The 56,468-nt window shown below is 62.6% G+C and carries 53 protein-coding genes and 2 tRNA genes (2 of these 55 running past the window's edge); 22 read left to right on the plus strand and 33 right to left on the minus strand.

What is annotated here, in order from left to right:
• A protein-coding gene (locus CO671_RS09305; protein WP_097605682.1) for a RidA family protein crosses the window boundary here: on the minus strand, nt 1-98 show its beginning. 295 nt of this gene lie to the left of the window's left edge; only the first 98 of its 393 coding nucleotides appear in the window; its start codon is at nt 96-98; the stop codon falls past the left edge of the window.
• Between the two features lie 168 nt (nt 99-266).
• Between CO671_RS09305 and CO671_RS09310 the strand changes: the two genes are divergently transcribed.
• A complete protein-coding gene (locus CO671_RS09310) occupies nt 267-848 on the plus strand; it encodes a TetR/AcrR family transcriptional regulator (RefSeq protein ID WP_097605683.1) in 582 nt (193 codons plus the stop codon).
• A gap of 122 nt (nt 849-970) precedes the next feature.
• On the opposite strand, the gene CO671_RS09315 is transcribed toward CO671_RS09310, so the two are convergent.
• The 4 genes from CO671_RS09315 to CO671_RS09330 form a co-directional block, all read right to left on the minus strand.
• Nucleotides 971-1,480, minus strand: coding sequence for a nucleoside kinase (locus tag CO671_RS09315; protein ID WP_097605684.1), 510 nt, complete (start codon nt 1,478-1,480; stop codon nt 971-973).
• Nucleotides 1,481-1,636: 156 nt separating this feature from the next.
• Complete coding sequence (locus CO671_RS34150) at nt 1,637-1,861, minus strand: hypothetical protein (RefSeq protein WP_010035544.1); 225 nt, start codon at nt 1,859-1,861, stop codon at nt 1,637-1,639.
• 292 nt (nt 1,862-2,153) lie between these two features.
• Nucleotides 2,154-3,188 (minus strand): LLM class flavin-dependent oxidoreductase, encoded by a 1,035-nt coding sequence (locus CO671_RS09325; protein ID WP_010035546.1) that lies wholly within the window; start codon nt 3,186-3,188, stop codon nt 2,154-2,156.
• A gap of 214 nt (nt 3,189-3,402) precedes the next feature.
• On the minus strand, nt 3,403-3,804 hold the full coding sequence (locus CO671_RS09330; protein ID WP_097605685.1) for a DoxX family protein: 402 nt from the start codon (nt 3,802-3,804) through the stop codon (nt 3,403-3,405).
• 197 nt (nt 3,805-4,001) lie between these two features.
• Between CO671_RS09330 and CO671_RS09335 the strand changes: the two genes are divergently transcribed.
• Nucleotides 4,002-4,910 carry a LysR family transcriptional regulator gene (locus CO671_RS09335; protein ID WP_097605686.1) on the plus strand — a complete coding sequence of 303 codons (909 nt, stop codon included), beginning with the start codon at nt 4,002-4,004 and terminating at the stop codon, nt 4,908-4,910.
• 141 nt (nt 4,911-5,051) lie between these two features.
• On the opposite strand, the gene CO671_RS09340 is transcribed toward CO671_RS09335, so the two are convergent.
• Both CO671_RS09340 and CO671_RS09350 read right to left on the minus strand, forming a co-directional pair.
• Nucleotides 5,052-5,786, minus strand: a complete 735-nt coding sequence (locus tag CO671_RS09340; protein WP_097605687.1) for a response regulator transcription factor — start codon at nt 5,784-5,786, stop codon at nt 5,052-5,054.
• Between the two features lie 686 nt (nt 5,787-6,472).
• Nucleotides 6,473-7,558: a hypothetical protein gene (locus CO671_RS09350; protein WP_097605688.1), complete on the minus strand. Its 1,086-nt coding sequence runs from the start codon at nt 7,556-7,558 to the stop codon at nt 6,473-6,475.
• A 544-nt stretch (nt 7,559-8,102) separates the two neighbouring features.
• On the opposite strand from CO671_RS09350, the gene CO671_RS09355 reads away from it, so the two are divergent.
• The 5 genes from CO671_RS09355 to CO671_RS09375 all read left to right on the plus strand — a co-directional run bounded on the left by CO671_RS09355 (nt 8,103) and on the right by CO671_RS09375 (nt 12,896).
• A complete protein-coding gene (locus CO671_RS09355) occupies nt 8,103-8,678 on the plus strand; it encodes a PE-PGRS family protein (RefSeq protein WP_097605689.1) in 576 nt (191 codons plus the stop codon).
• 108 nt (nt 8,679-8,786) lie between these two features.
• Nucleotides 8,787-10,502 carry a type I secretion system permease/ATPase gene (locus tag CO671_RS09360; RefSeq protein ID WP_097605690.1) on the plus strand — a complete coding sequence of 572 codons (1,716 nt, stop codon included), beginning with the start codon at nt 8,787-8,789 and terminating at the stop codon, nt 10,500-10,502.
• A 14-nt stretch (nt 10,503-10,516) separates the two neighbouring features.
• Nucleotides 10,517-11,962, plus strand: coding sequence for an HlyD family type I secretion periplasmic adaptor subunit (locus tag CO671_RS09365; protein ID WP_097605691.1), 1,446 nt, complete (start codon nt 10,517-10,519; stop codon nt 11,960-11,962).
• Nucleotides 11,963-11,969: 7 nt separating this feature from the next.
• Complete coding sequence (locus CO671_RS09370; RefSeq protein ID WP_097605692.1) at nt 11,970-12,248, plus strand: transposase; 279 nt, start codon at nt 11,970-11,972, stop codon at nt 12,246-12,248.
• Nucleotides 12,249-12,614: 366 nt separating this feature from the next.
• Entirely contained in the window at nt 12,615-12,896 is a 282-nt protein-coding gene (locus CO671_RS09375) for a hypothetical protein (protein ID WP_097605693.1), read from the plus strand.
• Between the two features lie 542 nt (nt 12,897-13,438).
• Here the strand turns inward: CO671_RS09375 and CO671_RS09380 are convergent.
• The 10 genes from CO671_RS09380 to CO671_RS09425 all read right to left on the minus strand — a co-directional run bounded on the left by CO671_RS09380 (nt 13,439) and on the right by CO671_RS09425 (nt 19,385).
• Nucleotides 13,439-13,514, minus strand: a tRNA-Phe gene (locus CO671_RS09380).
• A 180-nt stretch (nt 13,515-13,694) separates the two neighbouring features.
• Entirely contained in the window at nt 13,695-13,907 is a 213-nt protein-coding gene (yacG, locus tag CO671_RS09385) for a DNA gyrase inhibitor YacG (RefSeq protein WP_097605694.1), read from the minus strand.
• 33 nt (nt 13,908-13,940) lie between these two features.
• Nucleotides 13,941-14,561 (minus strand): Maf-like protein, encoded by a 621-nt coding sequence (locus tag CO671_RS09390; RefSeq protein WP_010028866.1) that lies wholly within the window; start codon nt 14,559-14,561, stop codon nt 13,941-13,943.
• Between the two features lie 54 nt (nt 14,562-14,615).
• Nucleotides 14,616-14,834 carry a translation initiation factor IF-1 gene (gene infA / locus CO671_RS09395; protein WP_003545338.1) on the minus strand — a complete coding sequence of 73 codons (219 nt, stop codon included), beginning with the start codon at nt 14,832-14,834 and terminating at the stop codon, nt 14,616-14,618.
• A 122-nt stretch (nt 14,835-14,956) separates the two neighbouring features.
• Nucleotides 14,957-15,442 carry a low molecular weight phosphatase family protein gene (locus tag CO671_RS09400; protein WP_170964841.1) on the minus strand — a complete coding sequence of 162 codons (486 nt, stop codon included), beginning with the start codon at nt 15,440-15,442 and terminating at the stop codon, nt 14,957-14,959.
• Nucleotides 15,439-15,912, minus strand: coding sequence for a UPF0262 family protein (locus CO671_RS09405; protein WP_010034761.1), 474 nt, complete (start codon nt 15,910-15,912; stop codon nt 15,439-15,441). The genes CO671_RS09400 and CO671_RS09405 overlap by 4 nt, the downstream gene beginning before the upstream one ends.
• Before the next feature lie 4 nt (nt 15,913-15,916).
• The gene (gene hisD / locus CO671_RS09410; RefSeq protein WP_097605695.1) at nt 15,917-17,215 is read right to left on the minus strand and encodes a histidinol dehydrogenase; all 1,299 of its coding nucleotides are present in this window, start codon (nt 17,213-17,215) and stop codon (nt 15,917-15,919) included.
• Nucleotides 17,216-17,264: 49 nt separating this feature from the next.
• Nucleotides 17,265-17,696 carry a DUF2948 family protein gene (locus CO671_RS09415; protein WP_010034772.1) on the minus strand — a complete coding sequence of 144 codons (432 nt, stop codon included), beginning with the start codon at nt 17,694-17,696 and terminating at the stop codon, nt 17,265-17,267.
• A 95-nt stretch (nt 17,697-17,791) separates the two neighbouring features.
• A complete protein-coding gene (gene murA, locus CO671_RS09420) occupies nt 17,792-19,084 on the minus strand; it encodes a UDP-N-acetylglucosamine 1-carboxyvinyltransferase (RefSeq protein WP_097605696.1) in 1,293 nt (430 codons plus the stop codon).
• A gap of 106 nt (nt 19,085-19,190) precedes the next feature.
• Nucleotides 19,191-19,385, minus strand: a complete 195-nt coding sequence (locus tag CO671_RS09425; RefSeq protein WP_010034782.1) for a hypothetical protein — start codon at nt 19,383-19,385, stop codon at nt 19,191-19,193.
• 155 nt (nt 19,386-19,540) lie between these two features.
• Between CO671_RS09425 and CO671_RS09430 the strand changes: the two genes are divergently transcribed.
• Together CO671_RS09430 and CO671_RS09435 are read left to right on the plus strand one after the other, a co-directional pair.
• Nucleotides 19,541-19,615: transfer RNA gene (locus tag CO671_RS09430), tRNA-Thr, on the plus strand.
• A gap of 340 nt (nt 19,616-19,955) precedes the next feature.
• Nucleotides 19,956-20,198, plus strand: a complete 243-nt coding sequence (locus CO671_RS09435; RefSeq protein WP_010034787.1) for a DUF982 domain-containing protein — start codon at nt 19,956-19,958, stop codon at nt 20,196-20,198.
• A 225-nt stretch (nt 20,199-20,423) separates the two neighbouring features.
• Here CO671_RS09435 and CO671_RS09440 read toward each other — a convergent pair whose 3' ends face one another.
• Complete coding sequence (locus CO671_RS09440) at nt 20,424-20,687, minus strand: hypothetical protein (RefSeq protein ID WP_097605744.1); 264 nt, start codon at nt 20,685-20,687, stop codon at nt 20,424-20,426.
• Nucleotides 20,688-20,744: 57 nt separating this feature from the next.
• Complete coding sequence (locus tag CO671_RS09445; RefSeq protein WP_010034795.1) at nt 20,745-21,005, minus strand: BON domain-containing protein; 261 nt, start codon at nt 21,003-21,005, stop codon at nt 20,745-20,747.
• A gap of 311 nt (nt 21,006-21,316) precedes the next feature.
• Between CO671_RS09445 and CO671_RS09450 the strand changes: the two genes are divergently transcribed.
• The 3 genes from CO671_RS09450 to CO671_RS09460 all read left to right on the plus strand — a co-directional run bounded on the left by CO671_RS09450 (nt 21,317) and on the right by CO671_RS09460 (nt 24,869).
• The gene (locus CO671_RS09450; RefSeq protein ID WP_097605697.1) at nt 21,317-22,123 is read left to right on the plus strand and encodes a class I SAM-dependent methyltransferase; all 807 of its coding nucleotides are present in this window, start codon (nt 21,317-21,319) and stop codon (nt 22,121-22,123) included.
• A 316-nt stretch (nt 22,124-22,439) separates the two neighbouring features.
• A complete protein-coding gene (locus tag CO671_RS09455; protein WP_097605745.1) occupies nt 22,440-22,706 on the plus strand; it encodes a hypothetical protein in 267 nt (88 codons plus the stop codon).
• Nucleotides 22,707-22,808: 102 nt separating this feature from the next.
• Nucleotides 22,809-24,869 carry an ATP-dependent helicase gene (locus tag CO671_RS09460; RefSeq protein ID WP_097605698.1) on the plus strand — a complete coding sequence of 687 codons (2,061 nt, stop codon included), beginning with the start codon at nt 22,809-22,811 and terminating at the stop codon, nt 24,867-24,869.
• 63 nt (nt 24,870-24,932) lie between these two features.
• Here the strand turns inward: CO671_RS09460 and CO671_RS09465 are convergent, their stop codons facing one another.
• The 5 genes from CO671_RS09465 to mscL form a co-directional block, all read right to left on the minus strand.
• Nucleotides 24,933-25,901, minus strand: coding sequence for an MBL fold metallo-hydrolase (locus CO671_RS09465; protein ID WP_097605699.1), 969 nt, complete (start codon nt 25,899-25,901; stop codon nt 24,933-24,935).
• A gap of 241 nt (nt 25,902-26,142) precedes the next feature.
• Complete coding sequence (locus tag CO671_RS09470) at nt 26,143-27,195, minus strand: enoyl-CoA hydratase/isomerase family protein (protein WP_097605700.1); 1,053 nt, start codon at nt 27,193-27,195, stop codon at nt 26,143-26,145.
• Between the two features lie 138 nt (nt 27,196-27,333).
• On the minus strand, nt 27,334-28,368 hold the full coding sequence (gene galE / locus CO671_RS09475) for a UDP-glucose 4-epimerase GalE (RefSeq protein WP_097605701.1): 1,035 nt from the start codon (nt 28,366-28,368) through the stop codon (nt 27,334-27,336).
• Between the two features lie 208 nt (nt 28,369-28,576).
• The gene (locus CO671_RS09480; RefSeq protein ID WP_097605702.1) at nt 28,577-29,743 is read right to left on the minus strand and encodes a pyridoxal phosphate-dependent aminotransferase; all 1,167 of its coding nucleotides are present in this window, start codon (nt 29,741-29,743) and stop codon (nt 28,577-28,579) included.
• Nucleotides 29,744-30,081: 338 nt separating this feature from the next.
• Nucleotides 30,082-30,519, minus strand: coding sequence for a large conductance mechanosensitive channel protein MscL (mscL, locus tag CO671_RS09485; RefSeq protein WP_097605703.1), 438 nt, complete (start codon nt 30,517-30,519; stop codon nt 30,082-30,084).
• Between the two features lie 223 nt (nt 30,520-30,742).
• Between mscL and CO671_RS09490 the strand changes: the two genes are divergently transcribed.
• The gene (locus CO671_RS09490; protein ID WP_097605704.1) at nt 30,743-34,246 is read left to right on the plus strand and encodes a PAS domain-containing hybrid sensor histidine kinase/response regulator; all 3,504 of its coding nucleotides are present in this window, start codon (nt 30,743-30,745) and stop codon (nt 34,244-34,246) included.
• A gap of 2 nt (nt 34,247-34,248) precedes the next feature.
• Here the strand turns inward: CO671_RS09490 and CO671_RS09495 are convergent, their stop codons facing one another.
• On the minus strand, nt 34,249-34,806 hold the full coding sequence (locus CO671_RS09495) for a TetR/AcrR family transcriptional regulator (RefSeq protein ID WP_097605705.1): 558 nt from the start codon (nt 34,804-34,806) through the stop codon (nt 34,249-34,251).
• A 131-nt stretch (nt 34,807-34,937) separates the two neighbouring features.
• Here CO671_RS09495 and CO671_RS09500 point away from each other — a divergent pair, with 131 nt between their 5' ends.
• The gene (locus tag CO671_RS09500; RefSeq protein WP_097605706.1) at nt 34,938-36,140 is read left to right on the plus strand and encodes an MFS transporter; all 1,203 of its coding nucleotides are present in this window, start codon (nt 34,938-34,940) and stop codon (nt 36,138-36,140) included.
• Nucleotides 36,141-36,153: 13 nt separating this feature from the next.
• Here the strand turns inward: CO671_RS09500 and CO671_RS09505 are convergent, their stop codons facing one another.
• Nucleotides 36,154-36,597, minus strand: a complete 444-nt coding sequence (locus tag CO671_RS09505; protein WP_097605707.1) for a nuclear transport factor 2 family protein — start codon at nt 36,595-36,597, stop codon at nt 36,154-36,156.
• Nucleotides 36,598-36,669: 72 nt separating this feature from the next.
• Nucleotides 36,670-37,074: a GFA family protein gene (locus CO671_RS09510; protein ID WP_010027235.1), complete on the minus strand. Its 405-nt coding sequence runs from the start codon at nt 37,072-37,074 to the stop codon at nt 36,670-36,672.
• A 115-nt stretch (nt 37,075-37,189) separates the two neighbouring features.
• Here CO671_RS09510 and CO671_RS09515 point away from each other — a divergent pair, with 115 nt between their 5' ends.
• Complete coding sequence (locus tag CO671_RS09515) at nt 37,190-37,627, plus strand: MarR family winged helix-turn-helix transcriptional regulator (protein WP_097605708.1); 438 nt, start codon at nt 37,190-37,192, stop codon at nt 37,625-37,627.
• A gap of 240 nt (nt 37,628-37,867) precedes the next feature.
• Here CO671_RS09515 and CO671_RS09520 read toward each other — a convergent pair whose 3' ends face one another.
• From CO671_RS09520 to CO671_RS09540, 4 genes are all read right to left on the minus strand, one after another.
• Nucleotides 37,868-38,077 carry a cold-shock protein gene (locus CO671_RS09520; protein WP_004675957.1) on the minus strand — a complete coding sequence of 70 codons (210 nt, stop codon included), beginning with the start codon at nt 38,075-38,077 and terminating at the stop codon, nt 37,868-37,870.
• A gap of 330 nt (nt 38,078-38,407) precedes the next feature.
• On the minus strand, nt 38,408-40,624 hold the full coding sequence (locus CO671_RS09525) for a 3-hydroxyacyl-CoA dehydrogenase NAD-binding domain-containing protein (protein WP_097605709.1): 2,217 nt from the start codon (nt 40,622-40,624) through the stop codon (nt 38,408-38,410).
• A gap of 69 nt (nt 40,625-40,693) precedes the next feature.
• Nucleotides 40,694-41,902: an acetyl-CoA C-acetyltransferase gene (locus tag CO671_RS09530; RefSeq protein ID WP_097605710.1), complete on the minus strand. Its 1,209-nt coding sequence runs from the start codon at nt 41,900-41,902 to the stop codon at nt 40,694-40,696.
• A 205-nt stretch (nt 41,903-42,107) separates the two neighbouring features.
• The gene (locus CO671_RS09540; RefSeq protein WP_097605711.1) at nt 42,108-43,904 is read right to left on the minus strand and encodes an acyl-CoA dehydrogenase C-terminal domain-containing protein; all 1,797 of its coding nucleotides are present in this window, start codon (nt 43,902-43,904) and stop codon (nt 42,108-42,110) included.
• Nucleotides 43,905-44,177: 273 nt separating this feature from the next.
• Here CO671_RS09540 and CO671_RS09545 point away from each other — a divergent pair, with 273 nt between their 5' ends.
• The 7 genes from CO671_RS09545 to CO671_RS09575 all read left to right on the plus strand — a co-directional run bounded on the left by CO671_RS09545 (nt 44,178) and on the right by CO671_RS09575 (nt 53,103).
• Entirely contained in the window at nt 44,178-44,867 is a 690-nt protein-coding gene (locus CO671_RS09545) for a DNA-3-methyladenine glycosylase I (protein ID WP_097605712.1), read from the plus strand.
• 110 nt (nt 44,868-44,977) lie between these two features.
• Complete coding sequence (locus tag CO671_RS09550) at nt 44,978-45,343, plus strand: VOC family protein (protein WP_097605713.1); 366 nt, start codon at nt 44,978-44,980, stop codon at nt 45,341-45,343.
• A 320-nt stretch (nt 45,344-45,663) separates the two neighbouring features.
• Nucleotides 45,664-49,425: a peptidoglycan-binding protein gene (locus tag CO671_RS09555; protein ID WP_097605714.1), complete on the plus strand. Its 3,762-nt coding sequence runs from the start codon at nt 45,664-45,666 to the stop codon at nt 49,423-49,425.
• 329 nt (nt 49,426-49,754) lie between these two features.
• Entirely contained in the window at nt 49,755-50,675 is a 921-nt protein-coding gene (locus CO671_RS09560; protein WP_097605715.1) for a sulfite exporter TauE/SafE family protein, read from the plus strand.
• Nucleotides 50,675-51,475, plus strand: coding sequence for a TIGR02186 family protein (locus CO671_RS09565; RefSeq protein WP_097605716.1), 801 nt, complete (start codon nt 50,675-50,677; stop codon nt 51,473-51,475). The genes CO671_RS09560 and CO671_RS09565 overlap by 1 nt, the downstream gene beginning before the upstream one ends.
• Nucleotides 51,476-51,661: 186 nt before the next feature.
• Nucleotides 51,662-52,219 carry a dihydrofolate reductase family protein gene (locus CO671_RS09570; RefSeq protein ID WP_097605717.1) on the plus strand — a complete coding sequence of 186 codons (558 nt, stop codon included), beginning with the start codon at nt 51,662-51,664 and terminating at the stop codon, nt 52,217-52,219.
• Between the two features lie 302 nt (nt 52,220-52,521).
• Entirely contained in the window at nt 52,522-53,103 is a 582-nt protein-coding gene (locus CO671_RS09575) for a transglycosylase SLT domain-containing protein (protein WP_097605718.1), read from the plus strand.
• Between the two features lie 220 nt (nt 53,104-53,323).
• Here CO671_RS09575 and pdeM read toward each other — a convergent pair whose 3' ends face one another.
• Entirely contained in the window at nt 53,324-54,049 is a 726-nt protein-coding gene (gene pdeM / locus CO671_RS09585) for a ligase-associated DNA damage response endonuclease PdeM (protein WP_097605719.1), read from the minus strand.
• Nucleotides 54,050-54,074: 25 nt separating this feature from the next.
• Nucleotides 54,075-56,468, minus strand: the 3' portion of a protein-coding gene (locus CO671_RS09590; RefSeq protein WP_097605720.1) for a ligase-associated DNA damage response DEXH box helicase. It continues 117 nt past the right edge of the window; only the last 2,394 of its 2,511 coding nucleotides appear in the window; its start codon lies beyond the right edge, outside the window — the gene reads right to left on this strand; the stop codon is at nt 54,075-54,077.

Raw genomic sequence — 56,468 nt, forward strand, 5'->3', positions numbered from 1 at the left:
ACGAAGAGAAGATCGCCGGATCGGATGGCGGCGGAATAGCCGTGTTGCTCGTAAAGCGCATGCCGGTTTGCGGGAAAGATTGCTTCGCGTCGGGTCATTGTCGATCTCGCTTCAATATCGTTGACTGGAAACCAAGGGGCGCGGCCGTGACCTACAGGAGCTTCCCATATTGCCGCCTCAGCTGATATACGGTGCGTATCTGAATACACCACATACGCTGAACATGTCAAATTCATATACGAAGCGTATGTGAAAATGGAGTCGAAATGGTCAAACGCCGTGTCGAGACGATGGAGGAAAATCGTCGAAAGCTGATCGCCGCCGCGCGAAAGGCCTTTGCCGAGAAGGGATATGCGGCCGCCTCGATGGACGAGCTGACAGCCGAAGTCGGGCTGTTTTACCACAACTTCGGAGACAAGCGCGGGCTGCTGGCCGCGGTTGTCGACCAGATCGACATGGAGATGGCCTCGCGCGCCCAGGAAATCGGCGCGCATGCGGGTGATGGTTGGCAGGGCCTGCTTGCCGAAGGTGCAGCCTATATCGAGATGGCGCTCGATCCGGAGGTCCAGCGCATCGTGCTGCTCGACGGGCCTGCCGTATTGGGCGATCCGTCGCAATGGCCGAGCCAGAGCAGCTGTCTTCAGGCAACCCGGCAGACAGTGGAGCGCCTGATCGCACAGGGGGTGCTCAAGCCCGTCGACGCGGAAGCAGCCGCCCGGCTGCTCAACGGCGCGGCGCTCAATGCCGCGCTCTGGATCGCCGCCAGCGACGAGCCGCAGGATGTGCTGCCGAAAGCTATCGAGGCCTTCGGCGCTTTGGCTGCAGGCCTTCTCAAGACGTCGGCGTAAGCGCCATATACGCGCAGCGTGTCAGTGACCCGGCGCCAATCGCCCTGGTGGCCTGGGCCTTGCCCATCCAGCGTCGGGATGGGCACCGGTGCTTCCCACCCCATCGCAACACCGTCCAGGCTTCAGCTCAGCTGGGCAAGGATATCGTCGACGACGCTCGGGACCGTTCCGGTTGTGTCGATACCGATCCCGGCGGGAAAGTGTTTGCTGCTCCTATGGTGGCGCAGAACCACCGCACGCTCGTCCGGCGCGAAACCCGGCTCATCTGGCCGCCCGTCCAATCGTCTGTTCAACGTCTCGACATCTATGTCGAGCACAAAAACCTTGTCGAACACGTCCAGGAACTTATGGAAATTGCGGGAGCCGCCACAGAAGAACGTGGCAGGATGAGTGGTGTCAGCCGTGATCGCCCGGACCTTTTCAACAGGCCAGATCCAGTGCGCGTAATGCCAAACGACGCGGTCCACACCTTGCGGCGGCCCTTCGAGCGCCACGCCGGTCTCGGGGTCCCCAACATAGGCCAGGACCCGATCACCATGGACGACATGAAAGCCACGCCGCTCCAGCTCAGTAGCGACAGACGTTTTTCCAGTGCCGGAGCTGCCTTCGATCAAGTAGTTCTTGATGCCCATAAGCGACGCTTACCATGGTCGGCAATCCGCTGAGAAGATACTTCACAGGCGTATACACTCAACCAATGGCAGTTTCGGGACTTTGCAGGCCTAGAGCTCTTTGTTTTGATGCATGTCGTGGTCCCGGAACCGCTGCACACCTCCGGGCGACATGCATTAGTAGCTCCCGAAAACCAGAAGAAGCGCGCCGACCGCGATAATCGCAAGCGCCGGCCAATTCCGCGCTAATCCGAGGAACCTCAGGCCTTGGCGCCGCGGCTCCAACGTCGCGCCGCCTTGCGGCATCAGGTGAGGATCACTCGGTCTTCGACGGAGCGTCGGCCGTAGGAGAAAAAGAAGGCCGCCGATTATGAGAGCGGCACCGATCAGAACTGCCCACATCGTCGCCTCCGCTAGGAATAGGACCTAGAGCCTTTCCTGGTTAGATTGAATCATTCTGTTGGCTCAAACGGAGTCGGATGGTCGACCGGCCGGCCCGTTTCAGCCAACCCGCAGGGCCGGGCACCTTTCCGCCAGGATCAGAGGCGATCGGCTCGGACGTACCAAGGGGTATGCCCATCGCCAATCGCCTCTGCCCTGACGAAAACCTGCTCCGGCAGAATGCTTCAATCTAACCAGGAAAGGCTCTAGCTTAAACCAGACCGGGTCGTGATTGTTCCGTTGCTCCAGCCGCTTATTCAGAGGCGCGCCGTACCGATGGTGCGACCTCGGTGCCGAGCAGTTCGATCGAGCGGCGCATGGCTTCGGTTTCGAGCGCCGCGGTGCTCATTTGGAACGTCACTCGGGAAACGCCCCCCAATGCCGCGCTCGCTTCCAGTGTCTTGGTGACGACGGTCTCAGGACTGCCGATCAGAAAGGCGCCGCGAGGGCCGCACATCGCCTCGAACTGAGCGCGCGATGGCGGCAGCCAGCCCCGTTCCCGGCCGGTCTGAGACATCATCTGCTGCCAGCCGGGAAAGAAGGCATCCCTCGCGGCTTCATCCGTATCGCCGACGAAGCCCATTGCATGGACGCCGATCCTCTCTTCTGCCGGCGGATGGCCGGCTGCCGCCCAGGCGTGCCGATAGAGATCGACGAGAGGCCGGAAACGTTCGAAATGGCCGCCGATGATGGCGACCATCAGCGGCAGGCCGAGTGTGCCGGCGCGGGCGAAGGATTCGGGCGTTCCGCCGACGCCGAGCCAGACGGGCAGCCGGTCCTGATGCGGACGCGGATAGACCCCTTCGCCATTGAGCGGCGCGCGGAAGCGGCCCTGCCATTTGATATGCGCCGCCTCGTTGAGCTTGAGCAGGAGGTCGAGCTTTTCAACGAACAATGCGTCATAGTCCCTGAGGTCGTAGCCGAAGAGCGGATAGGCATCGATGAAGGAGCCGCGGCCGACCACCAGTTCGGCCCGTCCGCGGGAGATGAGATCGAGGGTGGCAAATTCCTGGAAGAGGCGCACCGGATCGGCGGCACTGATGACGGCGACGGCGCTTGTCAGCCTGATCCTCTTGGTCCGCGCGGCCGCTGCCGCCAGGATGACCGCAGGGGCCGAATCGAGCGCATTCTCGCGGTGATGTTCACCCATGCCGAAGACGTCGAGGCCGACGGTGTCGGCCAGTTCCACCTCGGAAAGCACGCTCTCCATACGGTCGGCGGCCGACTGCGGCCGTCCCGTTTTCGGGTCGGTCGCAAGCATCGCAAAACTGTCGATACCGATTTCCACTGCTCAGTCCTTCCAGGTCAGGTTGTTCGAATCTGCGTGTCCCGGATTCAATAGGCGCTGCCGGTGCGCTGCGGTTCAGGCCAGCCGAGCGACTGGCCGAACTGCGTCGTGTGGCATCCGGCGGCGGAGAGAGAAACAAGCAGAAGGATGGCGAAGCGAAACATTGGAACCTCGAAAAACGGTAGCGACGATGGCGGAGCGGTCGGCGCCGGGGTCAGCGGATTGCGTCAAGAATGGTCACGAAGGCGCGGCGGTGCAGCCAGGCGACGCTGCCGGTGATCAGAAGCAGAAGGACCGCCGGCACCGGACTGCCGCCGATGACGAAAAGATGGGTCAAAATGGCGAAGACCATCGTGACGGCAAGCAGCAGGGCGCCGAAGGCAGCCGTCGCCGGAATCAGCAAGGCAACCGCGCCGGCGACCTCCACAGCCCCCGTCAGGATGCGGAACCACTGGCCGGCGCCGATCTGGTCGAAAATCGCCACCATCATCGGGACGCCCGCGAGCTTAGCGCTGCCGGCAGCGAGAAATGCCGCCGCGGCGAGAGCGCGCAGGCTCCATGAGACGATCTTTACGGTTTTGTTCCGATCTGCCGATGACGCCGATGTAGAATGCATTTGGCACCTTTCCTATGTTCCGCCCGCTCTGTGGTTTGGGGAGCGCAGCTCACGTGGCGCTTCGATGCCATGATCCATTCCATCCGAAAAGCCGGTATTTTCCGAGACAATCTATCGGATAGTTTGATACATCTAGATCTTTCCATCACCAGGCCCGCCGCAGAGGCGGGCGTTGTCGATATCTGCGGAGGTGTGCCGTGTTGGACGGTCTATCGCTCGATCAGCTCAGAACATTCATCAGCGCCGCGGACGAAGGCAGCTTTTCCGCAGCCGCGCGCAGGCTCGGGCGCGCCCAGTCGGCGGTCAGCGAGCTGGTTCGCAGCCTCGAGATCCAGCTCGGGGTCACCCTCTTTGACCGCAGCGGCCGCTATCCCAGGCTGACGGCAGCCGGCGACAGGCTGCTTGCGACCGCCCGCGAGGTCGTCGCCAAGGTCGATTCCTTCAAATCGCAGGCAAAAGGAATGGCCGCGGGTCTCGAGCCGGAGCTGTCCGTCGCCATCGACGTGTTTTTCCCCATTCATGTCATCGCGGAGGCCGCCAAGGATTTCCGGCAGCAATTTCCCGACGTGCCGCTGCGGCTGTTCGTGGAGGCGCTCGGCGGCACCGTTCAGCCCGTTCTCGATCAACGGGCCGCTTTCGCCATTGTGGGATCCTTGCCAGCCATGCCGGCCGGCATTCTCACCGAGCCTCTTGCCGGCGTGACGTTCCTGGTCGTTGCGGCGGCGGAACATCCGCTGGCGGCGATCGGAGGAACGATCTCCAGAGCCGAACTGGCAAAACATGTGCAGCTGGTGCTGACCGATCGAACCGAGCTGTCGAAAGGGCGTGAGTTCGGCGTGATGTCGCCGCAGACCTGGCGACTGGCCGACCTCTTCGCCAAACACACGTTCCTGCTCAATGGATTGGGTTGGGGCGGCATGCCCGAGCACGCGGTCAGGGCGGACATCGCGGCCGGCCGGCTGGTCGAACTGACGGTCGAGGATATACCGGCCGGCGGACTGAGCCTGCCGATGTCGACAGCCTATCGCTCCGATGGTCCCCCGGGGCCCGCTGGCCGCTGGCTGATCGAGCGGCTGAAGAGTTGTTCAGGCGGCCGGGCAACCTAATGCATGTCGCCCGGAAGTGTGCAGCGGTTCCGGGATAACGCCATGCATCAAAACAAGGGGCTAAAGCGCGTCGCATGAATCATATTTGACGCGACGCGCTTTAGCGCGTGTTACACGGGTGTGTTTTATGACGCGATAAAATCAGGTCGGTGAAGCGTTATGTCCGCCGGCTGTTCTTTGAATGAGGCGGGCAACCACCTCGGTACGGTTCTGCGCCTGCAGCTTGCGCATGATGTGCTGCAAATGCATCTTCACCGTATGCCCCGACAAATTCAGTTTTCCTGCAATCACCTTATTTGAACAGCCGGATTGCAGCTCTGCGAGGATCTCCGCTTCCCGGGGCGTGAAGCCGGCAATCGCGAAATATTGCGTCCTATCATCCAAGCTTTTTTCGGCCGCATTTCTGGCCGGACTGCGCTCGTTCGCGCCGATAACAGCGCCCAACAGCTGCGGGAAAAATGTGCCTCCTGCCAGAACGAGACGAAGGCCGGCAAGCGCAATGTCAACGGGAAGCGAAGTCGAGAAAAAGCCGCGGATGCCCATCTTGAGCGCCTGCCGGGCGATGATGGCGTCATCCGAACCTGAGAGCAACGTGATAGGAGCATCGGGAAAACGTGCAGCAATCGCCGCGAGATCAGCACGCAGGCTGGCGCTCTCGACAGCTCTGCCGGCCAGATCCAGTGCAATCAAACGCACCTCAGCTCCAAGCGCCCGATCGAGACTCTCGGTCGAGACCAAATCGATGAGGTTCCATCCGGCGAGTTCGCGCTCCAGCAACTTCACCACAGTGGTGCGCGCCAGGGTTGAATTCCCAATGATGATCGCAGTTAGTGTATTGCGCCCCACACGGCGCCTGGTTCCAGAACTGTCGGACATTGCGGGCTCCCCGGAATATTTGCAACCCAACAGCTAATCATATTAATCTCGTTCTCACTACATGTCATGATAAAAAGCGAGTGTATTACCGATAGCAATAGTCCATTCTCTCCTGATAATTCTTATAGTCTATAAGATTTTTGCGAGAGATAACCGTTTCTGCAAAAGCACATTTCATGCCGGCATGCTGGTTCGACTTGTCGTCGCGGACTTCCAGCCTTCGTGCAATTCACGTACGGCAAGCAGGTCGAAAAAGCTTTCAAGGGGCTGAAAAGGCAACGGATTTGCGACAGACCCATTTGGCAAAGCGCTGACGGATAGAACGCGTTGCCGACCGGCGCGGCTTTGTTTCCATATCGCATATCAAAGCAGCCGCGGGCTCGGCAGCCAAACGACAAACGCGAAAGGCAACAAAAGCCTGAGATCGGTGCCTGCCCGTTATGATTACTGAATAACGCGGCCCTATCGGTGCATTTAATACCAGTTTGGGTCGTGTTCGCTCAGGCTCCCAGTGTGCCGGCAGCGCCAGATGCCGGGCAGACCTCGCAGTCCGGGCGGCCGAAATCGGCGACGATGCGATGAGGCCATGGTGGAATGTTCGCCATCTCGGTAAGCGCGGCGTCATGTCGGCGCAAGCGACGAAAGCCGGGAGGAACGAGTAATGCAAGTGGGAGCTTACCGACAGATTAGCTGTGCATGAAGCTCAGAATGTCGTCGACGAGAGCCGAATGGGCGTCCGTGAGGTTACCCTCTCCACCGTGACCGCCGATGCCGGCCAGCTGAAGCGCATGCTGATCATAGAGGACATGATCGATCTGTTGAGCGTCCGCCGACCCGCCGGCGGGAACGGCGATGTTGATGGGATGGAAATAGCCGAAATTGACGTCGACCATGCTGCCGGTCGACGATCCGACCCCGCCACCGCCGCCGGCATGGTTGCCGGTAAAAATCGTGTCCGACGACAGATTGAAGCCACCGCCATTGCCGCCGATGCCGGCGATCTGCACGGTGCCCTGATCGAAAATCACATTGTTTGCCTGATGGGCCTCCGCCGAGCCGCCCGCGGCGCCGATGGCGATGTTGATCGGCGAGAAGATGGCGATACTCACGTCGACCATGCTGCCGACGAAATATCCGTCGCCGCCGTGGCCGGCATAATTGTCGCCGGTGAAAGTGAGCGACGTTCCCGGGCTCATCGACGGGCCGTGGCTTGCGACGTTATGGTTTCCGCCCGAGCCGCCCATGCCGCCGATCTGGGTTGCCCCCTGCAGGAACAGTGCGTTGTTCGATTGCTCGGCGTGCGCCATTGCGCCGGGGCCGGCAGCCACGGCGGTATTCACGGGGGCAAACAGCGCGACTTCGGTGCTGACGAGCCCGCCATAGAAAAGGCCGGTGCCGCCGCTGCCGGCATGATTGGCGTCACCGCCGCCGATGGCAACATTGCCGCTTCCGCCATTCCCGCCTATCCCCGCCATTTCGGTGGGATGCTGATTGATGAACGCGTCATTGCCCTGAACGGCGTCGGCACCCGAATGGGCCCCCGCAATAGCAGCATTGGATGGCATGAAGACGGCCAGTGCATTGCTGCTGATCACACCTTCACTTATTCCGTCACCGCCGCTGCCGGCTGAATTGGAGCTCGGACCGGAAGCGACATCCAATGGAAGCCAGGTCGGCACCAGCGCCAGATGCCCCGCAGCCCCATTGAAGGCGAGGTTTTGATCGGCGCCCGCTTTGGGCAAGTCTTCCGATAAGGGACGAATTTCCGTCATCACCGTCTCCGTTCCGCGACCAACCGCGTCCGCCGAGCGTGCGGCGTATGCAGCCTCGATTGTTGAGGCATTGTGCCTCTGAACGGAAGAAAAGCGGAGCCTGCAATTCGTCTACGCCTGGTCGGCTAGCCCTGTAGCCATTTGGGCGTCATCGCCGCGTGAAGGAAGCTCGCCTTGGGACAAGCGGTGCTGCGTCCTGCCCCCTTTTCCTGCGGCGGGACATGAGAGTTTTGAGCACCGAACAGGATCCCCTCCGCCAAGCGCAGCCTGATCTGGCGCCGGAATAAAGCCGGTTCGCAAGGCGCCGTTGCTTGTGACCAGGCCATCCGGCGCCGGATCACAAAGGACTAATCCGAAACAACGCACCGTCACCTCCAAGTATACGCCCGAAAGAACATCGCCGAATATCTAGATAGTTTGCAGTTTAAATCGTGGCAACATTCGGCTGCGGTTGTATTGGCTGGGGCGACGAACTGAATACCCACGCCGTAAGGGGACGCCGTACAAGGAACTCGGACGAAACGAAGTAGAAGGAGTGATATCAATGCCTATTCCACAAATATCCGACACGATTCATCTCAACAACCCGGATGCCGGTGACGCGTATGCCGGCAACGGCGGTGAGGGCCACAATGATGGAAACATCAACTACAACCCGGTTGCATATGTAGAGCCCGTGCAAACGGTCTCCGGGGCAACGACCGATCTGCACAACGGCGATCACGTCTGGCAGAAAGCAGATTGGGACGCCGGCAATGGCGGACCCGGTGGCTTTGCCCAGGCCCAGAACGGCTTCCTGGCGAAGATCTCGAACAGCGGCGCCGGCGGCGCGGGGGGAGATACTCAGTCCAACGGCGATCAAGGAAACGAGAGCGGCGGCAACACGGCTTCAGTGGCGGCGGCGACGACCGCGACACAGCATACGCAGCTGATGGCCGATCAGCATGCCACCATCCTCGCGGGCGTCGGCGGCAACGGCGGCAACGGAAACATGGCCCGTGGCGGCGATATATCGTCGGCTTTGGTTCACACCGATCCCGAAACGACGACGGTGCACAATTCTTTCGATCACTTCATAAACGCCTTTGGCGATATCGACCTCAGCCATCTCGGCTCATGAATATGGGGCGCGCGCCGAGGGCCGCCGGTTTCGGCTGGCGACCCTCAGGCGTTACTGAACCGGCCAGCGGGCTTTTCTTGTCAGTATCAAATGCAGCGAGATCTGATAATGGCAACGATTTCGACAAAACCAGCGCGCCCGCAGACACATCTCGTTGTTGCGCTTCGAGCTTGTGCCGGAGCCTTCGGCTTGGTCTTCCTCTACAGCTGCGGCTACAATCTCTTTCTTCTGGCGCCCTCCATCTATCTTCTGCAGATCTATGACAGGGTCCTGTCGAGCCGCAGCGCCGACACGCTTTTGATGCTGACGCTGATCATCGCCATCGCCGTGTTGGTCGGATCCATGCTGGATATCGTGCGCAGGGCGGCTCTTTCGCGCGTCGGCAGCTGGGTGGATCACAGGCTGCGGCCGCTGGTGCTCACCGCATCATTCGAATATGCCGCTCGCGTCGATGCAGGTGCGGCCACGGAGTGTTACAGGGACTTGGCCGCATTGCGCCAGTTTCTCGATTCACCGGCCAGCTCGCTGTTTTTTGACGTTCCCTGGGCGCCGGTCTTCCTGCTGCTGCTCTTTCTTGTTCATCCGCTGCTTGGGGCCATCGGTCTTTTGAGTGCGGTTGCACTTCTGCTGTTTGCGTTTCTGACGGAGCTGGCGACGCGGGAGCCGCTTGCCCACGCCAATCTCGCGCTTTCGAGGAGCTATTTCCGATTTGCCACCGCCCTCAAAAACATCGAGGTGATCCGGGCAATGGGCATGCAGGATGGCGCAGCGATGATCGTCTATCGCGATGCGGAAATGGCACGAAGGGCGCAGGACATCGCCATGCATCGCACGGAGATCATCCTTGGCTTCTCCAAATCGATCCGCACGCTCGCGCAGATCCTGATGATGGGATCGGCAACGTGGCTGGTACTCGCCAACGACGGTAGCCCCGGAATCATCTTCGTTGCGAGCTTGCTGCTCGGGCGTGGGCTTGCACCGATCGAGGGCGCAATCGGTGCATGGCGCTCCTTTACCTTTGCGCGGAATGCCTTCAATCGCTTGAACAGAATGCTGCTCACAGTCGCATCGGAGCATGATGGCCGCATCGTGCCGTTCCCTGAACCCAATGGTCTCGTTCTCGATAATGTCAGCTATATCAAACCATTCGCCGATCGGCCGATTTTGACCGGCATCACATTGCGCCTCGCGCCGGGCGATTGCATAGCGCTTATCGGCCCGTCGGGATCGGGAAAATCGACCCTCGGTCGCGTCATGGCAGGCGTGGTGCCAGCAACGAGCGGATGTGCCCTTCTCGGCGGGGTCGATATCTCGGCTCTGCGCCTCTGCGGCGGGACCCGCCACGTCGGATACCTGCCGCAGGACATCGAACTCTTCGGCGGCGCCATCAAGGATGTGATCGGCCGGCTGGACGGGGAAGATCCCGGCAAAGCGATCGACGCCGCAAAGCTGGTCGGATTGCACGAAGCGATCATGCGGCTGCCGCAAGGCTACGAAACCGATATCGGTGAAAATGGCAGCCTGCTCCTCAGAGCCCAGCGCCAACAGCTGGGACTGGCGCGGGCGGCCTATGGAAATCCGTCGCTGATCGTTCTCGACGATCCGAACTCGAGCCTCGATTATGACGGCGAACGGATGCTGTTTGCGGCCATCGAGCGCATGAAAGCCAGGCGGATGACCGTCGTTATCATAACGCACCGGATGGGGATCCTGCCCGTCACCAACAAGATCGCCATCATGCGCAACGGAACGGTGGCCGCCTTCGGCGACAGCGAGCAGATTTATGAAACCTATCTTCAACCGCCGTCTCGAACAGGAACGTAGGGAGGGACACCGCCATGACCCTGGTCCCACTGGACGCAACGCCGGCGAGACTTTCAACTTCGCCGGGGACAGGCCAATGCTTCGCTCGCCGATCGGCAGCGACAGCCCGGCAGCAGACGGCCTATGCGCCGGTGATCGCACAGAAACGGCGCGGCCCCGCCGCCGCTTCGCCCATGCCGGGGCTCAGGGGCGTTGTCTGGATGGGGAACCTGTTGATCCTGGCCTTCATCGTCGGATTGGGAAGCTGGTCGGTTCTGGCGCCGCTGAAAAGTGCGGCGGTCGCATCGGGCGTCATCGAACCGGAGTCCAGCCGCAAGACCATTCAGCATCTGGAGGGCGGCATCGTGCGACGGATCCTCGTCAAAAACGGCGATGCTGTCATATCAGGGCAGATCGTGATCGAACTCGACGGCACGAAGTCCCGCGCGGAGCGCGACAGCGTTCAAGGGCAGCTGTGGGATGCCGAAGGAAACCGCGCCCGGCTGCTTGCGGAGCAGTCGGGCGGCGACCATGTCAGCTATCCCGAGGATCTGAGGGCAGCGATGGAGAGATATCCTTCCCTCAGCGCGATTCTGACCGGGCAGCAAAAAATCTTCGAAGCCCGTCGCCGGGTCATGCAGGCGGAAATTCGGATCACCAATGAAAGAATTGCGCAGGTGCGGCAGGAAATCGTCGGACTTGGCGCGCAGAAGGCGGCACTGACCGCCCGAGCTGCAATCTCGAGCCAGGAACTGGATCAGGTTACCGCCCTCAGCGCCAAAGGACTGGAAAAAAAGAGCAGACTTCTCAATCTCCAGCGGGAAAAAGCAGATCTTGATGGCCAGCAGGGTGAAGTGGCGGCGCGGATCTCTCGGGCCGACCAGGTGATCAGCGGGGCGCAGGCCGATCTCGCAAAGCTCGAGAGCGACCGGCTGAGCGAAATCGCCCAAGGCATGCGCGATACGGAAAGCCGGATCATGCAGCTGCGCGAGCGCTTGCGCGCCATCGACGACCAGCTTTCGAGGACCGCTATCCGGGCTCCCGAGGATGGCACAATCATGAACCTGCGCATCCACACATCAGGTGGGGTGATCGGCGCGGGCGAACCGCTCGTCGATCTTCTGCCACGCTCGGATCGGCTTATCGTGTCTGTGCACGTCAGACCTGATGACATCAACCTCGTCCGCGCAGGGCTGGAGGCCCAGGTTCACCTGCTACCCTACAACCAGCGGCGCGTTCCGCTCCTGAAAGGTCGGGTGGAATATGTATCGGCGGACCGTCTCATCGATACGCAGAGCGGCCAACCCTACTTTGCCGCGACCATCCGCGTAACGGACGAGCGGTTGGCGAAAATGAGTGATGTCGAACTGGTCGCCGGCATGCCCGTGCAGACGCTGATCGAAACCGGCGAAAGCAGCGTGGCCTTCTATGCCGTGAGACCGCTGCTCGACAGCTTCAACAGAGCATTTCGTGAGGATTGAAGCAGTGATGGGCAAGAGAAAATATGACGACGACCAGATTTCGGGCATCCTGAAGGAACACCAGGCCGGCGTGACGGTGGCGGATGTTTGCCACAGGTACGGCATCAGCGAGCCGACCTTCTATCGGTGGCAATCCCTGCAGTCCGGAAATGCCGGCCTCCATGCAAAAAGGGTGAGAGCCCTGGAGGAAGAGAACCAGAAGCTCAAGAAGCTTTTGGCCGAATCCATGCTCTCGGCGGCAACGCTGAGCGAGATGCTGGCGAAGTCAACGAAAGGGCGGCACTAACTTCTGAACAGAGGGGTTTGTTGGCCGCGGGTCGGCGCGTCGCCCCCAGCCGGAGCGCTCGTCAACCAGTGATGCGCGCCACGTAGACCGTCGTTTAATACCAGCGTCCCCGGCCGTACCAGCCGCCACCGCCTAGCAGAAGAAGTATCACTACGATGATGAGAAGGGTTGTGAGATCCATGTGCGTTCTCCTCGGAGTACGATCACCATCTCGTTCGCGCCTGACGGGCGTTGCTCATGGTGGGACTCCCTGGCTTACAACGGCGATGACCGGTGTTGGTTCCATTCGATGCCCTACCCGGCCGGCGTCAACCCGGGCGGAGTAAGCGCCTTACGGGACGACCGCGGCCGAAGGCGGCGATAATCGTGATCTATGAGCTCAGTATTTTCTCCCGACAGGAGCGGACATTGGGCCTGCTCTCGATCGATATCGGCGGTGGCTGGAGGAGAACCTATGCGGCGAACCGGAGGACTTCATGGCAGCACTCAACTAAACCGGACACTATCGGCATCCGGATTAACCGCGCCGACTGCCACGGCTTTACGCCTTTCAGGCGAGTGAACTATCACAAGAGGCAAGATGACACCTCGGTCAATGCGGAGCATTCTTGGTCGATGTTGCAACTTTACCAGGGAGACACGTGGTGACATCTAGCAAACTAGCTCTCGCTCTCAGCATCACTATGGCACTTGCCGTTGGAGGCGCCGCTTATGCGGGTGATTATTGCCCACCAGACGAGACTGCCAAGGGCAATAATGGCTATGGCCAGGAAAAACGGGGGCTCAGCGACGGCACCAATGCCGGAAGCGATAACGGTGCTACAGCCCAAGAGAAATCCGAAAGCATAGTGCGATAATCGCCAGACAAATCCAATCTATGCGGCGGCACTCACACTGCCGCCGTTTTGCTGGTCGGCGCAGGAAGCCTCAAATCCTATGTTTGGCTGCGCCGACTTTGTCGACCAGAACGCGGATGATGATTGGACCCGGGCGGAGCTGATCAGCAGCTTTCTCCGCCCCGAAACGGGGACGTGAGCTGGGCGTTCCACATTTCATGTCGCGTGGTTTCGCCGCTTCCCTGTGGCAACCATTGGAAATGCAGGGAATTCCGCCGCAACACGCAACATGAAATTGATCGACTTATCTCGATCGATCGCCGTCTAATTGCTCGATATTGCTTGGGGATTGAGTGGTGCCCAGGACCGGAATCGAACCAGTGACACGCGGATTTTCAATCCGCTGCTCTACCAACTGAGCTACCTGGGCTAACCTGCTTCCGATGGTGCTTTTTTTGAAAAAGAACCGCGGGGCCTTGGTTCACCCCGGAAGCGAGCGGGGTTATAGCATCTTGTTCGCTCATGGCAAGCGTCAAATGACTCTTTTTTGACGGTCTCGCCAGATTTGCCGATTCATGAGGAAAAATAAGAGCTTCGCCGATGGATTTCCCTAGTTTTCCTCGTCGGGATAATCGGCCTTGGTCTCGTCATCGGCAACCGGAATGGCATAGGAACCAGTCAGCCAGCGGGAGAGATCGACCTCGCGGCAGCGGTTGGAGCAGAAGGGATAATGTTCGCGATTCGACTGCTTGCCGCATTCGGGGCAAGGGCGCGTCTTGCGCAGCGGTTCGACCTTGGCGGCGGCTTTCCTGTCTTCGGGCATGATCGGTCCGTCCTATGGCGTCGGCCGCGGGGCTCAGCCCTCTGGCCACCGGCTATGCACATCGAAGCCTTCGCCGGTCAGAAGCACAATGGTTTCATAAAGCGGCAGGCCGACGACATTGGTGTAGGAGCCTACCATCTTCTGCACGAAGGTGCCGGCGAGGCCCTGGATGCCGTAGGCGCCCGCCTTGCCGCGCCACTGGCCCGACGCCAGGTAGTTTTCGATCTCGAAACCGGAGAGCCGCTTGAAGCGGACCTTGGTCTCGACGATCTTCTGGCGGATCTTGCGATCCGGCGTCACCAGGCAAACGCCGGTATAGACGAGATGGTTGCGTCCGGACAAAAGATGCAGCGAACTCAACGCCTCGTCGGCAAACTCGGCCTTGCCGAGAATGCGCCGGCCAACGGCGACCACCGTATCGGCGGAGAGGATATAACTGCCCTTCCAGGTGATATCGCCCTTGATGGCGGCAAGGGCGGCTTCCGCCTTCTCGGCCGAAAGCCTGCGGGCGAGCGACCGCGGATGCTCCGACTTCTTCGGCGTCTCGTCGATATCCATCGGCATCAGGCGCGAAGGCTCGATGCCTGCCTGGTTGAGCAGGTCAACGCGACGGGGCGAGCCCGAAGCGAGAATGAGCTTATATTTCAGCGCCATGGAACCTCGACCATCGGCAGACGGGAGAAAACCCTTGCAGGACCTTGGGCAAACTTACTTGAAACGGTAGGTGATGCGGCCCTTGGTCAGATCGTAGGGCGTCATTTCCACAAGCACCTTGTCGCCGGCGAGAACGCGGATGCGGTTCTTGCGCATGCGGCCGGCGGTATGGGCGATGATCTCGTGTTCGTTTTCAAGCTTCACGCGAAACGTCGCATTCGGCAGAAGTTCGGTGACGATTCCCGGGAATTCGAGGACTTCTTCTTTCGGCATATAGTGGTTTTCTTCCTGTGGGTTGAAGAGGCAGCGCAGCGCGCGCCTTGAAATTTGGGCGGAAACTACACAATCAAGGCGGGTTTGTGAACCTTGTTGATCGGGCTTTCCGTCATTTGTTTTCACGCCGATTGCGCGGCAATGCCTTTTCGTTTCAGAAGCCGGCTTTCGATGAGACCGGCTAGATGATTGCGGACCTCGCGATAGCTCTCGAGAATCTGCTCGCGCGTTCCGCTGACAACCGTCGGATCCATGGTCGGCCAGTAGACGACGTCGATTGCATTCGAGCGCGTCAGCTCCAGCGCGGCATGATGGGCCTGCGGTGACAGCGTGATGATCAGATCGAAATAATCGTCCTCGAGCTCTTCCAGCGTCTGCGGCTGGCGGCGCCCGAGGGAAAGCCCGATCTCCTCGAGCACGACATCGACGAAAGGATCGCGCTCGCCGGCGCGAACGCCGGCCGACCTTATATAGGTATTGGACGGCAGAATGCTACGGGCAATGATTTCCGCCATCGGCGAACGGATGGCGTTCAGCCCGCACATGAAGAGGATGGCGCCCGGCCTCTTTCCCTCCTCGACGTCGGCGGCGAGCTCCATTGCCGTCATCCGCGCCAGTAGAGCACGCAGACCAGCGTGAACAGCCGCCGGGCGGTGTCGAAATCGATCTCGATCTTGCCGGTCAGCCTGTCCTTCAGCGTCTGCGACCCCTCGTTGTGGATACCGCGCCGGCCCATATCGATCGCCTCGATGCGGCTTGGTGTGGCCGAACGGATCGCTTCATAATAGCTCTCGCAGATCATGAAGTAATCCTTGACGATCCGCCGGAAGGGCGTGAGCGACAGGATATGGGTGGCGACATTGCCGCCGTCTTCCGTGGTGATGGCGAAGACCAGCTTCGAATCGACCAGCGAGATGTTCAGCCGGTAAGGCCCGCCGGCATGGCCGATCGGCGCAAAACTGTTCTCCTCGATCAGATCGAAGATGGCGACGGCGCGCTCATGCTCGACATCGGGCGTCGAACGGCCGATCGTATCGTCAAGGACGACGTCGCAAAGCCGGAAATCGCCCGCCGCCATGCCCTCACCTTTCGAGGTTGAGGCGGATCGCAACCGATCGCGCATGGGCGTCGAGACCTTCGGAGACCGCCAGCGCGATCGCCGCCGGGCCGAGGGTGCGCAGTTCACCCGGCCCAAGACGCAGGATCGAGGTGCGCTTGACGAAATCGAGCACCGAAAGACCGGAGGAGAAGCGCGCCGAACGCGCCGTCGGCAGCACATGGTTCGAACCGCCGACATAATCGCCGATCACCTCGGGCGTATGGGCGCCGATGAAGATCGCACCGGCATTGCGGATGCCGTCGAGCAGCCGGTCCGGATCGGCGACGGCAAGCTCGAGATGCTCGGCGGCGATGCGGTTTGCCAAGGGAATGGCCTGTTTCAGATCGGCAACGAGGATGACGGCGCCGAAATCGCGCCAGCTGGCCGCCGCCGTCTCCGCACGGTTCAGCGTCTTCAGCTGGCGCTCGACCGCCTGCTCCACCTGCTTGCCGAATTCGACATCATCGGTGATCAGGATCGCCTGGGCGCTGGCATCGTGCTCGGCCTGCGCCAAAAGATCGGCGGCGATCCAATCGGGATTGTTGTCCTTGTCGGCAATGACCAGCACCTCGGAGGGGCCGGCGATCATATCGATGCCGACGGTGCCGAAGACGTGGCGCTTGGCGGCAGCGACATAGGCGTTGCCGGGACCGGTGATCTTGGCGACCGGCGCGATCGTCTCGGTGCCATAAGCGAGAGCGGCGATCGCCTGGGCGCCGCCGACGCGGTAGATCTCGGTCACGCCGGCAAGCTTGGCGGCGGCGAGCACCGCCGGATTGACGGCGCCGCCGGTGGCCGGAACGGCAATGACGATGCGGTCGACGCCGGCGACCTTGGCCGGCACGGCGTTCATCAGCACCGAGCTCGGATAGCTCGCAGTGCCGCCGGGGACGTAGAGCCCGACCGCCTCGATCGCCGTCCAGCGCGAGCCGAGACGGACGCCGAGATCGTCCTCGTAGATATCGTCCTTCGGCAGCTGCCGGCGGTGATGGGATTCGATGCGCAGCGCCGCGAGCTTCAGCGCCCCCAGCACTTCCGACGGCACCGCCTCGACGGCGGCGTCGATCTCTTCAGGCGTGACGCGCATCGGCACGGTGGCGAAATCGATGCCGTCGAATTTCAGCGAATATTCGGCAAGCGCCACATCGCCGCGGGCCCTGACGTCATCGATAATGGCGCGCGCAACGGCGTTCACATCCTCGGAGACTTCGCGCTTCGTCGTCAGGAAAGCGGCGAAATGCTGCTCGAAACCTTCCGATGCCTGATCCAGCCAGATTGCCAAGGCCGATATTCCTTCTCAACTCGAAACCGCAACATTCAAACGTCGGGCGTCAGGGATGGCGCGGCTTGGAAGCCGCCTCCCAGGCGCCGCCGATATCGGCGAGCTGCGCCTCGATGCATTCCACATCGAGCGCAATCGAGGCCTCGCCCGACAGCGCCAGCTCGACCGTGCCATCCGGCCCCTCGCCCTTCTTCTCGAAGCGCAGCGCCAGCAGCGACAGCACCTCGTCCCGCTCGCCACGGTCAATGCCGAGCGAACGCACGGCAAGCACCCGCTTGAAGACCAGGGCGGCCCGGCGGCGCTCGAAACCCCTGCGCTTGCGCCCGGCACCTTCCCAGACGAAACGATTGGCGGCAAGGGCGAATTGCGCTTCGCGCGGCGACCAGTCGATGTCACCGACCTTGAAGACGCTGTCCTGCATATGCGCGGAGATGATGGCAAGATCCTCATCATCGAGCGCAACAAGCTTCAGATCGGTCATCCAGTCTTATCCCAGCAGGCACCGCCGGAATGGCGATGCGTCAGACAAGGGAAATAGGATGCTGCGACGGATTACGCAACCGGGATGAACGAGGCTTACTCGCTGATGCGCTCGACGACGGCGCCGCAGCGGGTCAGCTTCTCCTCGAGCCGCTCGAAACCGCGATCGAGGTGATAGACGCGGGAGACCGTGGTTTCGCCCTCGGCGGCAAGGCCGGCGATGACGAGCGAAACGGAAGCGCGCAGATCGGTCGCCATAACAGGCGCGCCGCGCAGGCGCTGGACACCCTCGATCTTCGCCGTCTGGCCGGAGAGCGTGATCCTGGCGCCGAGCCGGGCCAGCTCCTGCACATGCATGAAGCGGTTCTCGAAGATGGTCTCGGTGACGTGCGAGATGCCGGAGGAGCGGGTCATCAGCGCCATGAACTGCGCCTGCAGGTCGGTCGGGAAACCCGGGAAGGGATCGGTGACGATATCGACCGGCTTGATGCCGGCGCCGTTGCGCTTGACGCGGATGCCGTTGTTGGTCGCGGAGATATCCGCGCCGGCGCGACGCAGCGTTTCCAGCGCGGTTTCGAGCAGCGACACATCGGTATTTTCGAGCACGACGTCGCCGCCGGCCATGGCGACGGCCATGGCATAGGTGCCGGTTTCGATGCGATCCGGCAGGACGCGGTGGCGGGCGCCGGAGAGCGAGGTGACGCCTTCGATGGTGATGGTCGCGGTGCCGGCGCCGGAGATCTTGGCGCCCATGGCGTTCAGGCAGTTGGCGAGATCGACGACTTCGGGCTCGCGGGCGGCATTGCCGATGACCGTCGTGCCGCGGGCAAGCGTCGCCGCCATCATCATCACATGGGTGGCGCCGACCGAGACCTTCGGGAAGGTGTAGCGCGCGCCGATCAGACCGCCATCCGGGGCCTTGGCGTTGATATAACCGGCGTCGATCTCCATGGTCGCACCGAGCGCCGTCAGGCCTTCGATGAAGAGATCGACCGGGCGCGTGCCGATGGCGCAGCCGCCCGGCAGCGACACGCGGCAATGGCCTTCGCGCGCCAGCAGCGGCCCGATGACCCAGAAGGAGGCGCGCATCTTCGACACCAGCTCGTAAGAAGCCGTGGTGTCGACGATGGTGCGGCAGGTGAAATGGATCGTGCGGGCGTAGGAATCCTCCTGGCGCTCGCGGCGGCCGTTGACGGCGACGTCGACGCCGTGATTGCCGAGGATGCGCATCAGGAGCTCGACATCGGCCAGATGCGGCACGTTTTCCAGCGTCAGCGTATCGCTGGTCAGCAGCGAGGCGATCATCAGCGGCAGTGCGGCATTCTTGGCGCCGGAAATCGGAATGATGCCATTCAGCTCATTACCGCCGACGATTCTGATACGATCCATGTGCGCCTACGGGCCGCGCCCGCCTTTCCTGAAAGTTCTGACTTGAAAGAAGGAGTGGGTGTTTAGGGGATTTCTTGCGGAGCTTCAATTCGTGCCGGACGGAACATTACGATTCGTCCATTTTTGCGGCGGGCAGCCCATTTGTTTCGTCGGCCTGGCCGGAACGGCGGGCGCGCACCTGCTGTTTGCGTCGGCTGAGATTTTCCCTGAGCTTTTCGGCGGCCCGCTCGCGGCGCAGTTTCGCCTGTGCCTCGATTGCCTCTTTGCGGCTCTGCTGGCCGGTTTCGGTCTTGTCGTTCATGTGACAGGATTAGCCGAATTCGCGCCGATCCAAAAGGCCCTTGCATCGCAATCCACGCGAAGTTGGAATTTGCGGCTTGCGCTTGTCGTCAAGCTGTGGCAATAGCCGCCCCGTTCCCGCGATTGAGCCGACTGGCTCGCACGGGTCCTGGTCCTGCTGCCGTAGCTCAGTGGTAGAGCACACCCTTGGTAAGGGTGAGGTCGGTGGTTCAATCCCACTCGGCAGCACCAGTTTTCTTTCAGGCAATAACATCATATCTCGTATGCCCGGCCGCCCCTCATCCGGCTGCCGCCACCTTCTCCCCGTAAACGGGGCGAAGGGGATATGCCGCAAGCTCTCCGTTCCCCGCCCACCTCTCGCGCATGGCACGTCCCCTCGCCACGTTTACGGGGAGGGTTAGGGGCAGCCATCCGCATGAACCGGACAGTCGGCATTTCCGTTCACCAGCAACGAACGATTCACCATTGTTGGCCGTGAAAATCACGCTAGAATGCCTATCATAGCGGAGTCTCCCCGGAGGAACTGGGAGGTGCCGCACCTGTTTCTATCGAAAACCCTGGAGGAGCATCGATGGCAACTGAACGATGGAACAGCCCGGTCACGGTCGGTTTCGAAGGAGCCGATGCGCGAACGGTCACTGGGCCGTTTGATGCCTTGAAATGCCTGGCGGATTTCTGGCCGAGTTCGCGCGGGCTGCATTATATCAAGGCGCGCAGCACCTGCCGGGCAGCGCTCGACGGTCGCAAGAGCGTGGAGGAGGCAAGAGCCGAATTCCTGGCGGCGGCTGAAGAGGCGAAGCTGAAGCTGCACTAGCACGGCGAGGACGTCCGGACGTTATTGGTTTGTTCGCCAAGTCGTGCCGAAACGGTACGTTGTTTAATTTTCACTTAACCCTGCATCGAGCAGGTGCCGGGTTTTGGCGCAAAAGGTGTTGCGCCTCAGACAGCTGTTTCGATAGAAAACACTCAGCCATCATGATGATGGTCAGAGGCTCGTCTCCGGAAACGCCGGCGAGCCTCGTTCGAGCCGATCGGGGTCTCAGCAGCCCGCGCCGCCTTCATTCTCCACCTCGATATAGCCGACACCGATGATCGTGCCGTCCGCCGTGCGGATGAAGGACGGCAGATAGTGCGGCTCTGCCGGCTGGCAGGCGGCCGTTTCGGTATATTCGTTGAGCGCGATCTGGTCCTTCGGAAGCGCGGAATAGTTCGTGCCGGTTTCGAGCGAGGCATAGGCGGGGCCGGCAAAGACACCGCAACCGATAAGCAAGGTGGTTGCCCAGAGGCGAAGAAGCAACTGCATGATGGTCTCCAGCGTTTCGATCCGGCATTTCAACACGCGGAGGCTCACTTGGTTCCCTCAGCGCCGCAACAGGCGGCTGTGCACATAGCCTTGGCCGACGACGCTCTCGGCGATCTCGACCGCCCGTTCGACATCGCCGTGCCGGCGCACGAAACCTTCGAGGATGACATAGGAACCAAGCATGCTGACGGTGATTTCCCCGGCGTCGAGATCATCGGCGGCATGGAGAGCGCTCTCGACCGAAGCGCGTGTCGCCGCCTCGCCATGGCCCTGTCGGCCGGGTTCGTCATGGTCGGGGAATACAGGAAACCCGATCACTTAAGCGTCTCCTGAGGTTGGTATATTCAGGTTAACGCCGCAACGGGGTTTTCGTTGCAGTCCGCCGGTCTCGACAAGATATTCGCGCTGGATTTCCGGTATTAGGTAGCAAATGCCACCAGCGGCCGCTTCCGGTCCAAAGCCTACACGGAGGGGCAGCTTCGCGTCAGTGTGATTTCAGGGGTTCCCATTGCGTTATATTTTCTTGAGAGCGCAAACAAGGTTCCGCTGGATTGCCCGGTGTGACGGCGATACGCGCGACCCGAATGACCGTGTTAAGGTCCATTCTTGATCGAGGAGGATGGCAAGCCATGGAAACCGCACAACTGCGATATAATTGGGCTGATCCCGACGTCTACGAGGCTTTCATGGGGCGTTGGAGCGAACATCTGGCAAACCTATTTCTCGCCCGTGTCAATGTCGCTCCGGGCGGTCGCGTCCTCGATGTAGCCTGTGGGACAGGTGTGTTGACGAAAGCGCTAGCCGAGGCGGGGACGCATGTGATCGGTGTTGACGCATCGGAGGGTTACCTTGAAGGAGCCCGCCGTCGTCGATCCCACCCAAATATCGCATATGAACACGGCGATGTCCGGCACATGCGGTTCGACAATAACGTATTCGATGCGGCCGTTTCCACGCTGGCCCTGGACGTTATCCCGGAAATTGAACAAGTAGTTGCCGAAATGAAGCGCGTGACTCGTCCGGGCGGCGTGGTCGCGTCCGCTGTTACTCAGTTCTTTGGGGGCATGCCCGCCTTCGACCTCGTCTATAACACCGGTGCTGTGCTTGAGACCGACGTCGCCAGGATGAGATCCATGCGGGCGGGGCGCAAGGACTTCTGGCCTAACGGCCAGGCGGCGTTGTGGCGGAAGATCGGCCTTACCGACGTGACCGAGGTTCCCGTTGTCGTGGATTGCGAGTATCAGTCCTTCGCGGATTATTGGGCTACGTTCACCGATGGGCCGGGCAGCGTCACGGGCATGCTGATGGCACTTTCGGATGACGCCCGTGGTACGATCGAGCAGCATGTTCGCGCCGGATATCTGGTTGGTTTGCCGGATGGACCCCGGTCATTTCCCATGATGTTCCGTGTGGTACGTGGCTTGGTCCCAGCCTGATCTTGGCATGCGAAGGGGCCTGGGAGGGCCGGTGTGGGCCAAACCGAGACCTTGTATTAGCTCTCGAATGCATGGTCCGCTATCGCTGGCCAAAGCCCCGGCAAGGCGCCGGTCCGCTTGCGGCCCCAAGTTGGTCACCGCTCTACGCACAGGAATGTCTCCTATTGGCGGCTCAAAACGGCCACCGCGCACGATCACCGACTGGTAGCATTTGCTACATAATTTCGCGGATTTCTGCGGGCCAGGCTTGTCCCACCCTTGGCGGACGCTGCTGCGGCTTCCATATCTGGCTGCAGCCGAAAGAGGGATGACGACGATGAAAGTGCTGATGCCCGCCTTGTTTGCCGCCGCATTGCTGACCGGCTGCTCCTCGGTCGACAGCCCGGCGCTGGAACCCATTCCCGGCAGTATCACCTATGGCGGCCAGCCGCGGACGAAGCTCACCAAATCGCCGGTCGGCAGCGCCGTCTACAATCAGTTCTACAACGAGAGCGGCCAGCGCGTGGAGGAAACCTATATTCTTCAGCCGGACCGCAGCCTGAAGCTGGTGCGGCGCGTGGTGGGGCCGGATTTCCCCGAATGAGACTTGCGCCGTTCCAGGCTTGACAGCGGCTGAAATCGCGAACATTCAAGGAACATCTAATCTTCTCGCAGTGATTCTGCGGGAGCCCGACCGGACGGCTGGATGTATCTCGAAAAGCTCAATCCCCAGCAGCGCATGGCCGTCGAGCACGGCACGCTCACCGACGGCAGCCATATTGCCGGGCCGCTGCTGGTCATCGCCGGCGCCGGTTCCGGCAAGACCAATACCTTGGCGCATCGGGTCGCCCATCTGATCGTCAAGGGCGCCGATCCCCGCCGCATCCTGCTGATGACCTTCTCGCGCCGGGCGGCGGCCGAAATGGCGCGGCGCGTCGAGCGCATCTGCCGCGATGTGCTCGGTTCGAATGCCGGCGTCATGGCCGATGCGCTTCATTGGTCCGGCACCTTCCACGGCATCGGCGCCCGGCTGCTGCGCGACTATAACAAGCAGATCGGCCTCGATGCCGATTTCACCATCCATGACCGCGAAGACAGCGCCGACCTGATGAACCTGATCCGGCACGATCTCGGCTTCTCCAAGACGGAAAGCCGGTTTCCGGCCAAGGGCACCTGCCTTGCCATTTATTCCAGGGCGGTCAATTCGGAGACGGCGCTCGACCAGGTGCTGCGCGACGCCTTTCCCTGGTGCGCGGCCTGGGACAAACAGCTGCGCGAGCTTTTCGCCTGCTATGTCGAGGCCAAGCAGGCCCAGAACGTACTCGATTACGACGACCTCCTGCTCTACTGGGCACAGATGGTCGGCGAGAGCGTGATCGCCGAGGATATCGGCAGCCGCTTCGATCATGTGCTGGTCGACGAATATCAGGACACCAACCGGCTGCAGGCCTCGATCCTGATGGCGCTGAAGCCCGGCGGTCGGGGACTGACCGTCGTCGGCGACGATGCGCAGTCGATCTATTCCTTCCGCGCAGCGACAGTGCGCAACATCCTCGATTTTCCCGCCGCCTTCAGCCCGCCCGCCAATATCGTCACGCTCGACCGCAACTATCGCTCGACGCAGCCGATCCTGACAGCCGCCAACGCCGTCATCGATCTCGCCTCGGAGCGCTTCACCAAAAATCTCTGGACCGAGCGGCAATCGGCCGAGCGGCCGCGCCTCGTCACCGTGCGCGACGAGGCCGAGCAAGCGCGTTACGTCGCCGACAAGGTGCTCGACAATCGCGAGGAGGGCCTGAAGCTCAAGCAGCAGGCGGTGCTGTTCCGCGCCTCGCATCACAGCGGGCCGCTGGAGGTCGAGCTGACCCGGCGCAACATTCCCTTCGTCAAATTCGGCGGGCTGAAATTTCTCGACAGCGCTCATGTCAAGGACATGCTGGCCGCCCTTCGCTTCGCGCAGAACCCGCGCGACCGGGTGGCGGGCTTCCGGCTGATGCAGATCCTGCCGGGCGTCGGGCCGTCGACGGCGCAGAAGGCACTCGACCTGATGGCCGAGGATGCGAGCCCGCTGACGGCGCTCGCCGCCATGCCGGCGCCGCCGCGCTGCGGCGAGGACTGGGCGGCTTTCGTTTCGATGCTGCAGGAGATGAAATCCGGCAAGGCCGGCTGGCCGGCGGAAATCGAGCTGGCGCGGCAATGGTACGCGCCGCATCTGGAACGGCTGCATGAGGACGCGGCAACGCGGCAGGCCGATCTCTTACAGCTCGAGCAGATTGCCGGCGGTTATGCCTCGCGCGAGCGTTTCCTCACCGAGCTCACGCTCGATCCACCGGATGCGACCAGCGACCAGGCCGGCGTGCCGCTGCTCGACGAGGACTATCTCATTCTCTCGACCATCCATTCGGCCAAGGGCCAGGAATGGACGAGGGTCTTCATGCTGAATGTCGTCGACGGCTGCATTCCGAGCGATCTTGCCGTCGGCGCCACCGCCGAAATCGAGGAGGAGCGCCGGCTGCTCTATGTGGCGATGACGCGCGCCCGCGACGGTCTCGACCTCGTCGTGCCGCAACGTTTCTTCACCTATGGACAGAACGCGCAAGGCGACCGGCACGTCTATGCCTCGCGCAGCCGCTTCATTCCGGCGACCCTGCTGCAATTCTTCGAGGCCTGCAGCTGGCCGCAGGTGAAATCGGATGCCGCCGCCCAGGCGCAGGCGCGGCAGGTGCGCATCGATGTCGGCGCCCGCATGCGCGGCATGTGGCGATAGGTAGCGCCGCACGGATTCCGATCCGTGCGACGCGCTTTGGTTCGGCCCTGGCCTGGCAGGCGCTCAGTAGTCCCAGACGGCCGGCACCCAACGGAAGGCTTCGCCGTCAACCGCCACATGGCAGATGGAGGGGAACGGCAGGTGGGTGGCCACCAGCATCTCGCCCGTCGCCGCCAGCTCGCGCAGGAGAGCGACCCTGACGCGCGCCGCCTCCTCGGGATCATGCTCGAAGCCGTTATGCCAGTCAGGCTGATCGAACCCGACCGGGAACACGGCGTCGCCGGCGAACATCAGCCGGTCGCCGCCGGACGCCACGCGGACCACGCTGTGGCCGGGGGTATGGCCGCCGGTGCGGGAGACGACCACGCCCGGCGCCACTTCGGACTGCTCGTCGAACAGCCGCAGCTGGCTCTGGTACATTTTCACGAACCGCTTGGCGGCCGCGCGAAGCGCATCCGGGAAGCCCGCCGGCATGGAGGTGTGGGTGAAGTCGGGTGCCTCCCAGAACTTGACCTCGGCGGCCGCCACATGGATCCTGAGGTCAGGACGCAAACGCTCCTTCACGCCGTCGATGAGCAGCCCGCCAATGTGGTCCATGTGCAAATGAGTGAGCACCACGTCGGTGACGGATGCAAGATCGATGCCGGCGGCTTCCAGCCGCCTGATCAACTGGCCGGCGCGCGGCAGGTTCAAATCCGGGTCCATGCCCAGACCGGCATCAATGAGGATGGTCTGTGCACCGCTGCGCACCACGACGACGTTCAGCGGCCAGTCGAAAGCGTCTTTCGGGAAGAACATTTCGCCCAGCCAGGCTGCCCGGACCGCGGGCTCGGCATTGTGTGCCAGCATCGAGGTCGGGAGCGGCAGCACCCCATCGCTGATGATCAGGACTTCGATCTCGCCGATCCGCAACGCATAGCGCGACGGAACCAGCTCATCGAGCTTTGGCTTGCCGAGCTGCGGGGTGCTGTCCAAGTTGATGTTTGTCTGCGTTTGACCAATCGTACGAGCTTTTGCTTCTGCCTGCGACATGATGCGCTCCTGTTTTGCGATCGAGAGGTGTCAGTTACGGTTCACGTCGCAGAGACTATGTGGGAGCGTGTTAAGGGTCGATCGGATCAAGGGAGAGGAAAGGCTAGGCTTTAGCACAGGGAAGCCTATGGGTTCGGCGGAACGCAGCGACGATTTGGTGGTGAAACGGCTGGCATGAGGACGCAGACGCCCTCGCCCGCCGGGGCGGCGCCCGCACACAGCATGCAGAAAGATGACAGCGTCAGAGCAATAGCGGCGGTTCGGCCGGCTTCAGGAAGCGCTCGACGGCTGCCGACTCCACCGCCTCGACTGACGCCGGCGACCATTTCGGATTGCGGTCCTTGTCGATGACGGCAGCGCGGATGCCTTCGAAGAAATCCGGATTATCCAGCATCTGCAGACAGGCGCCGAGTTCGCGGCCGAGGCATTCGGCAAGCGAGGCGCTGCGCCGGCCGGCCCTCAAGAGCCGCAAAGCGAGCTTCAGGCTGGTCGGCGAGCGCGTCAGCAGCACCCGGCGCGTCTCGGCGGCGAATTCGCCATCCTCCTCGGCGAGCGCCGTCAGGATCTCCTCGACGCCGTCGAACCGAAATGCGCGATCGATCGTCGCCGCGTTCTGCCGCAGCCGGCTTTCTCCCGGCGGCTCGGAGAATGCCTGCAGCAGGGCATCGACATCGATCGACGAACTGCCGCGCGGCAGGCCCGACAGTGCATCGATCACCTCGGCGAGCCGCGACGACGCGATATAACGATCGGCGAGCCCGGCATGGATCGCGTCGGCGGCGCCGATATCGAGCCCGGTCAGGCCGAGCCATGTTCCGGCCTCGCCGGGTGCCTTCGGCAGCAGCCAGGTGGCGCCGACATCGGGGACGTAGCCGATGCCGGTTTCCGGCATGGCAAGGCGGGTGCGTTCGGTGACGATGCGGTGGCGGCCATGCGCGGACAGGCCGACACCGCCGCCCATGGTGATGCCGTCCATCAGCGCGACATAGGGTTTGGGGTAGACGGCGATCTGATGGTTGAGACGGAATTCCTCGCGCCAGAAGGTTCCGGCGAGGCCGTCGCCGGCCCGGGCGCTCTCATGCAGGGCGCGGATGTCGCCGCCGGCGCAGAAGCCGCGTTCGCCTTCCCCTGTCGCCACGACAATCGCCACGTCGGCATCGCGGGCAAAACCGTCAAGCGCCTCGGCAATCGACCGGATCATCGCCAGCGTCAGGCTGTTCAGCGCCCGCGGCCGGTTGAGCCGGATGATGCCGGCAGCGCCTCGCCGCTCGATGATGACTTCGCTGTCCTGCATGGTTCACCTCCGCTGTTCCAGCCTTTCCTGGTCAGACATTCTGCCAAGGAAAGGCTTGAAACCATGCATAGACGACGATGCGGCATCGCTCCAGAGCATTTCCGGCAAGCCTGTAAACAGGCTGCCGCCGAGCACCGTTTAAAAGGATGCGGCGGCAAGCGCCCGGTGGATGCTGTGCAGGTCGTCGACATTTCTGTTCGACAGGAAGAGCTCCCAATCGAGCGAGCTCTGGACGATGGTTTCCAGCGAATTGTGGCGCGGCTTCCAGTCGAGCACCTGGCGGGCGAGCGAAGCATCGGCGACGACGCTTGCCGAATCGCCGGGACGGCGCGGCGCCATATGGATCTTGAAGGAATGTCCGTGCAGGCGGGCGACCATGTTCAAGACGTCGAGCACCGAATAGCCGCTGCCATAACCGCAATTGGCAACCAGCGAGCCTTTGTCCCTGCGCAGATGCTGCAGCGCTTTCAGATGGGCATCGGCAAGATCGGTGACATGGATGTAGTCGCGCACGCCGGTGCCGTCATGGGTGGGATAGTCGATGCCGTAGACATGGACGCTGTCGCGTTTGCCGAGCGCTGCCTCGCAGGCGACCTTGATCAGATGCGTGGCGCCTGCCGTCGACTGGCCGGTGCGGTGATCTGGGTCGGCGCCGGCGACGTTGAAATAGCGGAGCGCGACATAGTTGAAATCATAGGCGGCGGCGGCATCGCGCAGCATGAATTCGGTCATCAGCTTCGACTGGCCGTAGGGATTTTCCGGATTGAGGGAGGCATTCTCCTTCACCGGCAGGTCGTTCTGCTGCTGACCGTAGACGGCCGCCGTCGACGAAAAGACGAAATTGCGAATGCCGGCCTTGATCGAGGCGGAGAGAAGTGCCCGGGTCTTGCCGGAGTTGTTGTCGTAATAGGAAAGCGGATCGGCGACCGAGACCGGGACGACGGCGGAGCCGGCGAAATGGACGATCGCCTCGATGTCGTTTTCGATGAAGATCTTCTTCAAGATGTCGGGATCGGCAATGTCGCCGAGATAGAAACGCGCCGCCGGCGCCACGGCCCAGCGGAAGCCGGTGGAGAGACGGTCGAGCACCACCACATCCTCGCCCGCATCGATGAGCGCCCAAACCATGTGACTGCCGATATAACCGGCCCCGCCCGTCACCAAAACCGCCATGTCCCACACCCCTGCTTTCGCTTTTTAGAAGCAGGGGCATCAGGCGCCGGTTTTTCTTTCCAATTTTCTTATCGCAGGGCCGTTCGGGACCCTTTCAACGCTTATGTTTGGAGTCGTGGTTAGAGGCCGATTTCGGGCTTTGCTCAAGTTTTAGCGATCCGGCCGTTCCGGCGCAAAATCGGTCCGGCGCGCGCTCTCGCCGGCCCTCTCAGAGCTTGACGATATAATCGCAGAGCCGCTCGGCAGCGACCGCTATCTGGCCGGGGTCGCGCAGGAAACAGGCGCGCAGGAACAGCTCGCCGCCGGCGCCGAAAGCGGTTCCGGGGGCAAGACCGACGCCCGTCTTGTCGACGATGTCGATCGCGGCCCTGCGGCTGTCGGTAACCCCGTCGATCTTCAGGAAGGCATAGAGTGCGCCGTCCGGCTTCAGCGTCTCGACGCGGTTGGTGGCAATCAGCGCATCGCAGAGGATGTCGCGGGAACGGGCGGCCTTGGCGATGTTGGCGCGCACGAAATCATCGCCTTGATCGAGCGCCGCGACGGCGCCCTTCTGCATGAACTGCGCCACGCCCGATGTCGAATATTGGATGAGGTTTTCGAGCACCTGTCCCATCTCGGGCGGAGCGACGATCCAGCCGACGCGCCAGCCGGTCATCGACCAGTTCTTCGAGAAGGAATTGACGAAGATGATCTTGTCGCCCTCTTCCATGATGTCGAGGAAGGAGGGCGCTCGGCCGCCAGCAAAGTGATAGAGCGCGTAGATTTCATCCGCCATGATCCAGAGATCATGTTTGCGGGCAAGGGCGAGGATTTCGCCGAGATCCTTTTGGGTCGCGGTCCAGCCGGTCGGGTTCGAGGGCGTATTGATGAAAAGACCCCGGGTCTTTGGCGTGATCGCGGCTGCGAGGCGGTCGAGATCGAGCCCCCATTTGCCGCCCTCGAACTGCAGGTCGACGCCGACGGCGCGCGCGCCGGCGATTTCGAGCGCGGCGGCGATATTCGGCCAGGCCGGCGTGAGATAGACGAATTCGTCGCCAGGCGAGGTCAGCGCCTGCACGGAGATCTGGATCGCCTGCATGCCGGAGCCGGTGACATAGAAATGCTCGACCGGCAGGCGGACGGAAAAATGTCTGAAATAATAATCCGACAGCGCCCGGCGAAGCTCGGGAATGCCGCACTGCCAGGTATAGAAGGTTTCGCCTGATGCAAGCGCCTCCATCGCCGCCCGGCTGATGAAATCGGGCGTCGGCAGATCACCTTCACCCACCCAGAGCGGCAGCAGGCCTTGCCGGCCGCGGGCATAATTGACGACTTCGACGATCCCGCTTTCGGGCGCCGCTACGGCGCGCGGACTGAGGCTGTTCATGATCGACATGCATATCTCCGGTTTCCGCCTTCATAAAAGATTTATGCCGGCAAATCCCATGATATCGAGTGATGGCATATCGATTTTCGTGATGAATGGCCGGGGCGTGCGACGGAAAAATCCCGCTGGGGAGATTGACGCCTGCCCCCTCACCCGCCTGCCGGCACCTTCTCCCCGTTCTGACGGGGAGAAGGGGATATGCCGTGACCTCTCCAGTCCCCACCTACCTCTCGCAAGGCACGTCCCCTCTCCCCGTTCTTACGGGGAGAGGGTTAGGGTGAGGGGCAGCTATCGACGCGAACGGACAGCATTGGGCATGGAGGGCGGAGCCGCCGGCGCCAGCCCGATCAAACCGCTGGGCGCTTGGCGATGAGATCGCGGATCTCCGTCAGCAGCTGAACATCCGCCGGCGGTGGGGGCAGCTCTTCCGGTGCGGCCTTTTCCTGGCGCTCGACCTGCATGCGCAGATAATTGACGCCCTTGACCATCAGGAAGATGATCCAGGCCAGAATCAGAAAGTTGATGAGAACGGTGAGGAAGCTGCCATAGGCGAAGACCGCACCCTGGGCGCGGGCGGCGGCAAGTGTGGGCGCGTTGACGGCCGAGGAGAGTGGCAGGAAGTAATTGGAAAAATCGAAGCCGCCCATAATGGCGCCGACGATCGGCATGATAAGGTCATCGACCAGCGATTTGACGATGCCGCCGAAGGCGCCGCCGATGATGACGCCGACTGCAAGATCCATGACATTGCCGCGGGCGATAAAGGCCTTGAACTCATTGAGCATCCGATCCGTCTCCCTTCGATCCATTTCAGAGATATGCAGTTGTTTTCATTAGCTACATCTTCATTGCAATTAATCAATTGCAAATCGCAACAATCGGGCCGAACTCCCGCGTGCAGTCTTTGACTTAAGGCGTAGACGGGCGGGAATTTTCAAGGCTCCTGAAATGACTTAAGCTCATCTGCATTGCGGGAGGTGCCGGCGGCTTCTCGCCGGCGGAGAGTCAATGCTTCCAGGCTGGGTCATATTCGCGTCTGCCTTCGGCTATCTGCTGCTGCTTTTCGCCGTGGCCAGCTATGGCGACCGCAAGAACCGCGGCCCGGGTGCGCTGGAAGGCGGATGGCCCGTGGTCTATGCGCTGAGCCTGGCGATCTACTGCACCTCCTGGACCTATTTCGGCAGCGTCGGGCTTGCCGCGCAACGCGGCCTGGAATTTGCCGGCATCTATATCGGTCCCATTCTGGTCTTCACGCTCGGCATGCCGCTGCTTCGCCGCATTATCGAGCTTGCCAAGGCGGAGAAACTCACCTCGGTCGCCGATTTCGTCGCCGCGCGCTACGGCAAGAACCCGACGGTCGCCACCATCGTCGCGCTGATCTCGCTGATCGGCACCATTCCTTATATCGCGCTGCAGCTGAAGGCGATCTCCAGCACCGTCAGCGCCATGGTCAACCCGTCCGATTACGGCATCGGCAGCGGCAATCTCTACTTCCTCGACCTGCCGCTCGCCGCGACGCTGGTGCTTGCCTGCTTCGCCATCATGTTCGGCACGCGGCATACGGATGCGACGGAACACCAGGACGGCCTCATCCTCGCGGTTTCGATGGAATCGGTGGTCAAGCTGGTCGCCTTCCTGACGGCCGGCGTCTGCGTCATCTGGTTTCTCTTCGACGGTCCCGCCGACCTCTGGCAGAAGACCGTCGAAAACAGCCTGGTCATGTCGGCGCTGAATTACCATACGCCGATCAGCCGCTGGATCACCCTGATCATGCTGTCGGCTTTCGCCATCATCCTGCTGCCGCGGCAATTCCACGTAACGGTCGTGGAAAACCGGACGGCGAAACAGCTGAAACTCGCGGGCTTCCTGTTTCCCACCTATCTCGTCGCGATCAACCTCTTCGTCCTGCCGGTGGCGATCGGCGGGCTGCTGACCTTCGGCGGCACCGGCAATGCCGATTTCTACATGCTGTCGCTGCCGCTGGCCGGCGAGATGCCTGTCATCACGCTGATCACCTTCATCGGCGGCTTTTCTGCCGCAACCGCGATGGTCATCGTCGATTCCGTGGCGCTGTCGATCATGGTGTCGAACGACATCATCATGCCGATCTTCCTCAGGCGCAAACTTGCCGGCCGCACCGGCCAGCGCGACGATTTCGCCAAGACGCTGCTCAACATCCGCCGCAGCGCGATCTTCGCCGTGCTGCTGTTCGGCTATGCCTATTACCGCTCGACCGACAGCACGGCCGGCCTTGCCTCGATCGGCCTTCTTTCCTTCGCGGCGATCGCGCAGATCGCCCCTGCCCTGTTCGGCGGGCTGATCTGGCGGCGGGCGAATGCGCGCGGCGCCATCCTCGGCCTGACGTCCGGCTTCGTCATCTGGGTCTATCTGCTGTTCCTGCCCTCGCTCGGCGGCCCCGATTATTCCTATGTGGCAAGCGCCGTGCTCGGCTTCATCTTCCCCGGCGCGACGCTGTTTACCGCGCCCGACGCCGATCCGCTGGTCAATGCGACCGTGATGAGCCTGCTCGTCAATACCGCCTTCGTCATCGTCGGCTCGCTCACCCGCAATGCCAGGCCGCTGGAACGCATCCAGGCCGGCATCTTCGTCAAGCGGCATTCGCGTTCGCAATTTGCCACGCGCGGCTGGAAGACCCGCATCAGCGTCGGCGACCTCAAGGCGGCGATCTCGCGCTATCTCGGCGAGGAGCGCATGCAGCGCTCGTTGACGACCTATGAGCAAAGCTCCGGCCGCAAGCTGGAGGACGAACAGCCGGCCGACATGGCGCTGATCCATTTCAGCGAACAGCTGCTCGGCAGCGCCATCGGCTCATCGTCGGCCCGCCTGGTGCTGTCGTTGATCCTGCAGAAGATCGAGGATGCTTCTTCCGACACCGCCTGGCTGCTCGACCAAGCGAGCGAGGCGCTTCAATATAACCAGGACATGCTGCAGACCGCACTGTCGCAGATGGACCAGGGCATTGCCGTCTTCGACAGTTCCAACCGGCTGACCATCTGGAACCGGCGCTTCCGGCAATTGCTCGATCTGCCGGAGAATGCCGGCCAGGTCGGCTTTCCCCTCTCCGAGATCGTCACCATTCTCAGCCAGCGCGGCGACATCGCGCCCGGCGATCAGCAGCAGACGGTGCGGCACTTCCTGACGCTCGACAAGCCCTTCTCACTGGTGCTCGGCGGCGGCGAGCGGATCATCGAGGTGCGCTCCAACGCCATGCCCGACAAAGGCATCGTCGCCACCTTCACCGACATCACCCAGCGCGTCAACGCCGACCAGGCCCTGAAGCAGGCGAACGAGACGCTGGAGCAGCGCGTCGCCGAACGCACGGCCGAGCTTACCCGCGTCAACCGCCAACTCGCCGAGGCGCGGGCGGCGGCCGACGAGGCGAATATCGGCAAGACCCGCTTTTTTGCCGCCGCCGGCCACGACATCCTGCAGCCGCTCAATGCCGCCAGGCTCTATTCCTCCGCCCTGGTCGAGCGCATGGCGCAATCCGACAACAGCCCGATCGTGCGCAACATCGACTCCGCGCTGGAATCGGTCGAAACCATTCTCGGCGCGGTGCTCGATATCTCCCGGCTCGATACCGGCGCCATGCGGCCGCGGCTCGCCTCCGTCGCGCTTTCCGACCTCCTGGAGCGGATCGAGACCGATTTCGCGCCGATCGCCCGGGAAAAACAGCTGAAGCTGGTGGTCATGCCGACATCGCTGCGCGTGCGCTCCGACCCCAACCTTCTGCGCCGGCTGGTGCAGAACCTCGTTTCCAACGCCATCAAATACACGATTACCGGCAAGGTGCTGGTCGGGGCGCGGCGGCGCGGCAATCAGGTGATCATCCAGGTGATCGATTCCGGCATCGGCATTCCGCCGTCAAAATTCCGCACCGTGTTCAAGGAATTCGCGCGGCTGGACGAAGGGGCGAAAACCGCTTCCGGCCTCGGGCTCGGCCTTTCGATCGTCGACCGCATCGCCCGCGTGCTCAACCATCCGGTCGAGCTGCAGTCGACGCATGGCAGGGGCACGGAATTCCGCATCGCCATACCGCTCGACATCTCGCGCCCGGCCGAGGCCGTCGCGGCCATCGCACCTGCCGACCGACCGTCACAGCCGCTCAAGGGGCTGAAGGTGCTGTGCATCGATAACGAGCCGAAAATCCTCGAAGGCATGCGGTTGCTGCTCAGCGGCTGGGGCTGCGAGGTGACGGCGGTGCATTGCCTGGCCGATGTGATCGCAGGCGACGGCCGTGACGGACCGCCGGATCTCGCTATTGCCGATTATCATCTCGACGACGGCACCGGCATCGCCGCGATCCTGCATCTGCGCCGGCAGTTCGGCGCCGATATCCCCGCCTTGCTCGTGACCGCCGACCGCACGCCGGAGGTGCGCGGCGAGGCCGAGCGGCACGACATCGCCGTTCAGCACAAGCCGGTGCGGCCGGCGGCGCTACGCGCCTATATAACCCAGATTTCCGGGTTGAAACGCGCGGCCGCGGAGTAGGCTCAGCTCGCAGATTGCATGGCACGCGCCACCAGGGCGCGCACCAGCGCGACATCCGGCACGTCGCCGAACAGGATGCGATACATGATCGGCGCCACGAGCTCATCCATGGCGCGGTCGACATCGGGAAAAGCCTCACCGCGCGCCTTTGCCCTCTCGGCGATGACGACGATCTGCTGGCGGGTATATTCGCAGCATTTGCAGGCATTTGCGCCTGCCTGCGCCGCCAGCACGTCGCGGATCATCTCGCGGCCCGGCCCGGAGGACATTTCCTCGGCATATTGCTCGGCCCAGGCTTCGAGATCGGCTTTGCCGCTGCCGGCATCGACCGGCTGCATATCCGGCCGCAGCCGCTCGACGGCAACATCGGCGAGAAGCTCCTGCAGGTCACCCCAGCGGCGATAGATAGTCGACGGCGTCACACCCGCCCTGGCGGCGATCAACGGGATCGTCACCTCACCGCGGTTCATCTCGGCCAGCAACTCACGGACAGCCTTGTGCACCGAGGCCTGAACCCGGGCGCTTCTGCCGCCCGGCCGAAGATTCTCTTTCACTGCCATTCCTACGCCCGCCCCCCAACACTTATGGTTCAAAATCTTTGACAGAACCATAAACGCAAATAATTTGCCTTTACGATGCATTCGCCCTACATGGAGCTAACGCAACGGCTTAGCTTTAAGAGGGCTTATATATGGTCGCCCCAGCCAAATCCACAGAGAATGCGCCGCGTCCCTCGATCGGTTTTCATGCGCTGACGCTCGCCACTTTTTTCGGCGCCTCCGCCGCACCGACGCCACTCTACCGGATCTACCAGGAGAACTTCTCGCTCTCGCCGGTGCTGATCACCGTCATCTTCGCCGTCTACGCCTTCGCGCTGCTGGCAGCCCTTTTGACCGCCGGGTCGATCTCCGACCATCTCGGCCGCAAACCGGTGATCTTTTTCGCCCTGGTGCTCGAAATCGCCGCCATGGCCCTCTTCGTCGTCGCCAGCGGCCCCGGCTGGCTGATCGCGGCGCGGATCGTGCAGGGTGTTGCGACCGGGATTGCCGGCGCCTCGCTCGGCGCCGCTCTCGTCGATGTGGACCGGGCCAAGGGGCAGATCGTCAATTCGATCGCGCCGCTTTGCGGCATGGCGGTCGGCGCGGTCGGCACCAGCGCGCTGATCCAATATGGCCCCTTCCCGATGCACCTCATTTATGCACTGCTGCTTCTTGCCTTCACGCTGCTGGCGGCCGCCATCTGGCTGACGCGCGAGACCGGCGACAGGCGGCCGGGCGCCCTCGGCTCGCTGATCCCCAGGGTCGCCATTCCGCCGCAGGTCAAACGGCCGCTCTCGCTGGTGACGCCGATCAATATCGCCAACTGGACGCTCGCCGGCTTCTACCTTTCGCTGGTGCCGTCGCTGGTCGCCAGCACGACCGGCAGCCGCGCGCCGCTGACGGGCGGGGCTGTCGTGACCGCGCTGATGGTCAGCGGCGCGATCGCCGTCTATCTCAGGCGCGGCAAGACGGCATCGGCCAATCTCTTCTTCGGCGTGTCGGCCAAGACGCTCGGCATCCTGACGGTCGTCGCCGGCGTGCATCTTGCCAATGTGCCGCTGCTGCTGATCGGCACTGTCTTCACCGGCGCCGGGTTCGGCACCAATTTCCTCGGCGCGATCGGCACCATCATGCCGCTCGCCAAAGCGGACGAGCGCGCCGGCCTGCTTGCCGCCTTCTACGTCCAGAGCTATCTCGCCTTCAGCCTGCCGGCGATCCTTGCCGGCTTCCTGGCGAAATCGGCCGGCTATGGCCTGACGACCGATATCTATGCGACGGCGATCCTGCTGTTGATGGGCGTCGGGATCATCGGAGTACGCTCCGGCCGTCGAAAGACGGCGGAGAATGCCGCCTGACATCCGAGGCCCGTCACGGCTTAAGATCGAGCAATGCGCGGCCGCTGCCATCCATGGCGAAGGGCACGGAGGCGTGCTGGTGAGCGACGATCCAACGCCCGTCTTGCTTGACGAGGCCGAGGGTCTGGCGGAACCAGAGGTCGACCTCGGTGCCGTCGGTCTTGGTCCCGGTCATACGCAGGAGACCGCTCCAGAAGGCGACATCGCCGCCAACGGTCAATTTGGCATCGCGCACTTCGCCGCCGATCGGGCCTTCCCACGTGTCGAACCACGCCTGCAGACCCGCCTCGTCCTTGCCGGTGAAGGCGAGCGGCGGCGCCAGCGAAAATTCGACGGAATCCTCGGCCTCATAGGAAAGCGCCTCCGCGGCGTTCTTTTCGCCGAGCGCCTTGGCCCGCATCATCAGCATGGCGATGATTGCCTCTTCTTCGTGCCTGGCATTGGCTTCATCGTTCACGGTCGTTCTCCTTTCGCTATGGACAGAGGACGAACGGGAGGACGACGATCCGACATCGACTGCTGAATTGCTTCAGAGGTAACCCGTCACCGCCGGTTCGTTCCACCAGGCATCGTGCCTGCCGTCGGCATAACGGACGGGCAAGGCCGCCAGTTCCTCCGGGGTGATATCGTCGAGACAGGCGATGTTGATCGAGACATAGGCCCCGCCGATCGCCTCGACATAACCGTCGCCGAAGGCCGGCACACCGCAGGTGCGGCAGAAGCGGTGATGACCGCTCATCGTATTGAACTGATAGTCAGTAGTTTCCGCCGCGTCGCACATCAGCCGGAAATCCTCCGGCTTGACATTGGCGCCCCAATAGCGCCGCTTGGCGCAGATCGAACAATTGCAGCGGCCGGTGCCTGCTTCGAGGTCCATATCCACCTCATAGTGCACTTTGCCGCAATGGCAGCTTCCCTTGTAGGTTTTCTTCATGACGTTCTCCTCCTTCGGCGTTGCATCAGCCATCGGCATATGACAATATGTTGTCACTATGGATGAGATACAGAATCGACAACATATTGTCAAACAGAATCGACCGGAGCGAACGATGGAAGGGGATGCCTTTTCCGCTTTCGCGATCACGGCCCTTCGTCTCGCCGGCCATCTGACGGCGGCCGGCGACCGGCTGGCAAAGCCCGCGGGACAGACGAGCGCGCGCTGGCAGGTGCTGGCGGCGGCAAGGCGCGGCGACATGTCGGTGGCGCAGATCGCCCGTGCGCTCGGCCTCGCCCGCCAGGGTGTGCAGCGGCTTGCCGACGTGCTGGAGAGCGAAGGACTGATCGCCTATGCCGACAATCCGCAGCACCAGCGGGCGAAGCTGGTGCGGCTGACGACGGAAGGAGCGGCACGGCTGGGGGTGATCGAGGTGGCGCAGGCCGGATGGGCGGATGGACTCGGCGCTGCCTTTACATCGGGTGAGCTCGATGCGGCGCGGGCGGTAATGGCGCGGTTGATGGCGATGCTGGATGAGGCGTCGGGCGGCTGAACAATTCGCCTTGGGTGGATGCGACCGAAGCCAAAACAAAAAAAGGCCGGGCTAACCCGACCTTCCCTGCCATCTCAACGAACCGTGCCAGTACATCCGTGGTCACGGTCCGGAGATGATATTCAAAGCCTTCCTGCATAATTCCTTAAATCGGAATCGATTTAAGGACAAAATTATGCAGCAAGTCAAAGTGTTACAGCGTCCTTTGCGCGTCTAAAAGACGCGCGGCGCTGTAATGGCTCAGGCCGCCTGGAGGCGGTCTGCCGACATCTTGCCGGACTTGTTGTCGCGGACGAGCTCGTAAGACAGCTTCTGGCCGTCCTTGAGGTCACGCATGCCGGCGCGCTCAACGGCCGAGATGTGGACGAAAACGTCGGCAGCGCCGTCATCCGGCTGAATGAAGCCGAAGCCCTTGGTTGCGTTGAACCACTTAACGGTACCTGTGTTCATGACGATATCCTTTTCGAATCGCTCATAGAAGATTGCAGCCCGGGCAAAGCCCAAGCGGCGATGAAAACCGATTTTGGAGGAAAGTCGCCAGGAACGACGCGAACGCCGTTTCAAAGTTCATCTAGCAAGATCGATGCGAGAACGTTTAATCGGGAATTGTGTCCGTGACAAGGCGGCAACACGGAAAAGTCGAGTTCAGCTTGGTGGAGCATTTTTTTAACGTCGTACCGTGGCCGCCCCCTCTGCCCTGCCGGGCCCGGCAGGGCAGAGGGGGGCCTACACGGCACAACGGCAAAGACCGTCCCGTAAAACCCACACCGCGAAAACGACTTACGCCGCCGCCCCCATCTTCGCATAGGGATCAAACCGCCCATAAAACGTCTCGCCCTTGGCGGCCATGTCCTTCAGCAGCGCCGTCGGCTTGAAGTGATCCCCGTAAGCCGATGCTAACTTTTCCGCCAACTCCACGAAGGCCTTTACACCCATGCCGTCGATATAGCTCAGCGCCCCGCCGGTATAGGGCGCGAAGCCGAAGCCGAGGATCGAGCCGACGTCGGCTTCGCGCGGATCGGTGACGATGCCTTCCTCGACCGTGCGGGCGGCTTCGAGCGCGATGGTGACGAGGAAGCGCTGCTTCAGCACCGCGACCTCGACCTCATCCGCCTTCTTCTGCGGATAGAAGTCCTTGAGCTCCGGCCAGAGCGACTTCTTCGCCGGTTTCGGCGGATAGTCGTAGAAGCCCTTGGAGTTCTTGCGGCCGAAGCGGCCCTCCTTTTCCACCATGCGGGAGATCAGCTCCATATGCCTGGGGTCGATGGCCTTCTCGCCGAGATCGGCGACGGTGGCCTTGAGGATCTTCAGCGACAGGTCGATGGCGACCTCGTCGTTGAGCGCCAGGGGACCGACCGGCATGCCGGCCATTTTGGCGGCATTCTCGATCATTGCAGGCGGCACGCCCTCGATCAGCATGTCGTAGCTTTCCGACATGTAGCGCAGCACGCAGCGATTGACGAAGAAGCCGCGGGTGTCGTTGACGACGATCGGCGTCTTCTTGATGGCGGCGACATAATCGAGCGCGACGGCGAGCGCCTTGTCGCCGGTCTCCTTGCCGAGGATGACCTCGGTCAGCATCATCTTTTCGACGGGCGAGAAGAAGTGGATGCCGATGAAATCGGCCGGGCGCTTCGAATTCTTCGCCAGTCCCGTGATCGGCAGGGTCGAGGTATTGGAGGCGAAGATCGCCCCTTCCGGCAGCACGGCTTCGACCGCCTCGATAACCGCTTTCTTCACTTCGCGATCCTCGAACACCGCCTCGATGACAAGATCGGCGTTGGCGAGACCGGCATAGTCGGCGGAAGGCGTGATGCGGGCAAGAAGGGCTGCGGCCTCGTCCTGCGTAAACCGCCCCTTACCGACGGAATCCTTGACGAGGCCTTCGCAGACGGCCTTGCCCTTGGCGGCCGCTTCCATGTCGCGGTCGATCAGCGTCACCGGGAGACCGGCAGCGGCCGTGACATAGGCGATCGAGGCGCCCATGAAGCCGGCGCCGACGACGCCGACATGTTTCAGTTCCGTCTTGGGGATGCCGGCGGGGCGGCGGGCGCCCTTGCCGAGCTCCTGCATCGAGATGAACAGCGAGCGGATCATCGAGAAGGCTTCGCGGGTCTGCAGCACTTCGGTGAAATAACGCTGCTCGATCTTCAGGCCAGTGTCGAAGGGCACCTGCAGGCCTTCATAGACGCATTTCAGGATGGCGAGCGCGGCGGGATAATTGCCGGAGGTTTCACGGCGCAGGATCGCCGGTGCTGCCGGCCAGAGCTGGGCCGAGGCCGGCGTCCAGATGCCGCCGCCGGGCGCCTTGAAGCCCTTCTCGTCCCAGGGGGCGACCGGCTTCAGGCCGTCCTTGATCATCTGCTTGGCGGCAGGGATCAGCTGGTCCGGCTCGACCACCTGATGCACGAGGTTCATCGCCTTGGCGCGCGAGCCGCTGAGCGACTGGCCGGTCGTCATCATCTGCAGCGCATCCTGGGCATTGGCGAGGCGCGGCACACGCTGGGTGCCACCGGCACCGGGGAAGATGCCGACCTTGACCTCGGGCAGCGCGATCTTGACGCTCTTGGCATTGGAGGCGACACGGCCGTGGCAGGCGAGCGACAGTTCGAAAGCGCCGCCCATGCACGTACCGTTGATGGCGGATACCCAGGGCTTGCCCGAGGTTTCGAGCTTGCGAAACAGGCCGGACATGCGACCGACGAGACCGAAAAGCGTCTGAACGGCCGTTTCCGGGCTCTTTGCCTTCTCCTCCTGATAGGAGCCGAACATCGACTTGATCATCGACAGGTCGGCGCCGCCGGAGAAGGAGGACTTGCCTGAGGTGAAGACGACGCCCTTGACGGCGGCGTCAGCGGTCGTTGCGTCGACGATGCCGTTGAGCTCTTCCATAACCTCGGCGGTGAAGACGTTCATCGATTTGCCGGGCATGTCCCAGGTGACCAGAGCGATGCCATCGGCGTCGGTTTCGAGCGTGAAATTGGTGTAGGTGCTCATCTTGGGAATTCCTCTCCCTGAATTCTCTCGCGGTGAAGCCCTCCCCGAGAAGGGAGGGTTCAGATCCGATCAAACGCGTTCGATAACCGTCGCCGTGCCCATGCCGGCGCCGATGCAGAGTGTTACCAGCGCGGTATTGAGGTCGCGGCGTTCGAGCTCGTCGAGCACCGTGCCGAGGATCATCGCGCCGGTGGCGCCGAGCGGGTGGCCCATGGCGATGGCGCCGCCGTTGACGTTGATCTTGGCGTGGTCGATGTCGAAGGCCTGCATGTAGCGCAGCACGACGGCGGCGAAGGCCTCGTTCAGCTCGAAGAGGTCGATGTCGGCAAGGCGCATGCCTGTCCGCTTCAACAGCTTCTCGGTGACATCGACCGGACCGGTCAGCATCAGAGCCGGATCGGAGCCGATATTGGCGAAGGCCTTGATGCGGGCGCGCGGCTTCAGTCCCATGCTCTCGCCACCCGCCTTCGAGCCGAGCAGCACGACGCCTGCGCCATCGACGATGCCGGAAGAATTGCCGGCATGATGGACATAGTTGATGCGCTCGATCTCAGGATGCGCCTGGATGCCGACGGCCTCGAAACCGCCCATCTCGCCGGGCATCTGGAAGGACGGATTGAGGGAAGCGAGCGCCTGCATATCGGTGCCGGGGCGCATATGCTCATCCTTATCGAGGATCGTCAGGCCATTCTGATCCTTGACCGGGACGACCGACTTGTCGAACCAGCCCTGCTCCCAGGCATGTCCAGCGCGCCTCTGGCTCTCGACCGCGTAGGCGTCGACATCGGTCCTGCTGAAACCGTATTTGGTGGCGATGAGATCGGCCGATACGCCCTGCGGCATGAAATAGGCCGGGAAATTCACCGAGGGGTCCATGAACCAGGCGCCCCCCGACATGCCGAGACCGACGCGCGACATGCTTTCGACACCGCCCGCGATGACGATGTCGTCGGCTCCCTGGGCAATCTTGCCGGCGCCGAAATTGACGGCATCAAGGCCGGAGGCGCAGAAGCGGGAGATCTGCATGCCGGGCGCCCTGGTGGAATAACCGGCTTCGAAGGCGGCGGCCTTGGGGATGACGGCGCCGGCATCCATGACCGGATCGACGCAGCCCATGATGATGTCGTCGACGGTGGTAGTGTCGAGCCCGTTGCGGTCACGGATCGCTTCCAGCGTCTTGGCCGCCAGGCGGACGGACGGCACCTCATGCAGGGCGCCGTCTTTCTTGCCGCGGCCGCGCGGCGTGCGGACGTGATCGTAAATGAAAACCTCGGTCATTGTCTCGTCTCCCTGACGGCGCGGCGGCGCCGGTGAATTTCAACTCCCCTTCTCCCCTCGGGGAGAAGGTGGCCGAAGGTCGGATGAGGGGGCGCTCGCGGCAAACTCGGCCTTGCTTGCGCGCGGCCGTTCGCTCCTTCGTCGCTCACCCCCTCATCTGTCCTTCGGACATCTTCTCCCCGCTGGGGAGAAGGGGGAACCTCAATTAAAACGCTTCGGCGGCCAGCTCCATCACCGTGTCGGCACCGGCTTCGATGCGGGCCTTGCGCAGCGCGGTTTCCGGCATGATGCGTTCCATGAAGAAGCGGGCGGTCACCAGCTTGTTCTTCAGGAAATCCTCGCGGCTCGCATCGCCGGATGCAAGTCCGTCCTCGGCGGCTTTCGCCATCTTCGCCCACATATAGCCGAGGACGACGAGACCAAAGAGATGCATATAGTCGGTCGAGCCGGCACCGGCATTGTCGGGCTTGGCCATGGCATTCTGCATGAACCACATGGTCGCGCCCTGGACGTCGTTCAAGCCCTTCTTCAGATGCTTGGTGAAGAAGGAGAGTTTTTCGTCGCTGCGGTTCTCCTCGCAGAAATCGCCGATCTCCTTGAAGAGGGCCATGGCGGCGCGGCCGCCGTTCAAGGCGAGCTTGCGGCCGACCAGGTCGAGCGCCTGAATGCCATTGGCGCCCTCATAGATCATGGCGATGCGGGCATCGCGCACATACTGGCTCATGCCGTGTTCTTCGATATAGCCGTGGCCGCCGAAGACCTGCTGGGCCATGACGGCATGGTCGAAGCCCTTGTCGGTCATCACGCCCTTGAGGATGGGGGTGACGAGGCCGAGAATGTCGTCGGCCGTCTGGCGCTCCTTCTCGTCGGTGGCGCGGTGGGCGATATCGGATTTCAGCGCGGTCCAGAGCAGGAAGGCGCGGCCGGCTTCGTTGAAGGCGCGGATGGTCATCAGCGTCCGGCGGATATCCGGATGGACGATGATCGGATCGGCCTTCTTGTCCGGCGCCTTGACGCCGGACAGCGAGCGGCCCTGGATGCGGTCGCGGGCATAGGCGGCGGCGTTCTGATAGGCGATCTCGGAAATGGCGATGCCCTGCAAGCCGACCATCAGCCGAGCCTCGTTCATCATCACGAACATGGCATTGAGGCCGCGGTTTTCGGCGCCGATCAGGAAGCCGGTCGCTTCGTCATAGTTCATCACGCAGGTAGCGTTGCCGTGAATGCCCATCTTGTGTTCGATCGCGCCGCAGGAAACGGCATTGCGGGCGCCGGACGCGCCGTCCTTGCCGACCAGGAATTTCGGAACGATGAACAGCGAGATGCCCTTGGTGCCCTCGGGCGCGCCTTCGATGCGGGCGAGCACCAGGTGGACGATATTGTCGGTCAGGTCGTGTTCGCCGGCGGAGATGAAGATCTTCTGGCCTGATATTTTGTAGCTGCCGTCAGACTGCGGCACCGCCTTGGTGCGCAGCATGCCGAGATCGGTGCCGCAATGCGGCTCGGTCAGGTTCATGGTGCCCGACCAGGAGCCGTCGACCATCTTCGGCAGGTAGGTGTCCTTCTGCTCCTGCGTGCCATGGACGAGGATCGCGGCGATCGCGCCCTGCGTCAGGCCGGGATACATCATCAGCGACATGTTGGCGGCAGAAGTATATTCGCCGACGGCGCAATGCAGCGTATAGGGAAGCCCCTGCCCGCCGAATTCCTCCGGCACCGCAAGGCCGATCCAGCCGCCTTCGCGATAAGCCTTGTAAGCTTCTGTGAAGCCATTCGGCGTCGAGACGCTGGCATCGTCGTTGCGATGGCAGCCTTCCTGATCGCCGGAATAATTCACCGGGAAGAGCGCCTCCTCGGCAACCTTTCCGGCCTCGCCGAGAATCGCCTCGATCATGTCAGGCGTCGCATCGGCAAAACCCGGCAGATTGTTGTAGCGTTCGAGGCCCAGCACGTCGTTCAGGACGAAGAGCGTATCGTTCACCGGGGCCTTGTAGACTGGCATTTCGCGAATTCCTCCATTCGACTGACCGGGTCGCACCGGCCTCGGGCACTGTCTTACAAAATATTGACGTTTGCGTAAACGTCAAATTCTGCAGCTTCGCCATCTTTTTCGAAAAAATTCGCGAGCGGCGAACCTGCGGACGATCAAATGCCCGAAGGCACGAGATGTCATCTCCCCTTCCTTGTCCATCGTGGAACGGGGTATAAGTGCCGGCGTCTTTCGATCCGTAAAATTTGGGCCGCAGTTCGGGAATGCCAGAGGAGGGGCGCCGGGATGATCAGTTTCGAGGCGATAAGGCAGCGTGCGGAACAGCGGAAAGGCGGCGCGGCGGCGCTGCAGGCCTTGCTGGAAAAGCATCGGCCGGATCACGAGAGGCTGCGCGCCATGCCCGACGACCGCATTCTTGCCGACATGACCCGGCGCATCTTCTACAGCGGTTTCGTCCAGAAGGTGATCGATGCGAAGTGGCCGGGTTTCGAGGCGGCGTTTTCCGGTTTCGATCCGGCAATGCTGAATATCGCGCCCGACGATTATTGGCATGAGCTGACCTCGGACGAGCGGATCATCCGCAACGGCGCGAAAATCATATCGGTTCGCGCCAATGCCGCTTTCGTCAGGGAGCTGGCGAAGGAATATGGCAGCGCCGGCGTCTTCTTCGCCGACTGGCCGCGGGAAGATCAGATCGGCCTCCTCGACCTGTTGAGCAAACGCGGCAGCCGGCTCGGCGGCATGACCGGGCAATATTTCCTGCGGGGCATCGGCCGCGACAGCTTCGTTGCGACGATGGATGTGCTTGCCTGCTTGAGATCGGCCGGCGTGCCGCTGTCTGCCTCCGGCACGGCGAAGAAGGACCAGCCGCTGATCCAGAAGGCCTTCAACGACTGGGCCGAGGAGACCGGGCTTTCCTTCATCCATCTGTCGCGCATCAGCGCCTATTCGATCGATGCGGGAGGGCCGCACTGAATTGCGGCTCCGCTTCTTTCCGGTGAGGGTAGCGCCTGCGGCGAAACAACTTCCGCGACGGAGGCGAACAGGATAGGCTTCGTTTCATCGGAGCTGGCAGGGAGGAACCGATGCCGCGCCTGGACCATGTCACGATCAATACCCGCGATGCGCCTGTGATGATCGGCTTCCTGCAAGCCATTCTCGGCGTCAAGGAAGGCTACCGGCCGCCCTTCCCCTCGCCCGGCCATTGGCTCTATCTGGACGACCGCCCGGTCATTCATCTCAGCCTGACATCGCGCAGCACCGATTTTCCGCCGGGCATCTTCAATCATGTCGCCTTCAGCCTTTACGAATTTGCCCCGGCGCTGGAGCGCATCAAGGCGAGCGGCTATCGCTATGAATATTACGATATTCCCGACACCGATCTTGGCCAGGTCTTCGTTTACGGTCCCGAGGGCGTGAAGATCGAACTGCAATATCCGCGGCCGGCCTGAGCGCCACCGTCGGGCGGGGCTAACGGCAATTGCCGCCAAAAACGGCGTTTGAGACACAAACGTTAAAAAATTCTCATCGATATTAACGGCTTGTTTACCACGTTTCGTGAAAGGTGCGGGTTGAGCAGTAGCGACCCGCATTCCTTTTCCCCGTCTCGCGTTTCCCAGGAATGCCGCTACATCGTTCAGCCTGAGGAAAGTCTAATTGACGATCTTCTTATGGATGGTGCGCTCCGGTCGGCGTGAAGACGCTGGCCACAGACGGAAAAGCCACGGATCGAGCTCTGACGAGAGGTCGAGCAGTCGAAGCGAGCAAGAAGATGAACGGATCGCGATCAAATCCTTCCCGGCAGTCCGACAGGACCTCGCTCGATGCGCTGAACCGCACGATCGAAGGGCTGGAGGCGCGCATCGAAGGGCTCATGGGCAGCGGGCGCGAACAGCGGCCGCGCACGGCAACGGCCGAGCGCGACGTTTACGCCGGCGCCAATTCGCCGCGCCCGGCAAGAGCGCCGATCGAGCCGCGGCCGGATCCGCTCGCTGAAATTCGCCAGCGCCAGCGCGCGCTGGAAGCCGGCCGCGAGCGGCCTTACGGGCGCGAGCCGGCCCCGCAGCTGCGCGAACCCGCGCCGCGCGCCGCAGCGTCGCAGCCGGCACCCGCCTTCCGCGCCGGCGACGATACGATGACGGAGATCGCCCAGGCGCTTGTCAACCTGCGCCAGGACCTGAAGCGCGACATTTCCGAAGGCGTCACCCGCGAGATGAACGCGTTGCGCACGGAACTGCGCGAGATCAAAACAAGTGCCGGAGACGGCCGCTTCGCCGATGACATCCGCGCCGACATGAACCGCCTCGCCCAGAGCATCACCCAGCTGACCGGACGCTCGGGCGGCGCGGAAGCGACCGGCCTGCGTGAAGATTTCGAGGATCTGCGATCGCTGATGGACGGGCTGGCGCGCGAGGAATCGCTGCGTCACATGGAAACCCGCTGGGACGGCTTCGAAAACCGGCTTGCCGCACTCGATACCGAGGGGCTGCAGGAAGAGCTGGTTTCGCTCGCCTATCGGCTCGACGACATCAAGCGCCATATCGGCGGCATGGGCGAAAGCCCGGCGGTCCGCGCGCTGGAAGACAAACTCATTGCCATCGCCACGGCGATGGAGCAGTTCGGCAATATGATCCAGCCGCATGACCGGGTCATGGCCGAACAGTTCGCCGCCATGGACATGCGGCTCGACGAGATCAGCCGGGCGATCGCGGCTAGCGGACGTGCGGCCGCCAACAGCGATCCGACGCTGATGCAGCGGCTGGAAAGCCGGCTTTCGGCGCTCGCCGACCAGATCGACGTGATGAGCCATGATGCCGCCAGCCGGGCGACGCCGGCCGATGAGCTGGCAATGCGGCTGGAGGCGCTGACGGAACGTGTCGAGGAGCTGACGAAGGCGGAAGCGACGTCGCGGCTCGACGAGCGGCTGGAACATCTTTCCTATCTGTTGGAGCGCACGCAGCAGACGGCCGCGCAGCCCGACCTCACCGGACCGCTGTCCGACATCTCCCGCAAGATCGACGCGCTCGAAAACGGCGCCGTCAACGACGTGCTGGCGCAGCGGCTCGATTATCTCGCCCGGCGCATCGACGAGATGGCCCATCCGCAGCCGGCGGCCGCGGCGGTCGACGACGGCGCCTTCCGGCGTCTCGAAGGACGGCTGAGCGATATCGCCGCCCGGCTGGAAGAGAGCACCGCAGCAGCCCCGACCGATCCGCGGGCGCTGAAAAACCTCGAAGACCAGATCGCCAATCTTTCGGCGCTGATGAGCGAGCCGCGCGAAAGCGCGGCGATCCCCGCCGATCTCGACCGGCGCATGGGCGCGATCGAAGATTATATGGCGACGAGCGACGAATATATCATCGAAGCGGCGCGTCAGGCGGCGGAAGCCGTCGTCGAGGCCTATTCGCGCAATGGCGCCCTGCAGGGCGGCGTGCCGGCCGCCGACATGTCGGCGCTGACGGCGCTGGCCGAGGATCTGCGCCATCTCGAAGATATCAGCCGTGACAGCGAGGAGCGCACGCACAAGACTTTCAAGGCGCTGCACGAGACGCTGGTGCATATCGCCGACCGTCTCGACGGCATGGAAGAGCGCGGACGGCCGGTCGCCCCGATGCCGGTCGCCGACGTCGATTTCGATGTCGACCCTTACGCGCTGATGGTGGCCGAGGCCGCCCGGACGCCGGAAGCTGCCCCGGCAGCGATGGCCTCTCCGGTCATCCGCCCGGCTGAGGTCGCAGCCGAACCTGCCGCCCCGGCGCAGGCCGCGGTCATGAGCGGAGCGAGCGCGATCGCCATCGAAGCAGCGACCAGAACGCCGGAGGCGGCGACGGCAAAATCCAGTCTGCTCGCCAGCCTCGGCAAGCGGTTGCGGCCCGGCAAGAAAGCCGAGACGAAGGCGGCCGAACGGGCGGTGATCGACCCCGCGCCGTCTATCGATCCTGCCGACGTGGTGCCGACGGATGCGGCGAACGAGCTGCTCGAGCCGGGTTCGGGCGCGCCTGACGTCAAGAAGATCCTTGAACGGGTGCGCGCCAGCCAGAGTGCCGCACGCGGCAAACCTCCCGTCGAGACCGATCGCGCCGATTACATCGCCGCTGCGCGCCGGGCGGCGCAGGCAGCCGCAATGGAAGTGGACGCCAATCCGAAGCAGGCTGGCAAGGCCGAGAAGAAGGGCGCGACTGCCAAGGCTGACAAGTTGGGCAAGAACGACCAGACGGGCAAAACCGGCAAGGTCAGCGCCTTTTCGCGCTACCGCCGGCCGATCCTGCTGGCGATCGGCGCCGTGCTGCTCGCCATCATGGCCTTTCCGCTGGCCCGGACGCTGACGAGCGGCGAACCCGCGCCGCAGCCGCCGGCGGAGGTCTCGGCGCTGACCGGAGCAGCGGAAAACCCGCAGCCGGCCTTGCCCGAAGCAACGTCCGCCCAGCCTGACACCGGCGCTGCGGAGGTGAACGCTCCCGCAGTCGAGACGGCTCCCCCGGCCGCCGAACAGGCGCAGCCGGATACAACCGCACCCGCCGCCGGCGATCATCTGACCGATGCTGCCCCGCTCGACGGCGAAGGAGCGGCAACTCTTGCGCCCGCCGCTTCGTCCAGCCCGACGCAGGAAACATCGGGCTTCGTACCGAATACGCCGGCCGCAGCACCGCAGGCCGCCATCACCATTCCCGACACCGTGCAGCCGAAATCGCTTGCCGATGCGGCGCAGGGCGGCGATGCGCTGGCGCTGTTCGAGATCGGCGCGCGCTATTCGGACGGCCGCAACGGCATGGCCGTCGATCAGAAGCAGGCCGCAGGCTGGTACCAGCTTTCGGCCGACAAGGGTTTTGCGCCGGCGCAGTACCGGCTCGGCAGCATGTATGAAAAGGGCAACGGCGTCGAACGCGACATCGCCAAGGCAAAGACCTTCTACGAGCAGGCCGCAAACCAGGGCAATGCCAGTGCCATGCACAATCTCGCCGTGCTCTACGCCTCCGGCGCGCTCGGCCAGCAGGACTATGCGACGGCCGCCTCCTGGTTCATCAAGGCCGCCAATCTCGGCATCACCGACAGCCAGTTCAACCTGGCGATCCTCTGCGCAAGAGGCAACGGCGTTCCGGCCGACCTCGAAGAATCCTACAAGTGGTTTGCAGTCGCCGCCAAGGCCGGTGACAAGGATGCGGCCCAGAAGCGCGACGAGGTCGCCAACGCGATGAAGCCCGATCAGCTCGAGCGCGCCCGCGCCAAGGCCGATCTCTGGAAGCCGGAGCCGCTCGACCACCGAGCCAACGGCATCGACATCCCCGACGAATGGGCGGGCACCGGCGCGAAGACGGCCTCCGTCGACATGAAGAAGGCGATCCGAAACATCCAGGCCATCCTCAACAATAACGGCTTCGACGCCGGCGTCCCGGACGGCGAAATGGGCGCAAAAACCGTGACCGCGATCAAGAACTTCCAGAAGTCGATCGGCCAGCAGCCGGACGGCAAGGTGACCGACGCGACGGTCAGGGCGCTGCTCGAGCGCAACAAGCAGGTGGCCAAGGCGATCTAGAACGGTTCCCGCCGGCTACTGATATGACGATGTCCTGTTTGCGCCAAGCCGGGCGCAAACCGCGCCGCCCTTTTGCGGGAATTGCGCTACAGAAGGCTTGCGGCACAAAGACATCTCGATTTTTTCCGCCGCCTGTCACGCAATCTGAAAAAAGCCGGATTATGCGGGACAGATCGCTCGGCGCACCCATCGAATCGTCCACTCTCGATCTCCATCGCTCCCGGGGGCTGATCGAAAGCCTCTGGCAACGATTTCGCAGTATGGTGCGCATTCGAACGGGGACGTGACGGAAACCGCCCGGCAGGGGCGGTCATCATTCGGGGTCGGTTGTGACAATCTATCTGCCCATCGCAGAATTGTCGGTGAACATTTTCATCATTCTCGGCATGGGGGCGGCCGTCGGATTCCTGTCAGGAATGTTCGGTGTCGGCGGCGGTTTTCTCATCACGCCGCTGCTGATCTTCTACAATATCCCCCCTGTCGTCGCGGTGGCCACCGGCGCCAACCAGGTGGTGGCGTCGTCGATTTCGGGCGCGATCACCCATTTCCGGCGCGGCACGCTCGACGTCAAGCTCGGCACGGTGCTTCTGGTCGGCGGTCTTTCAGGCGCCACGGTCGGTATCTGGATCTTTTCGCTTTTGCGCCGCGTGGGCCAGCTCGATCTCATAATCTCGCTGATGTACGTCATCTTCCTCGGGACTGTCGGTGGGCTGATGCTGCTGGAAAGCATCAATGCCATGCGGCGCGCCGCCCGCAACGAACCGCCGGTGCCGCGCAAGCCGGGCCACCAGCACTGGGTGCACAAGCTGCCGCTCAAGGTGCGCTTCAAGAAATCGAAGATCTTTCTGAGCGTCATTCCGATCGTGGCACTCGGCTTTGCGATCGGCATCCTCACCTCGATCATGGGCGTCGGCGGCGGCTTTATCATGGTGCCGGCGATGATTTACCTCCTGCGCATTCCGACCAATGTCGTGGTCGGCACCTCGCTCTACCAGATCATCTTCGTGACCGCCTATACGACGATCGTGCAGGCGGCGACGAACTTCTCGGTCGACATCGTGCTTGCCTTTATCCTGATGGTCGCGGGTGTGATCGGGGCGCAATATGGCGTGCGGGTCGGCCAGAAGCTGCGTGGCGAACAGCTGCGCGCCCTTCTCGGCCTGCTGGTGCTGGCCGTCGGCCTGCGTCTGGCGATCGCGCTGGTGGTAACGCCGGCCGACGTCTATTCGGTGGTGATGGGGGGTAACTGATGCGTCTGCTCGCCGCCTTCCTCGCGCTTCTTTGCCTGCTGCCGGCGGTGGCCGGCGCGCAATGGCTGCCGGGACAATCAACGGAAACGGTGCGCGAAGGGCTTGAGATCGGCACGTCGACCAGCGAAATCGCCATCACCTCTGATTTTCACGGCGCCGATCTGACGATCTTCGGGGCGCTCTCCAACACCGATCAGCTGCTGCTCGCCATCGGCCAATATGACGTGGTCGTGGTGCTGGAAGGCCCGCGAGAGGATGCGACGGTGCGCAAGAAGGAACGCGTCTTCGGCATCTGGGTGAATACGCGCTCGATGACCTTCGAGGCGGTGCCGCATTCCTATTCGATGTCGAGCTCGCGGATGATCGACGATCTGACGACGCCGCTCGAACTGACCGATCAGGGGATCGGCATCGATCACATTCCGCTGACGCCGGTCGGCTTCGTCGGCGACGGCAGCAATCTCGGCGAATTCCGCCAGGCTTTCCTGCGGCTGCAGCAGGGAGGCGCACTTTATGACCGCAATCCGAGCGGCGTGCGGTTCGTTTCCTCGAACCTGTTCAAGGCGAGCCTGCGCCTGCCGGCAAATATTCCGAACGGCGTGCATACGGTGCGCGCCTATCTCTTCAAGAGCGGCAATCTCGTCACCGAGAAATCGCTGCCGCTGCGCGTCATCAAGACGGGCATCGAGCAGACGATCACCGATGCGGCACATGACCAGCCGATCCTCTACGGCTGTGCAGCGGTGCTGCTCGCCGTCGTCACCGGCTGGGGCGCCAGCCTGATCTTCCGCAAGGACTGATCCGGGCAAAGCGACGCCCCGCAAATTTCCTGACAAGGGTGAGGCTTTGGTTCGCTGGCCGCCATCGACCGGCCAACGGCCCTCATCCTTCCCAAAAAACCGCTTTCAATTCGCTATCGGTCTATTAAGCTTTCAACCAGTTGCCAAAAGCAACCGGTTCTGATTGTTGCTGGAAGGAGGATGGAAATGAGAAAGCTTGTTGTCTGGAACCTGATGACGCTCGACGGGTATTTCGAGGGTACGAAACCGTGGGATATCGATTTCCACAATCTCGCCTGGGGGCCGGAGCTGCAGCGCCTGGCCGAGCAGTTCGGCGAAGAAGGCGATCTCCTGGTCTTCGGCCGCAAGACCTATGAGGGCATGGCTTCCTATTGGCCGACCGCCGAAGGCGAAGGCAATATCAAGGCCTATATGAACGGCATCCCCAAGATCGCCGTATCCAGGACGATGACCGAGCCCGGCTGGAACAATGCCCGCATCGTCAGCGATCCGATCCCCGAACTGACGAAGCTGAAGCAGGAGAACGGCAAGACCATCTTCATCTTCGGCAGTGCCGAGCTTGCCGACAGCTTGCTGAAAGCGGGTCTTATCGATGAAATCAGGGTCTGCGTGGTGCCCGTCATCCTCGGCGGCGGCAATCCGCTTTTCAAGGCGGCCAACGCCCAGCTGCCGCTGAAACTCATGGAATCTTCAACGACGGCAAGCGGCGCGGTGATCCTGCGCTATGAGCCGGTGAAGGTGTAGCAGGCTGCGGGCCACGGCCGTCCGGTTTCTGGGTGAAGACCCCTCCCCACAAGGGGGAGGGGCTATGCGCGGCACCGTCCTACGACAAACATCAACGCTTCTGCGGATGAGACGGTGAAGGGAATAACGTGGGCGCGGCATTCAAGCCCCTCCCCCTTGTGGGGAGGGGTTGGGGAGGGGTCTTAGATCGTGGCTCTCCCCGGTCGACGGCGGCAGCCCTTTCCAAAAAGCTTCGTATTTGAGTAAAAACCGGTTCTTAACGTTTACGAGTTAGTAATCTCTCTGAAACGAGAGGTTTTGTTATGCGTACTCGTATCGTTCTGACCGCCGTGGGTCTGGCGCTGCTTGCCGGCTGCGCGACGGCGCCGAAGCAGACGAGAAACATCTGCGCTGTCTTCGACCAGCGCGAGGGGCTTTTTTCCAGCTGGCAGAGGGCGGCCGAACGGACGGAAAAGAAATACGGCGTGCCCGTGCCGATCCTGATGGCGACGATGTACACCGAATCCGGCTTCCAGCCCTATGCGCGTCCACCGCGCACCAAGCTCTTCGGCTTCATTCCCTGGACCCGGCCATCGACCGCCTACGGCTATTCGCAGGCGCTCGACGGAACGTGGGATCACTACCAGTCGCAGACCGGGAACTGGGCGGCGCGGCGCACGAACTTCACCGACGCCATCGATTTCATCGGCTGGTATCATTACCAGAACAGCGTGGAGATCGGCATTCCGCTGAACGACGCCTATAATCTCTATCTCGCCTATTATTCCGGTCCGACGGGATATAAGCGCGGCGACTGGCGCTCGAACGGGCAGTTGCAGCAGACGGCGCAGAAGTTCGCGCGGATGGCAGGGACCTATCAGCAGCAGTTGCAGGGGTGTGATTGATATAATTTGACGGCCTGCCGTGGCCGCCCTCCTCTGCCCTGCCGGGCATCTCCCCCACAGGTGGGGAGATTGGCAAGTGGCCAAACCTTCGCATCCGTCTAGCGTTTCACCGCGTTGTGACGTCAATTGTTTGGGGAGCCAGCGCGCCCAGCCAATCTCCCCACCTGTGGGGGAGATGGCCGGCAGGCCAGAGGGGGGCTGGCACGGCACGTCCTATCCGCTACCCCCGCAAATTCCCGTACCTGACGGAATAAATCCGGTCCCGCCCCAGGAGATGCGCCACCAGCGCCGCCTTGTCGAACAGGCCGTTCATTGCCTGATGGCCGAGATCCAAGCCGCCGCTCATGACGCCGAAGGCCGGCATCAGCAGGCGGGCGCCGTCGGTGGCAAAACACGGGCGGCGGATCGATCTCTCGCGGCGGCGCACGGTCGCCGAGGGGTGCAGGTGGCCGGCGATTTCGCCGCTCTGCAGGCCGTTTTTCGGCTCGTGGCGGAAGGTCAGGCCGGCATAATGCATCTCGTCGGTGCAAGCGCCGGGCAGATCGACGACGCCGTCGGGGTCGTGATTGCCGTTGATCCAGATCCATTCGCGGCCGCGCGCCATGCCAACGATCAGCGCGCGGAAATTTTCCGGCAGATGCGCGGAGCCGACGCGATCGTGGAAATTGTCGCCGAGCGAGATGACGAGCTTCGGATCATAACGCGAGATGACGGCGGCCAGCAGGGTCAGGGTCGCCAGCGTATCGTAAGGCGGCAGCATCATGCCGCGGCGAGCGAAGGCCGCACCCTTTTCCAGATGCAGGTCGGAGACGACGAGCAGGCCGGCATCCGGCAGATAGAGGGCGCCGAGCGGATCGCAGACGGCGGCGATGCCATGGATCGACGTCTCGATACCCGGCACCGCGGCCAATCCTGAAATGTCGCGCGCGAGCGCCAGGCGGTTCATCACGGTCGTTATTCCCAAACAGGTCTCAGGCCAGCGCTTCGGCGATCAGATCGTCCGCCGCTTCGGCGAGCAATGCGTCATGGGCCTCGCCCGGCACCGCTTCGCGTCCGATCTCCAGCATCACCGGCACGGCGAGCGGGGAAATATGGTCGAGCGGGCGATGGGTGATATGGCCCTTGATTCGCATCAGCATATCGCCAAGTCGGCTTATATCCAAAAGTCCGGTCGCCGCATCCTGCCGCGTCGCCTGCAAGAGGATGTGATCCGGCTCGTGGCTGCGCAGCACGTCATAGATCAGATCGGCGGAGACGGTGATCTGGCGGCCGCTCTTTTCTTTGCCGGGATGGCGGCGCTCGATCAAGCCTGCAATCACGGCGCAATTGCGGAAGGTGCGCTTCAGCAGGAAGGATTCGTTGAGCCAGGCCTCGAGATCGTCACCCAGCATGTCCGCGTCGAAGAGGTCGGACAGGCTGAGCCGGCCGTTGCCGATCATCAGGCCCATATCCTCCAGCCCCCAAATGGCGAGAGAATAATCGGTGGCGACGAAGCCGAGCGGCTTGGCGCCCGCCCGGTCCAGCCGGCGCGTCAGCAGCATGCCGAGCGTCTGATGGGCGAGACGGCCCTCGAAGGGATAGGCGACCATATAGAAGCGGCTGCCGCGCGGGAAAGTTTCGATCAGGAACTCGTCGCGCTTCGGCAGCATCGACTTGTCCGTCTGCAGCGACAGCCAGTCGCGCACCTGATCCGGCAGCTGGCGCCAGCGGTCGGGATCGGCGATCATCGCTCGCACCTGTTCGGCGAGATAGGTCGACAGCGGAAATTTGCCGCCGGCATAGGAGGGGATCTTCGCATCGAGCGAGAAGGCCTGCGACGCCAGGCATTCGTTTTCGCGGATGCCTTCGAAGCGCAGCACCTTGCCGGAAAAGATGAAGGTATCGCCCGGGGACAATTGTTCGAGGAAATATTCCTCGACCTTGCCCAGCGTGGCGCCGCCGCGGCCGATCCGGCCGCCCTCGCCGCGCTTGACCATGCGGATGTTCAGCATCGGGCTTTCGACGATGGTGCCGAGGTTGAGGCGGTATTGCTGGGCGACGGCCGGATTGGAGACCCGCCAGCGGCCCTCCTTGGTCTTGCGGATGCGGGCGTAACGCTCGTAGGTCCTCAGCGCATAGCCGCCGGTTGCGACGAAATCGACGACGCGTTCGAAGTTTTCCCAGCTGAGATCGGCATAGGGCGAGGCGCTGGTGATTTCGTCATAGAGTTCCAGCATGTCGAAGGGTTCGGCGCAGGCCATGCCAAGCACGTGCTGGGCGAGCACGTCGAGCGCGCCGCGGCCGACCGGCGGCGTGTCCTGCGCGCCGAGATAATTGGCGTCGAGTGCCGCCTGGCATTCCATCACCTCGAAACGGTTGGCCGGCACGAGGATCGCCTTCGAGGGCTCGTCCATGCGATGATTGGCGCGGCCGATGCGCTGGGCAAGACGCGAGGCACCCTTCGGCGCGCCGACATGGATGACGAGATCGACGTCGCCCCAGTCGATGCCGAGATCGAGCGTCGAAGTGGCGACGACAGCGCGCAGCCGGTTCTCGGCCATCGCCGCCTCGACCTTGCGGCGCTGGGCGACATCGAGCGAGCCGTGATGGAGTGCGATCGGCAGGTTGTCGTCATTGATCGTCCAGAGTTCCTGGAAGAGCATTTCGGCCTGGCTGCGGGTGTTGACGAACAGCAGCGTCGTCTGGTGGTCGAGGAGCTGCCGGTAGACATCGGGAATGGCATATTTGGCGGAATGGCCGGCCCAGGGAATGCGCTCTTCGGTCGACAGGATCGAAATATCCGGCTTGGCGCCGCCTTCGACGACGACGAGGCCGGCGTGATGCTTCCTGCCCTCCTCCTGCGCGACCAGCCATTTCTGCAGATCCATGGGCTCGGCGACGGTCGCCGACAGGCCGATGGTCTTCAGATCAGGGGCAAGGCGGCGCAGGCGGGCAAGGCCGAGCGACAGCATATGGCCGCGCTTGGAGGTGACGAGCGAATGCAATTCGTCGAGCACCACATATTTCAGATCCTTGAAGAAACGCTCGGCCTCGCGGTTGGCCAGAAGCAGGGCGACCTGTTCGGGCGTCGTCAGCAGAATATCCGGCGGATTGAGCTTCTGGCGCTGGCGCTTGGCGTTCGGCGTATCGCCGGTGCGGTTTTCGACGGTGACCGGCAGGCCCATCTCCGCGACCGGCTTCATCAAATTGCGCTCGATATCGATCGCCAGCGCCTTCAGCGGCGAGACATAGAGCGTGTGGATGCCGGTGAAGGCGGAGCCCGGCGGACTCTTGCCGCGGCGGGTGAGATCGGTGAGCGATGGCAGAAAACCGGCGAGCGTCTTGCCGGCGCCGGTGGGGGCAATCAGCAGCGTGCTTTCGCCGGC

It is taken from the genome of Rhizobium sp. M10 (genome assembly GCF_002531955.1).
Classification (GTDB): Bacteria; Pseudomonadota; Alphaproteobacteria; order Rhizobiales; family Rhizobiaceae; genus Rhizobium; species Rhizobium etli_C.

Bases quoted from the DNA above. Each gene is read 5' to 3' on its own strand.
- CO671_RS09310 (WP_097605683.1), top strand. From the start codon at position 267: ATGGTCAAACGCCGTGTCGAGACGATGGAGGAAAATCGTCGAAAGCTG.
- CO671_RS09315 (WP_097605684.1), bottom strand. From the start codon at position 1,480: ATGGGCATCAAGAACTACTTGATCGAAGGCAGCTCCGGCACTGGAAAA.
- CO671_RS34150 (WP_010035544.1), bottom strand. From the start codon at position 1,861: ATGTGGGCAGTTCTGATCGGTGCCGCTCTCATAATCGGCGGCCTTCTT.
- CO671_RS09330 (WP_097605685.1), bottom strand. From the start codon at position 3,804: ATGCATTCTACATCGGCGTCATCGGCAGATCGGAACAAAACCGTAAAG.
- CO671_RS09340 (WP_097605687.1), bottom strand. From the start codon at position 5,786: ATGTCCGACAGTTCTGGAACCAGGCGCCGTGTGGGGCGCAATACACTA.
- CO671_RS09350 (WP_097605688.1), bottom strand. From the start codon at position 7,558: ATGACGGAAATTCGTCCCTTATCGGAAGACTTGCCCAAAGCGGGCGCC.
- CO671_RS09355 (WP_097605689.1), top strand. From the start codon at position 8,103: ATGCCTATTCCACAAATATCCGACACGATTCATCTCAACAACCCGGAT.
- CO671_RS09360 (WP_097605690.1), top strand. From the start codon at position 8,787: ATGGCAACGATTTCGACAAAACCAGCGCGCCCGCAGACACATCTCGTT.
- CO671_RS09365 (WP_097605691.1), top strand. From the start codon at position 10,517: ATGACCCTGGTCCCACTGGACGCAACGCCGGCGAGACTTTCAACTTCG.
- CO671_RS09370 (WP_097605692.1), top strand. From the start codon at position 11,970: ATGGGCAAGAGAAAATATGACGACGACCAGATTTCGGGCATCCTGAAG.
- yacG (WP_097605694.1), bottom strand. From the start codon at position 13,907: ATGCCCGAAGACAGGAAAGCCGCCGCCAAGGTCGAACCGCTGCGCAAG.
- CO671_RS09390 (WP_010028866.1), bottom strand. From the start codon at position 14,561: ATGGCGCTGAAATATAAGCTCATTCTCGCTTCGGGCTCGCCCCGTCGC.
- infA (WP_003545338.1), bottom strand. From the start codon at position 14,834: ATGCCGAAAGAAGAAGTCCTCGAATTCCCGGGAATCGTCACCGAACTT.
- CO671_RS09400 (WP_170964841.1), bottom strand. From the start codon at position 15,442: ATGACGGCAATGGAGCTCGCCGCCGACGTCGAGGAGGGAAAGAGGCCG.
- CO671_RS09405 (WP_010034761.1), bottom strand. From the start codon at position 15,912: ATGGCGGCGGGCGATTTCCGGCTTTGCGACGTCGTCCTTGACGATACG.
- CO671_RS09415 (WP_010034772.1), bottom strand. From the start codon at position 17,696: ATGACCGATCTGAAGCTTGTTGCGCTCGATGATGAGGATCTTGCCATC.
- murA (WP_097605696.1), bottom strand. From the start codon at position 19,084: ATGGATCGTATCAGAATCGTCGGCGGTAATGAGCTGAATGGCATCATT.
- CO671_RS09425 (WP_010034782.1), bottom strand. From the start codon at position 19,385: ATGAACGACAAGACCGAAACCGGCCAGCAGAGCCGCAAAGAGGCAATC.
- CO671_RS09435 (WP_010034787.1), top strand. From the start codon at position 19,956: ATGGCAACTGAACGATGGAACAGCCCGGTCACGGTCGGTTTCGAAGGA.
- CO671_RS09440 (WP_097605744.1), bottom strand. From the start codon at position 20,687: ATGCAGTTGCTTCTTCGCCTCTGGGCAACCACCTTGCTTATCGGTTGC.
- CO671_RS09450 (WP_097605697.1), top strand. From the start codon at position 21,317: ATGGAAACCGCACAACTGCGATATAATTGGGCTGATCCCGACGTCTAC.
- CO671_RS09455 (WP_097605745.1), top strand. From the start codon at position 22,440: ATGAAAGTGCTGATGCCCGCCTTGTTTGCCGCCGCATTGCTGACCGGC.
- CO671_RS09460 (WP_097605698.1), top strand. From the start codon at position 22,809: ATGTATCTCGAAAAGCTCAATCCCCAGCAGCGCATGGCCGTCGAGCAC.
- CO671_RS09465 (WP_097605699.1), bottom strand. From the start codon at position 25,901: ATGTCGCAGGCAGAAGCAAAAGCTCGTACGATTGGTCAAACGCAGACA.
- CO671_RS09470 (WP_097605700.1), bottom strand. From the start codon at position 27,195: ATGCAGGACAGCGAAGTCATCATCGAGCGGCGAGGCGCTGCCGGCATC.
- galE (WP_097605701.1), bottom strand. From the start codon at position 28,368: ATGGCGGTTTTGGTGACGGGCGGGGCCGGTTATATCGGCAGTCACATG.
- CO671_RS09480 (WP_097605702.1), bottom strand. From the start codon at position 29,743: ATGTCGATCATGAACAGCCTCAGTCCGCGCGCCGTAGCGGCGCCCGAA.
- mscL (WP_097605703.1), bottom strand. From the start codon at position 30,519: ATGCTCAATGAGTTCAAGGCCTTTATCGCCCGCGGCAATGTCATGGAT.
- CO671_RS09490 (WP_097605704.1), top strand. From the start codon at position 30,743: ATGCTTCCAGGCTGGGTCATATTCGCGTCTGCCTTCGGCTATCTGCTG.
- CO671_RS09495 (WP_097605705.1), bottom strand. From the start codon at position 34,806: ATGGCAGTGAAAGAGAATCTTCGGCCGGGCGGCAGAAGCGCCCGGGTT.
- CO671_RS09500 (WP_097605706.1), top strand. From the start codon at position 34,938: ATGGTCGCCCCAGCCAAATCCACAGAGAATGCGCCGCGTCCCTCGATC.
- CO671_RS09510 (WP_010027235.1), bottom strand. From the start codon at position 37,074: ATGAAGAAAACCTACAAGGGAAGCTGCCATTGCGGCAAAGTGCACTAT.
- CO671_RS09515 (WP_097605708.1), top strand. From the start codon at position 37,190: ATGGAAGGGGATGCCTTTTCCGCTTTCGCGATCACGGCCCTTCGTCTC.
- CO671_RS09520 (WP_004675957.1), bottom strand. From the start codon at position 38,077: ATGAACACAGGTACCGTTAAGTGGTTCAACGCAACCAAGGGCTTCGGC.
- CO671_RS09525 (WP_097605709.1), bottom strand. From the start codon at position 40,624: ATGAGCACCTACACCAATTTCACGCTCGAAACCGACGCCGATGGCATC.
- CO671_RS09530 (WP_097605710.1), bottom strand. From the start codon at position 41,902: ATGACCGAGGTTTTCATTTACGATCACGTCCGCACGCCGCGCGGCCGC.
- CO671_RS09540 (WP_097605711.1), bottom strand. From the start codon at position 43,904: ATGCCAGTCTACAAGGCCCCGGTGAACGATACGCTCTTCGTCCTGAAC.
- CO671_RS09545 (WP_097605712.1), top strand. From the start codon at position 44,178: ATGATCAGTTTCGAGGCGATAAGGCAGCGTGCGGAACAGCGGAAAGGC.
- CO671_RS09550 (WP_097605713.1), top strand. From the start codon at position 44,978: ATGCCGCGCCTGGACCATGTCACGATCAATACCCGCGATGCGCCTGTG.
- CO671_RS09555 (WP_097605714.1), top strand. From the start codon at position 45,664: ATGAACGGATCGCGATCAAATCCTTCCCGGCAGTCCGACAGGACCTCG.
- CO671_RS09565 (WP_097605716.1), top strand. From the start codon at position 50,675: ATGCGTCTGCTCGCCGCCTTCCTCGCGCTTCTTTGCCTGCTGCCGGCG.
- CO671_RS09570 (WP_097605717.1), top strand. From the start codon at position 51,662: ATGAGAAAGCTTGTTGTCTGGAACCTGATGACGCTCGACGGGTATTTC.
- CO671_RS09575 (WP_097605718.1), top strand. From the start codon at position 52,522: ATGCGTACTCGTATCGTTCTGACCGCCGTGGGTCTGGCGCTGCTTGCC.
- pdeM (WP_097605719.1), bottom strand. From the start codon at position 54,049: ATGAACCGCCTGGCGCTCGCGCGCGACATTTCAGGATTGGCCGCGGTG.